General features: G+C 36.5%; 56 protein-coding genes (1 of these 56 only partly in view). 4 read left to right on the top strand and 52 right to left on the bottom strand.

Going from position 1 to position 57,671, the window contains the following annotated elements; translation table 11 throughout:
- Window positions 1-46: 46 nt before the first annotated feature.
- Both DQM45_RS02715 and DQM45_RS02710 read left to right on the top strand, forming a co-directional pair.
- Window positions 47-493 carry an NUDIX domain-containing protein gene (locus DQM45_RS02715; protein ID WP_003083543.1) on the top strand — a complete coding sequence of 149 codons (447 nt, stop codon included), beginning with the start codon at window positions 47-49 and terminating at the stop codon, window positions 491-493.
- Window positions 494-539: 46 nt separating this feature from the next.
- Window positions 540-842, top strand: a complete 303-nt coding sequence (locus tag DQM45_RS02710; RefSeq protein WP_003084009.1) for a DUF1827 family protein — start codon at window positions 540-542, stop codon at window positions 840-842.
- Between the two features lie 247 nt (window positions 843-1,089).
- Here the strand turns inward: DQM45_RS02710 and ileS are convergent, their stop codons facing one another.
- The 16 genes from ileS to DQM45_RS02630 all read right to left on the bottom strand — a co-directional run bounded on the left by ileS (window position 1,090) and on the right by DQM45_RS02630 (window position 18,030).
- Complete coding sequence (ileS, locus tag DQM45_RS02705; RefSeq protein WP_003085681.1) at window positions 1,090-3,891, bottom strand: isoleucine--tRNA ligase; 2,802 nt, start codon at window positions 3,889-3,891, stop codon at window positions 1,090-1,092.
- A 259-nt stretch (window positions 3,892-4,150) separates the two neighbouring features.
- Window positions 4,151-4,918 (bottom strand): DivIVA domain-containing protein, encoded by a 768-nt coding sequence (locus DQM45_RS02700; protein WP_037598887.1) that lies wholly within the window; start codon window positions 4,916-4,918, stop codon window positions 4,151-4,153.
- 9 nt (window positions 4,919-4,927) lie between these two features.
- Window positions 4,928-5,716, bottom strand: a complete 789-nt coding sequence (locus tag DQM45_RS02695) for a YlmH family RNA-binding protein (protein ID WP_003083482.1) — start codon at window positions 5,714-5,716, stop codon at window positions 4,928-4,930.
- The gene (locus DQM45_RS02690) at window positions 5,713-5,970 is read right to left on the bottom strand and encodes a YggT family protein (protein ID WP_003085114.1); all 258 of its coding nucleotides are present in this window, start codon (window positions 5,968-5,970) and stop codon (window positions 5,713-5,715) included. Before DQM45_RS02690 ends, DQM45_RS02695 begins: the two co-directional genes overlap by 4 nt.
- Window positions 5,971-5,972: 2 nt before the next feature.
- The gene (locus DQM45_RS02685; RefSeq protein WP_003084946.1) at window positions 5,973-6,620 is read right to left on the bottom strand and encodes a cell division protein SepF; all 648 of its coding nucleotides are present in this window, start codon (window positions 6,618-6,620) and stop codon (window positions 5,973-5,975) included.
- A gap of 12 nt (window positions 6,621-6,632) precedes the next feature.
- Window positions 6,633-7,304: a YggS family pyridoxal phosphate-dependent enzyme gene (locus tag DQM45_RS02680; RefSeq protein WP_003083411.1), complete on the bottom strand. Its 672-nt coding sequence runs from the start codon at window positions 7,302-7,304 to the stop codon at window positions 6,633-6,635.
- Window positions 7,305-7,312: 8 nt separating this feature from the next.
- Window positions 7,313-8,632, bottom strand: a complete 1,320-nt coding sequence (ftsZ, locus tag DQM45_RS02675) for a cell division protein FtsZ (RefSeq protein ID WP_003084338.1) — start codon at window positions 8,630-8,632, stop codon at window positions 7,313-7,315.
- A gap of 53 nt (window positions 8,633-8,685) precedes the next feature.
- Window positions 8,686-10,053, bottom strand: a complete 1,368-nt coding sequence (gene ftsA, locus DQM45_RS02670; protein WP_003082824.1) for a cell division protein FtsA — start codon at window positions 10,051-10,053, stop codon at window positions 8,686-8,688.
- Window positions 10,054-10,295: 242 nt separating this feature from the next.
- A complete protein-coding gene (locus tag DQM45_RS02665) occupies window positions 10,296-11,462 on the bottom strand; it encodes a cell division protein FtsQ/DivIB (protein WP_003083141.1) in 1,167 nt (388 codons plus the stop codon).
- Window positions 11,463-12,545: a UDP-N-acetylglucosamine--N-acetylmuramyl-(pentapeptide) pyrophosphoryl-undecaprenol N-acetylglucosamine transferase gene (locus DQM45_RS02660; RefSeq protein WP_172601680.1), complete on the bottom strand. Its 1,083-nt coding sequence runs from the start codon at window positions 12,543-12,545 to the stop codon at window positions 11,463-11,465.
- Complete coding sequence (murD, locus tag DQM45_RS02655) at window positions 12,539-13,897, bottom strand: UDP-N-acetylmuramoyl-L-alanine--D-glutamate ligase (RefSeq protein WP_003083818.1); 1,359 nt, start codon at window positions 13,895-13,897, stop codon at window positions 12,539-12,541. The genes DQM45_RS02660 and murD overlap by 7 nt, the downstream gene beginning before the upstream one ends.
- 149 nt (window positions 13,898-14,046) lie before the next feature.
- The gene (locus DQM45_RS02650; RefSeq protein ID WP_003083315.1) at window positions 14,047-14,298 is read right to left on the bottom strand and encodes a DUF3165 family protein; all 252 of its coding nucleotides are present in this window, start codon (window positions 14,296-14,298) and stop codon (window positions 14,047-14,049) included.
- 143 nt (window positions 14,299-14,441) lie between these two features.
- A complete protein-coding gene (gene typA / locus DQM45_RS02645; RefSeq protein WP_093958893.1) occupies window positions 14,442-16,283 on the bottom strand; it encodes a translational GTPase TypA in 1,842 nt (613 codons plus the stop codon).
- A gap of 176 nt (window positions 16,284-16,459) precedes the next feature.
- On the bottom strand, window positions 16,460-16,840 hold the full coding sequence (locus DQM45_RS02640; RefSeq protein WP_003085975.1) for a rhodanese-like domain-containing protein: 381 nt from the start codon (window positions 16,838-16,840) through the stop codon (window positions 16,460-16,462).
- 9 nt (window positions 16,841-16,849) lie between these two features.
- Window positions 16,850-17,821, bottom strand: coding sequence for an ROK family glucokinase (locus DQM45_RS02635; protein WP_003084940.1), 972 nt, complete (start codon window positions 17,819-17,821; stop codon window positions 16,850-16,852).
- Complete coding sequence (locus DQM45_RS02630) at window positions 17,818-18,030, bottom strand: YqgQ family protein (RefSeq protein ID WP_003086077.1); 213 nt, start codon at window positions 18,028-18,030, stop codon at window positions 17,818-17,820. The genes DQM45_RS02635 and DQM45_RS02630 overlap by 4 nt, the downstream gene beginning before the upstream one ends.
- 103 nt (window positions 18,031-18,133) lie before the next feature.
- Here DQM45_RS02630 and DQM45_RS02625 point away from each other — a divergent pair, with 103 nt between their 5' ends.
- The gene (locus DQM45_RS02625; RefSeq protein WP_003083529.1) at window positions 18,134-18,781 is read left to right on the top strand and encodes a prepilin peptidase; all 648 of its coding nucleotides are present in this window, start codon (window positions 18,134-18,136) and stop codon (window positions 18,779-18,781) included.
- Window positions 18,782-18,813: 32 nt separating this feature from the next.
- Here DQM45_RS02625 and DQM45_RS02620 read toward each other — a convergent pair whose 3' ends face one another.
- The 27 genes from DQM45_RS02620 to DQM45_RS02490 form a co-directional block, all read right to left on the bottom strand.
- Window positions 18,814-20,559 (bottom strand): ABC transporter ATP-binding protein, encoded by a 1,746-nt coding sequence (locus DQM45_RS02620; RefSeq protein WP_003085580.1) that lies wholly within the window; start codon window positions 20,557-20,559, stop codon window positions 18,814-18,816.
- Window positions 20,552-22,294: an ABC transporter ATP-binding protein gene (locus DQM45_RS02615; RefSeq protein WP_003083079.1), complete on the bottom strand. Its 1,743-nt coding sequence runs from the start codon at window positions 22,292-22,294 to the stop codon at window positions 20,552-20,554. Before DQM45_RS02615 ends, DQM45_RS02620 begins: the two co-directional genes overlap by 8 nt.
- A 78-nt stretch (window positions 22,295-22,372) precedes the next feature.
- Window positions 22,373-22,882 (bottom strand): VanZ family protein, encoded by a 510-nt coding sequence (locus DQM45_RS02610; RefSeq protein WP_003083170.1) that lies wholly within the window; start codon window positions 22,880-22,882, stop codon window positions 22,373-22,375.
- Window positions 22,883-22,885: 3 nt separating this feature from the next.
- Window positions 22,886-23,968: a 23S rRNA (adenine(2503)-C(2))-methyltransferase RlmN gene (rlmN, locus tag DQM45_RS02605; RefSeq protein ID WP_003082655.1), complete on the bottom strand. Its 1,083-nt coding sequence runs from the start codon at window positions 23,966-23,968 to the stop codon at window positions 22,886-22,888.
- A gap of 3 nt (window positions 23,969-23,971) precedes the next feature.
- A complete protein-coding gene (locus DQM45_RS02600) occupies window positions 23,972-24,586 on the bottom strand; it encodes a YutD family protein (protein ID WP_003084763.1) in 615 nt (204 codons plus the stop codon).
- Window positions 24,583-25,938 (bottom strand): bifunctional metallophosphatase/5'-nucleotidase, encoded by a 1,356-nt coding sequence (locus tag DQM45_RS02595; protein ID WP_003083594.1) that lies wholly within the window; start codon window positions 25,936-25,938, stop codon window positions 24,583-24,585. The genes DQM45_RS02600 and DQM45_RS02595 overlap by 4 nt, the downstream gene beginning before the upstream one ends.
- Before the next feature lie 167 nt (window positions 25,939-26,105).
- Window positions 26,106-27,074 carry a substrate-binding domain-containing protein gene (locus tag DQM45_RS02590; RefSeq protein ID WP_003085781.1) on the bottom strand — a complete coding sequence of 323 codons (969 nt, stop codon included), beginning with the start codon at window positions 27,072-27,074 and terminating at the stop codon, window positions 26,106-26,108.
- A gap of 40 nt (window positions 27,075-27,114) precedes the next feature.
- The gene (locus DQM45_RS02585; RefSeq protein ID WP_003085430.1) at window positions 27,115-28,059 is read right to left on the bottom strand and encodes an ABC transporter permease subunit; all 945 of its coding nucleotides are present in this window, start codon (window positions 28,057-28,059) and stop codon (window positions 27,115-27,117) included.
- Between the two features lie 2 nt (window positions 28,060-28,061).
- Complete coding sequence (locus DQM45_RS02580) at window positions 28,062-29,540, bottom strand: sugar ABC transporter ATP-binding protein (protein ID WP_003083796.1); 1,479 nt, start codon at window positions 29,538-29,540, stop codon at window positions 28,062-28,064.
- Window positions 29,541-29,555: 15 nt separating this feature from the next.
- Window positions 29,556-29,954 carry a D-ribose pyranase gene (gene rbsD / locus DQM45_RS02575; RefSeq protein WP_003083104.1) on the bottom strand — a complete coding sequence of 133 codons (399 nt, stop codon included), beginning with the start codon at window positions 29,952-29,954 and terminating at the stop codon, window positions 29,556-29,558.
- Window positions 29,929-30,840: a ribokinase gene (rbsK, locus tag DQM45_RS02570; protein WP_003084616.1), complete on the bottom strand. Its 912-nt coding sequence runs from the start codon at window positions 30,838-30,840 to the stop codon at window positions 29,929-29,931. The genes rbsD and rbsK overlap by 26 nt, the downstream gene beginning before the upstream one ends.
- Window positions 30,833-31,816, bottom strand: a complete 984-nt coding sequence (locus DQM45_RS02565; RefSeq protein WP_003083314.1) for a LacI family DNA-binding transcriptional regulator — start codon at window positions 31,814-31,816, stop codon at window positions 30,833-30,835. The genes rbsK and DQM45_RS02565 overlap by 8 nt, the downstream gene beginning before the upstream one ends.
- 198 nt (window positions 31,817-32,014) lie before the next feature.
- Window positions 32,015-32,848, bottom strand: a complete 834-nt coding sequence (gene rhaD / locus DQM45_RS02560) for a rhamnulose-1-phosphate aldolase (RefSeq protein ID WP_003083745.1) — start codon at window positions 32,846-32,848, stop codon at window positions 32,015-32,017.
- 167 nt (window positions 32,849-33,015) lie between these two features.
- Window positions 33,016-34,356: a PTS galactitol transporter subunit IIC gene (locus DQM45_RS02555; RefSeq protein ID WP_003085397.1), complete on the bottom strand. Its 1,341-nt coding sequence runs from the start codon at window positions 34,354-34,356 to the stop codon at window positions 33,016-33,018.
- A gap of 11 nt (window positions 34,357-34,367) precedes the next feature.
- Window positions 34,368-34,646, bottom strand: coding sequence for a PTS sugar transporter subunit IIB (locus tag DQM45_RS02550; protein WP_003083266.1), 279 nt, complete (start codon window positions 34,644-34,646; stop codon window positions 34,368-34,370).
- A gap of 1 nt (window position 34,647) precedes the next feature.
- Window positions 34,648-35,121 carry a PTS sugar transporter subunit IIA gene (locus tag DQM45_RS02545; protein WP_039985002.1) on the bottom strand — a complete coding sequence of 158 codons (474 nt, stop codon included), beginning with the start codon at window positions 35,119-35,121 and terminating at the stop codon, window positions 34,648-34,650.
- Between the two features lie 27 nt (window positions 35,122-35,148).
- Window positions 35,149-37,104, bottom strand: coding sequence for a BglG family transcription antiterminator (locus DQM45_RS02540; protein ID WP_003084642.1), 1,956 nt, complete (start codon window positions 37,102-37,104; stop codon window positions 35,149-35,151).
- Window positions 37,105-37,233: 129 nt separating this feature from the next.
- Window positions 37,234-38,277 carry a SepM family pheromone-processing serine protease gene (locus DQM45_RS02535; RefSeq protein ID WP_003082628.1) on the bottom strand — a complete coding sequence of 348 codons (1,044 nt, stop codon included), beginning with the start codon at window positions 38,275-38,277 and terminating at the stop codon, window positions 37,234-37,236.
- Complete coding sequence (gene coaD, locus DQM45_RS02530; protein WP_003084074.1) at window positions 38,264-38,755, bottom strand: pantetheine-phosphate adenylyltransferase; 492 nt, start codon at window positions 38,753-38,755, stop codon at window positions 38,264-38,266. Before coaD ends, DQM45_RS02535 begins: the two co-directional genes overlap by 14 nt.
- The gene (gene rsmD / locus DQM45_RS02525; protein WP_003084138.1) at window positions 38,745-39,284 is read right to left on the bottom strand and encodes a 16S rRNA (guanine(966)-N(2))-methyltransferase RsmD; all 540 of its coding nucleotides are present in this window, start codon (window positions 39,282-39,284) and stop codon (window positions 38,745-38,747) included. Before rsmD ends, coaD begins: the two co-directional genes overlap by 11 nt.
- A gap of 101 nt (window positions 39,285-39,385) precedes the next feature.
- A complete protein-coding gene (gene asnA / locus DQM45_RS02520; RefSeq protein WP_003084554.1) occupies window positions 39,386-40,378 on the bottom strand; it encodes an aspartate--ammonia ligase in 993 nt (330 codons plus the stop codon).
- A 178-nt stretch (window positions 40,379-40,556) separates the two neighbouring features.
- Window positions 40,557-41,507, bottom strand: a complete 951-nt coding sequence (arcC, locus tag DQM45_RS02515) for a carbamate kinase (RefSeq protein WP_003082752.1) — start codon at window positions 41,505-41,507, stop codon at window positions 40,557-40,559.
- Between the two features lie 16 nt (window positions 41,508-41,523).
- Complete coding sequence (locus DQM45_RS02510; protein ID WP_003084021.1) at window positions 41,524-42,855, bottom strand: dipeptidase; 1,332 nt, start codon at window positions 42,853-42,855, stop codon at window positions 41,524-41,526.
- 29 nt (window positions 42,856-42,884) lie between these two features.
- Window positions 42,885-44,378, bottom strand: a complete 1,494-nt coding sequence (locus DQM45_RS02505; protein WP_003085925.1) for a YfcC family protein — start codon at window positions 44,376-44,378, stop codon at window positions 42,885-42,887.
- A 227-nt stretch (window positions 44,379-44,605) separates the two neighbouring features.
- Window positions 44,606-45,619, bottom strand: a complete 1,014-nt coding sequence (gene argF, locus DQM45_RS02500; protein ID WP_003083426.1) for an ornithine carbamoyltransferase — start codon at window positions 45,617-45,619, stop codon at window positions 44,606-44,608.
- Window positions 45,620-45,903: 284 nt separating this feature from the next.
- Window positions 45,904-47,136: an arginine deiminase gene (arcA, locus tag DQM45_RS02495; protein WP_003083226.1), complete on the bottom strand. Its 1,233-nt coding sequence runs from the start codon at window positions 47,134-47,136 to the stop codon at window positions 45,904-45,906.
- 267 nt (window positions 47,137-47,403) lie between these two features.
- Window positions 47,404-48,081: a Crp/Fnr family transcriptional regulator gene (locus DQM45_RS02490; RefSeq protein ID WP_003084845.1), complete on the bottom strand. Its 678-nt coding sequence runs from the start codon at window positions 48,079-48,081 to the stop codon at window positions 47,404-47,406.
- 142 nt (window positions 48,082-48,223) lie between these two features.
- On the opposite strand from DQM45_RS02490, the gene DQM45_RS02485 reads away from it, so the two are divergent.
- Window positions 48,224-48,697, top strand: coding sequence for an arginine repressor (locus tag DQM45_RS02485; RefSeq protein WP_003082727.1), 474 nt, complete (start codon window positions 48,224-48,226; stop codon window positions 48,695-48,697).
- Between the two features lie 201 nt (window positions 48,698-48,898).
- Here the strand turns inward: DQM45_RS02485 and DQM45_RS02480 are convergent, their stop codons facing one another.
- From DQM45_RS02480 to DQM45_RS02440, 9 genes are all read right to left on the bottom strand, one after another.
- Complete coding sequence (locus DQM45_RS02480) at window positions 48,899-49,624, bottom strand: B3/B4 domain-containing protein (protein ID WP_003084379.1); 726 nt, start codon at window positions 49,622-49,624, stop codon at window positions 48,899-48,901.
- Window positions 49,625-49,654: 30 nt separating this feature from the next.
- Window positions 49,655-50,731: an MmcQ/YjbR family DNA-binding protein gene (locus tag DQM45_RS02475; protein ID WP_003084178.1), complete on the bottom strand. Its 1,077-nt coding sequence runs from the start codon at window positions 50,729-50,731 to the stop codon at window positions 49,655-49,657.
- An 11-nt stretch (window positions 50,732-50,742) separates the two neighbouring features.
- Window positions 50,743-51,663 (bottom strand): magnesium transporter CorA family protein, encoded by a 921-nt coding sequence (locus tag DQM45_RS02470; protein ID WP_003085862.1) that lies wholly within the window; start codon window positions 51,661-51,663, stop codon window positions 50,743-50,745.
- Window positions 51,664-51,733: 70 nt separating this feature from the next.
- The gene (locus tag DQM45_RS02465) at window positions 51,734-52,693 is read right to left on the bottom strand and encodes a Gfo/Idh/MocA family protein (protein ID WP_003084331.1); all 960 of its coding nucleotides are present in this window, start codon (window positions 52,691-52,693) and stop codon (window positions 51,734-51,736) included.
- A gap of 210 nt (window positions 52,694-52,903) precedes the next feature.
- A complete protein-coding gene (locus DQM45_RS02460) occupies window positions 52,904-53,113 on the bottom strand; it encodes a hypothetical protein (RefSeq protein WP_003084943.1) in 210 nt (69 codons plus the stop codon).
- Between the two features lie 232 nt (window positions 53,114-53,345).
- Complete coding sequence (locus tag DQM45_RS02455; protein WP_003083326.1) at window positions 53,346-55,010, bottom strand: ABC transporter permease; 1,665 nt, start codon at window positions 55,008-55,010, stop codon at window positions 53,346-53,348.
- The gene (locus DQM45_RS02450; protein ID WP_003084144.1) at window positions 55,011-56,090 is read right to left on the bottom strand and encodes an ABC transporter ATP-binding protein; all 1,080 of its coding nucleotides are present in this window, start codon (window positions 56,088-56,090) and stop codon (window positions 55,011-55,013) included.
- 9 nt (window positions 56,091-56,099) lie between these two features.
- Complete coding sequence (locus DQM45_RS02445; RefSeq protein WP_093958906.1) at window positions 56,100-57,134, bottom strand: ABC transporter substrate-binding protein; 1,035 nt, start codon at window positions 57,132-57,134, stop codon at window positions 56,100-56,102.
- 75 nt (window positions 57,135-57,209) lie between these two features.
- A protein-coding gene (locus DQM45_RS02440) for a response regulator (RefSeq protein ID WP_003082873.1) crosses the window boundary here: on the bottom strand, window positions 57,210-57,671 show its 3' portion. 306 nt of this gene lie beyond the right edge of the window; only the last 462 of its 768 coding nucleotides appear in the window; the start codon falls outside the window, past its right edge; the stop codon is at window positions 57,210-57,212.

Below are 57,671 nucleotides of genomic sequence, written 5' to 3'. Positions count from 1 at the left end.
GTTAAATCAATTAATTTTTAGTATAATAGTAAAAAGGAGGGAGCTTATGACAGTCCCAGTTTTCGGTGAAAAAAGTGATCAAAAAAGCTATCAGACCCGTTATGGTGTTTATGCAATTATTCCCAATCAAAAAAATGATAAAATTATTTTAGTACAGGCCCCAAATGGATCTTGGTTCTTACCTGGTGGTGAAATAGAATATGGAGAAAATCATACTACAGCTCTTGAAAGGGAGTTATTGGAGGAACTTGGTTTTTCAGCAGAAATAGGCTACTATTATGGACAAGCAGATGAGTATTTCTACTCTCGTCATCGCGATACCTACTATCATAATCCCGCCCACCTCTATGAAGTAACGGACTATCACAGGGTATGTGATCCTTTAGAAGACTTTAATAATCTAGCATGGTTTCCAATTGAAGAAGCCATTGACCTCTTAAAAAGAGGGAGTCACAAATGGGGTGTTCTAGAATGGCAAAAACACCATCATTAGTTCTTGCACTAATAATGTTATATATAAAATCAATTTGGAGGGTAATATGAGATTAATCAATACAACAAGCAGTCATCCTGAACTTGTTCAGAATCAACTACGAAATACAGATGCACAGTTGGTTGAGGTCTACTCAGCAGGAAATACTGATGTCGTGTTTACGAAAGCACCCACACATTATGAACTTTTAATTTCCAATAAATATCGTGCTATCAAAGATGAGGAATTAAATACTATTCGTCACTTTTTCCTTAAACGAAAAATTAATCCTGAGTTGGTTATTCCTGGTCAATCAAAAACACTGCACACTAACAATTTGATTGAAATATCTTTCCAAATTAAAGAATAAAGCAGATTTCTCATATTTATAAAGGCCTCAAAAAGTTAAGTAAATTCAACTTTTTGAGGCCTTTATAATGCCAGTAAATAACTTCTTTCTTTAACTAGCCATTATCAGAGTATCTGCATCAATCCAGTCGAAAACAAAAAAACACCCCAAGCGTTAGACTTTTATCTAACTTTTGGGGTGCAGTTTATAAAAAGTGCTTTATTTACCTAAACATTGACTAAGCTTATTAACTTAGTTAATGTTTAGACTATTTATCAGAATCTTCAAAGCCTTCAATAACTGCTTCTGGGAAGTTTTCTTCAATAATTTTGGCACTTGCATCACAAACGAAGGCATTGTATGAACGCATTCTCGTTGTTGGATCAATACGACGAGAACGTTCGCAGACTTCACCAATAGCACGTTCAACAGTGAAAGCTACTCCATCAAATGCTACTGCGCTCGCTGGTGCTTCCTCTAAGTTAGTAATTGTTAATTGTGAAACAATTAATAGAAGTGCTACATCACTATCCAAAGCATTTAAAAGCGTTTTTATTTCCGCGCTAGCATAGATTGTTAAATGCGCTTCAAGAGACTTACCAATAACTTTAGCATTACGAGCTTCTTCTAAGGCTTTTTGAGCTTGGTTTCGCAATAACATAAAGGCTTCCCAAGCATCTAAAATATCATCTTGACCATTGAATGATTCCGCAACTGGTAACTCACTTAGTTGTACAAATTCTTCTTCTTCAAACTCTAGATAAGACCAAATCTCTTCAGCAGTATGCGGTAGAATTGGTGTTAATAGTTTAGTAATCTTAACTAAGATATCATAAAAGACTGTTTGCATTGCACGACGTTGATGACTATTAGTAGCCTCAATGTAAACAACATCTTTTGCAAAGTCCAAGTAGAAAGCTGATAAATCAACTGTAACAAAGTTTACCACAGCCTTATAAATAGCCATAAAATCATATGAGTTATATGCGTCATGGAAAACTTCTACCAGTTTATTAAATTTGATTGTCATATACTTATCAGCTGCAGATAAGTTTTCAAAAGGAACCGTATCAAGGTTAGGATTAAAATCTGAAGTATTAGCAATTAAGAAACGAAGAGTATTTCTGATTTTACGATAAGTTTCAGAAACCTGTCCTAAGATATCCATAGAGACACGGACATCGTTATCAGTATCCACTGAGGTTACCCAAAGACGAAGAATTTCCGCACCATACTGTTTAGTAACATCACTAGGTAAAATGGTATTCCCTTTAGATTTAGACATTTTTTCGCCTTTTCCGTCAAGAACAAACCCTTGGGATAAAATGGCTTTATATGGAGCGTGCCCATTCACGGCAACAGAGGTAATTAATGATGAATTAAACCATCCTCGGTACTGGTCTGATCCTTCTAAATAGAGGTCGGCAGGATAGGTTAGGTTATCGCGAGCATTCATAACACCATTCCAAGATGAGCCAGAATCAAACCATACGTCCATGATATCTGTTTCTTTTGTAAACACTCCATTGGGAGAACCTGGGTGTGAAAAACCTTCTGGTAAGAGCTCCTTAGCATCCTTTTTCCACCAAATGATGGATCCTTCTTTTTCAAAGAGGTTAGCTACATGGTCCGTAACCTCTTTAGACATGATTGCTGTACCATCTTCTGCATAAAAAATAGGCAAAGGAACACCCCAAGCTCTCTGACGAGAGATAACCCAATCACCGCGATCACGAATCATGTTATAAAGACGTGTTTTCCCCCATGCTGGGTGGAAGTCTGTCTTTTCAATTTCTGCTAATATTTCTTCGCGAAAGCGTGATACTGAGGCAAACCATTGCGGCACAGCACGCCAGATAATTGGTTTCTTAGTACGCCAGTCAAATGGATATGAGTGATTTATAAGCTCACTTGCTAATAGAAGGTCTCCTAATTTTTCTTGAACAATTGGTGTGACTTTATCATAGAATTTTCCTTGGAAATCAGGTCCAGCATTTTCCATCATTATGCCACGTTCGTCAACTGTTACTGCTACCTCTAGTTTATACTTAACACCGACATTATAGTCATCTTCACCAAAACCAGGAGCAGTATGGACAATTCCTGTCCCTGAATCTAGCGTTACATGATCACCAAGAATGACATATTCTGTAACTTCTGTATCCCAAGGATGTTCTGTTTCGATAAATTCTAAATCTTTACCTTTATAATGTGCTAATGTCTCAAATTCTACCCAACCAAACTTGCTTGCTAGACTATCTAGCAAACCTTCTGCAACTAAATATTTCTGAACTTTTCCTTCAGGACGAACAAGAACATAATCCAAATCTGGACCGACAGTCAATCCGCGCGAAGCTGTTACAGTGAAAGGAGTTGTTGTCCAAACAACAATATAAGTATCTGTATCTAGTATACCTTTACCATTTTTAACTTTATTGGCATAGTAAAGAGACATTGAATCTATATCATGATATTCAATTTCAGCTTCAGCCAAAGCAGACTCAGATGACCAAGACCAGTAAACTGGCTTTGCTCCACGATAGATATAACCTTTATCAGCCATTGCCCCGAAAACACGAATTTGATTTGCTTCATATTCTGGCATTAGGGTGATATATGGGTTATCCCAATCAGCAGAAACACCTAGACGCTTGAAGTCTTCTCTTTGCTTTTCAACTTGTGACATAGCATAATCACGACACATGTCAAGGTATTCAGCCAAATCCATTTCTTTGCGTTTAACACCTTTTTTAGCCAAGACTTGCTCAATTGGTAGGCCATGTGTATCCCAACCTGGCACATAGGGAGCTTGATAACCAGACATAGATTTAGCCCTTACAATAATATCTTTAGAAATCTTATTTAAGGCATGTCCAACGTGGATATTCCCATTGGCATAGGGCGGACCATCATGCAAGTGAAAAGAAGGTTTACCTTCATTAAGCTCTTGACGTTTTTTGTAAATATCTGCTTCTTCCCATGTTTTTTGCCACTGTGGCTCTTTATTTGGTAAGCCAGCTCGCATTGGAAAACCTGTTTTCCCAAGGTTGAGTGTTTCTTTTAGTTTCATATAAAGCGTCTCCTTTTGTTTCTGCTTATTTGTAAAAATAAAAAAGCCTTCATCTATCCAAAGGACGAAAGCTCGTGGTACCACCTTAGTTTAGAATAATGCCAAGCATCATTCCCTCTTTGCTCGTAAGGTGAGCCCACCTCCTAACTTACTAGATTTCAGTTAGAATGATTGAAAATGATAATTATTAATCAAGGGAATACAGATCTCTCATCATCATCTGCTTGCTGTAACTATTGATTAAATAATCGTGTTTTTCTTAATCTTCAATATTTAATTTAAAAGTTTGTGTTTCATTAAGGTTGATTACTGAATCTGAATAATCGGAATGATCATTTTTTGCAAACTCAGAAGATTCAAGCTCTTTATTACTTTCATCAACTCGTCGTTGAAGCTCAGCCATTTCCTCTGGCGAAAATTGGCGAGTTGCATCAAAGGATGCACTATCATTTGTTTCTGGAATATCTTCGTCAAGAACTTCTTTAACAACTTCTTTGAAAGCGGCATCAGAATTTTGAAGGTAAATAGCTGTGGGTTGCAATAACTCATCCCATTCTGGGGAATTTGATAAACTTAGTTGAGACTCAATAGATGAAATTAGACGTTGGTGGAAAACACGTGTTTGACGTTTCAATTCTTCAGTTTCAACTGCAACTCTTTTCGCTTCATCAGTAGCATCACGCAACATTTGGTTAGCCTTTGCTTTTGACTCATCTAAGAGATGCTGTGCATCATAATTAGCCTTACTTACCAAGTTACTTGCTTCAGCATTGGCAGATGCCTTTACTTTTTCAGCAGTTTCTTGTGCAAGAATAACGGACTGACTTAGTGATTCTTTCATTTCATCAAAGTAAGCTAATTTTTCTTCAAGAGTTTTGATTTTCGCTTCTTGCTCACGGTTTTTCTTAACAAGAGCTTCATAATCATCGACAACGATATCTAAAAATTCATTAACTTCTTCTTCACTATAACCGCGTAATTTTGTTTTAAATGTTTTATCTTTAATTTCAAGTGCTGTAAGTGCCATTGTATCTCCTTATTTTTGCATTGTTTTGCTTATTGTAAGTTTGTACTTTCCATTTTTGGTTAAACCATTATCCTGTAAAAGTTGAAACCTCCCAAAGCCTCTAACACTAATCAAATCACCAATTACAAGTAAGTCTGAAGCTTTTCTTGAAACCCGGTAATTGATTTTTACTTTTTCAGACTCGACTAATTTGATGGCCTGACTTCTTGATAGCTTAAAAACATTAGCAATCAAGGTATCCAGTCTAAAACTCGAAAGAAGCAATTCTAAGTGTTTCTCATCAACATTAGCCTGAATAAGGTCTTCTAACGAACCCTCTTTCAAATTCACACTAGCCCTAGCAATTTTCGAAATATTTGTTATGGCGTAAGAAAGCATTGATTTTGTTGTCATTACTTGAGCATGTCCAGGTGCTACTAAAATATCACCTAATAAACTCCTTTGAATGCCTAATTCATGAATAAAAGCACCTAATATTTGAGCATGTTTTATTGTGTTAAATTTAGCATTATAGCTTATGTCAACAATTGCAAGTGCAAAATCACATTCATTTAAATGATAATAATCGGGTGCAATAATTACACGTCCATATTCGGTATGGTAAAAATCACTTGACGAGAAGCATTGAAGATCAGAACTTGCTACTAGTATTTTAAGTATCTCTACTTGCCTTGGATTCAAAAATTCAGTCAGATAAAAAGAATAAGAATCCTCAACACGCCGAATAATATCTTGTATTTTTTCAATAAAGGGAGTTTCACTTGGATGAAAATGTTGTTTAAAATCTTTTGTTGTCATCCTACCAGTAGTCTTATCAAAAAATTACTTAAAAAATTGAGAGCAATCATAACCACGAAAACTGTAAAATCGATACCTGCAAATTGTAGCGGTAATTTTCTAAATGGCTGTAAAACAGGTTCAACTAATTGACAAATGAAACGGCCTAACCAAGTATCATAAGCGCCTGGAAACCACGATAGTAAGGCATAACCAAGTAAAAGGTATGAATAAACCTTAATCAAGTTGAGAACGATAACTAAAATAACTATCATAATTAACGTCTCTTCATATCAAAATCATAACCAAAATCTTGGTTAGTATTTGGAATATTCATATCTTCAATATTAACAGATACATTAGAAGGGGTCAATAGATACATTGACGAACCAACTTTTTGTAGTGAACCATATAAAACTTTACTAGCACCATCAATAAAATCTAAGCAACGTCTCGCTTGAGCATCTAACATATACTGAAAATCTATCAAAACACATTCATTTTCAATAAGTAAATCAACAATTTCTTGAGCATCTTCATACTTCTTAGGATACTTCAAAGCAATCCTTGTTTGTTCAACTCTTGAGCCCTCTGACAAGATATCTTGTTTTTTTACATGTGAACCCGAACCGTACTGAGTTTGTCTGCGTTCTGATGTATCTGAGGGATTAGAGCGTACTTGTGATTGATAGTTAGGAAGAGGTTGTTGCTCTGCCTTATAATTACGACTAGGTTGAACTGGTCTATTCGAAGGCTGGTTTGTTTTATTAACTATCTGCTGTTGAGAGCTCTGTCGAGCAGTTTGATGTGGTCTTTGACTCTGTTGCTCCTCTACTTGCTGAACTGGAACATCTTCTTCCACTTCACTGACGTCATCAGTATCAAAGTAAGATACCACTTTATTAATTGTATCCTTAAATGCCATCTTTTTTCTCCATTACTTAAAGAAAGAAGTTCCAATACGCACGAAAGTTGCACCGTGCTGAATAGCGATTTCATAATCATTACTCATTCCCATGCTTAACTCCGTAAAGGGCATATTCTTTCTGTCCTGTTGTTGCAATTCTTGTCTTAATTGTTTGGCCTGTTCAAAAATGTCATGAATGATTTCTGAATCTGCATCTAGTGGAGCCATGGTCATCAATCCAACCAAACGAATCTTGTTCAACTCAGCAATCTGCGGAAGAACTAAATTCACTTCATCAGGAGAGAAACCATGTTTACTTTTTTCACCAGAAATATTAACTTGCAAAAAGCAATTAATAGGGTGATCAGCACGCTTTTGAATTTCTTTAGCCAAGTTTAGAGAGTCCAAAGCGTGAAAGTAGTCAACACGATTAATGACATCTTTTACTTTACGTCTTTGGAGACTGCCAATGAGATGCCAAGTAACATCTCGATCCTTTAAAGCGTCGTATTTTTCTAAAAATTTATCCACACGATTTTCTGCTAGATGCTTTACTCCATTATCAAGTAAAGCACTTGCAGTAGAAATATCTACATGTTTGGTAACAGCTACTACCTTTACACTTTCCTCTAAACGGTCAGCTGCAATACATGCTTTATGGACTTGTTCAAAAATAGTTTTTTTATTTTGTTCAAGATTCATTGATTAGTTTAACGATTTTTAAAGAATGGTGGTGTTTCTAATTCATCATCATCGGACTCATTAACTGAGAATGTTGACATATTTAACTGTTTATCAAGCTCACTTTCAGTAGGTCGCTCAATATTGTCACGTCTCAAATCCCAATTTCCAAAGGCTGACCCTTGATTTTGACTTGGATTCATTTTGGGGCTATTAGAATGTGTTCTTGGCATCTCACGCGTTTCTGCCATGTCAAAATTTGTTTGACGTTCAAAACTTGGTTGAGCAGCTTGATGCGTTTGCTCACTTGCATATTGAGCACCAGCTTTTTGAGCACTTCCTTGATTAAAAGTACGAGGTTGAGAGCGGAAACCAGAAACTTGTTCAGCTTTATCTTGACGAACACCTGTAGCAACTACTGTCACTCTAATTTCGTCATTCATACTATCATCAATTGATGTTCCTAACCAAATATTAACACCATTCCCAGCAGCCTGCCCCACAATCTCGGAAGCTTCCTCAGCTTCTGTTAAGGTCATATCAAGGCCTCCAGTAACATTAACGATGACATCCTCAGCACCGTCTATTGTTGTTTCCAATAATGGTGAGTAGATAGCTTTACGAGCTGCTTCAACAATGCGTTCTTCTCCAGTTCCAATACCAATTCCCATCAAGGCATTGCCTTTATTAGCCATCACTGTCTTAACATCAGCAAAGTCTAAATTAATTAAGCCTGGACTAGTAATTAAATCTGTAATACCTTGGACACCTTGTCGTAAAACGTTATCAGCTTCACTAAGTGCTTCTAATAGCGGAGTTTTCTTATCAACAATTTCAAGTAAATTATTGTTGGAAATAATGAGTAGTGTATCAACTTGCTCACGCAATTCTTGAATACCCTCAATAGCAAAGTTGCCACGTTTATTTCCTTCAAAACCGAATGGACGAGTAACAACAGCCACAGTCAAAGCACCTAGACTTTTAGCAATCCGAGCGATAACTGGAGCAGCACCCGTACCAGATCCGCCTCCCATACCGGCTGTGATGAAGACCATATCTGCGCCAGTTAGTGCTTCTGTTAACGTTTCTTCACTTTCTTCTGCAGCCTTACGACCTACCTCAGGTTGTCCTCCCGCACCAAGACCACGAGTTAACTTAGGTCCTAATTGAATTACAGTTTCAGCCTTAGACGAACTTAAGGCTTGGATATCAGTGTTAGCAGCGATGAATTCAACACCAGCAACGCCTTCATCAATCATACGATTGATAGCGTTACCGCCACCGCCTCCAACACCGATTACTTTAATGATAGCACCTTGAATTGATGCTGTATCGAATGAAAATGCCATTTTTAATCCTCACTTTATTACTATCTTTTAAACACAATTATTTCATAAAATAACTAGTCAAACATACTTCCAAAAATACCACGAACCCGTTCGCCTAAGCCAGGTTTTGGCTCAGCTGATGCTTGTTTGTCAATATCAACAGGTGCATCATGTTGCGAACTGTTATAATTAGCCGTCTGTGCATTTCTAGGCTCATTATAGGGTGGTATATAAGGTTCTTGACCATTAAAATCAATTGGTTTTCTACGCAACAATTCTTCACCAGTAACTGCACCTTGTGCTAAAACATCAACTTCTGACATTTTACCAACATATTCGACTAAACTAATGACATTAGCAAACATTGGATTACGGATACCAACTTGATTAGGAACGTGTAGTTTAACATTAGTTCCAAAGATTTCCTGAGCAATATCAACTACTCCTGGAACAATTGCTCCACCACCGATTAGCACAATCCCACCAGGTAATTCTAAAAGACGGCCACGGTCTAAATCCTGTTTAACACGGTCTAAAATGTGACGGATACGCGCTGAGATAATTTCAGATAGATAGCGTTCAGTGACCTCCACAGGCTCATCGCTGCCTACAACATCCACCTTAACCGTTTCAGTCAAACTTGCTTCGTTGACATTTGCTTGACCGAAGTTAAATTTCAAAGCTTCAGCGATAGACATGGATGTTTTTAAAACTTTTGAAATATCCTTGGTAATGTAGTCTCCACCCTCAGAATAAATATTAGTGTATTGCAATTCTTGGGCGCGCATTGAGGCAACCGTAGTTTGGCCGCCACCCATATCAATAACAGTAGCACCAAATTCACGCTCACCTTCATTTAAAACTGATCTAGCCATTGCAAGAGGAGTGATAATGATATTTTCGACTTTAATCCCCGCACGTTCGACCGTTTTACGTAAGTTGTGCAAGATAGTACTTGGACCAGTATAAATCAACCCACGCATCTCTAAGCGAATCCCCATCATACCACGTGGATCACGAATCCCTTGGAAACCATCTACAATGAATTCCTCTGGAACTAAAGAAATAACTTCACGTTCAGGCGTAATACTTTTAGTTAAAGCAGATTTAACAACACTATCGACATCTTCATCTTTTATTTCTTTTGATTCGCTTGGTACTGGTATCATACCTTGTGTCGGTTCAATTTGTAGAAGATTTGCTGGAAGACCAACATTAATCTTATCAATAGCCATTCCTGCTTTTTCTTCTGCTTGCTCAACTGCTGTTTTAATGGCTACTGCAGCAGCTTCAATATCAATAATTATTCCATCTTTTACGCCTGTACTAGGGACATTGCTAACACCGATAACATTCATTTCACCTGAAATAAACTCTGCAACAAGTACTTTAATCGAGCTAGTTCCTATATCCAAACCAGTAAAAAAGCCATTTCTAGCCATTCACTTGACCTCGCTATCTTTCCAAACTTTTACTATTCTAAAATCTGTTAAAAACAGAATTATTCAGTGGATATTATACCATAAAAAAACGTAAAATGTTATTATTTTACGCATTTTGTTATATAAACTTAATCTTTTTTGTCAATTTAATCAGATTATTGAAAAGCTATTTTCACAACTATTTTCATGACAATTTACACTTGATTTCTATGCTATTTCTAAAAACAAAGACAGTCTTATTTTTACTGAGCTGGTACAGGAGCAACTGCCTCAGGACTAGGATTTGCCTCAGGTTGAGACTCAGAAGGTTGTGGAGTATTTGTAGGATTAGCTGGTTGATTGGTCGATGAGCTTGTTTGATCACTAGCATTTGTCCCATCAGAAGTTTCTACTTTTTGTTCAGGATTATCCTTTTTCTCATCCTTAACATCTGCTTCTTTAGCCTCGATATCACTAGTTGTCGAGTAGATACCTACTTCCATGTCAACAATAGTTTTACCCTCTAATTTTTTCTGAATTTTAAGATAGTAAGGCATTTTTTTCAGTAATTGTGATTGCGGGACTCTAATTGTATTTCCGTCCTGCATTTCAATAGTTAATAAGTCTGCTGTTGAATTTGAGTTGGCTAAAGAAATGGATTTAATCATTTTAACTAAGTCCTCTGGTAATTTTGCCAAAGCCTTAACCAAATACTGAATATCTTTTTCTTTAGTTAAATTGATAATTAAAAAATTTTTAGGTAACTGACTTTTATTTACGATTGTGACACGGCGCCCATTTTCAAGGATTGGCTGAAAACCATTATCAACTTGAGCATAAGCAATAATGCGATACTCTTTAACATCGAATACAAAATGATTAGGAAGCTGATAATGAATCGAAACATCCTTAACCCAAGGATTACTAGTTTTAACAGCATTCGCATGCTTTGCTGATGATAAAAATACCGATAGAAAATATTCTGATGGTTTAATTTGACTTTGATTTACGAGTTCTACCAAGCTGGTATGGTCATTACCTTTTGAAGCAAATGTTTTTAATTTGCTATAAGGTGACAAGAAAAAGACTGAAGTAGCCAAAACCAAAAAACTTACTAAAAGAACAGGTGATGCCTTAATCAAGGCCTTTTGTCTTTTCGTTTTTTCTTTTTTAACTTTAGGTATAACTTCTTCCTTAACGTCATCTTCATCCTTTGCACTATCAGTATCGGATGTGCCATCAGTATCTATTTCTTCATCATTACTCTTTGATTGTAACTGAGCTTTTTTCTCACTAAGTAACTTTTCTTTAAGCTTACGCTCCTCCTCAGCTTGACTCTTCTTTTTTTCTATGAATTCAATATTTCGCTTTTGCCATTCCGTCAAAACAAGAGGTTCCTTTTCAGGACTCGTTTTTTTCTCTTTCACCATTTAATCTTCCTTAATTTTTGAGTTGAGATCAGTCACTAACATATCATAAAATCTATCAGGAGGTGTGATTTCTTGCGATGTTGACATGGCCTTCACAAAAGAATCTCTATGCGCTATTAGGTAATCAATCTCCTGTCTTAATTTTTCGAAACTTAAATCGCTTTCCTTGATCTGACGAGAATACCCCTTTTTAACGAAATAGTCGGCGTTTTCTATCTGATCTCCACGGCTAGCTTCTTTTCCTAAAGGAACGATCACATGAAGTTTTCGCATAGCTAACAATTCAAATAATGTATTGGAGCCACCCCGCGTAACAACAATGTCCGCTAATGACATTAATGGTTGGTAGAGATCTGTTACGTAGTCTACTCGATAAAGATTCTTTTCAATTGTATTCAAGGAGGTATCACCACTAATATTAATAACATTAAAATGTTCGGTCAAAGCTGGCGTCTGAGTAATCATCTGATTAAAAACCTTAGCTCCTGCAGAACCTCCTATAAACAAGAGCGTTTTTAGTGACGGATCAAAATACGCTTTTATTTTTTTACATTCATCAGAGTCATATGTTGGAAGCTCTCTTACTTTTGTGACAGCCCCAATATGTTTAGCATTTTTTAGATGAGTGCCTGGTTCAAATGTCGTGTACATCGTTGTTGCAAATTTTGAAGCAATTTTATTGGCTAGGCCCATTGAAATATCTGACTCATGTATAAAGACAGGAAGTCCTAGTAATTTAGCTGCGATAACAGGTGGCACAGAAACAAAGCCACCCTTTGAAAAAACAGCTTTGGGTCTTACTTTCGAGATGATAATAAGCGATTGGAAAAGTCCAACACCAACTTTAAAGACATCAATAAGATTCTGCCAAGAAAAATAGCGTCGTAATTTCCCAGTTTTAATGCTATGAAAAGTAACTGCTAAACCTGACTTTTGTACCTCTTTGTATTCAATTCCATTTTTATCCCCAATATAATGAACTTCCCAACCGTCTTTAATAAAATAAGGCATTAAGATAAGATTTAGAGTCACATGACCAACTGTCCCCCCACCTGTAAAAATAATTCTTTTAGGCATTAGAATTCTCCTTTTAAGTCTTCAATGGTCTTTAAAAACTCATCTCCACGAACTTCAAAATTAGGGTACATATCCCAGCTTGCATTAGCGGGACTAAGTAAAATGATATCACCTGCATTAGCTCCTTTAAAAGCAAGTCTTGTCGCGTCAGCCACATCTTTAGCACTGCTATAAGAAACTTCCGCCATTTCTGCTGCTAGTTTCATTTTATCAGTAGTTTCACCTATGAGAATCATCTTTTTAATGCCTTTGATATCTGGTACTAGTTCGTCAAAGCTATTTCCACGATCAAGTCCACCTGCAATTAAGATAAGATTTTTCTTATTAAAACCTGAAAGCGCCTTTTGACAAGCTAATATATTTGTTGATTTACTGTCATTATAAAAGGTAATATCCTGCAATTGTCCCGCATATTGAAGACGATGTTTAACTCCACCAAAATGCTTCAATGTATCTGAAATAACAGGATTTGCAATATGGGAAAGCTTAGCAACAACAATCGTCGCTAAAGCATTTTCCACGTTATGGAGACCTGGCACTCCAATACTTGAAGCTTCCATGATAAAATCACCATTATAGTAGAGTTTACCACCTTTCAGATATGCACCTTCAACTTCTTTTTTAGTTGAAAAATAAAGGACCTTCGCTTTGGTTTTTGATGCTAATGTACTGGTTAATTCTTGGTCAGCGTTTAAAATCACATAATCTTCTTCGGTCATTCGCTGTTGAATATTCCATTTAGCTGCCACATACTCTTCTAAGCTTCCATGGTAGTCAAGATGTGTAGGCATTAGATTAGTAATCAAGGCTATCTGTGGATGGAAGGCTTTAACTCCCATCAATTGGAAAGAAGATAGTTCCATCACAAGTCTATCCTTAGCCTCTGCCTTAAGAGCAACTTCTGAAGCAGGATAACCAATATTTCCAGCTAAGAGAGCTGATTGACCGCCATGGTTTAAAACATCTGCAATCATTGTGGTGGTCGTAGTTTTACCATTAGAACCTGTAATAGCAATAATAGGTGCTTCTGAGACTAAATAAGCTAATTCAACCTCAGTTAAGACGGGGATTCCCTTAGCAAGAGCTTTTTCAACCATAGGATTTGAATAAGGTATCCCTGGATTTTTAATCATCAACTCGAAGTCTTCATCTAATAAGGCTAACGGGTGACTACCGCAAACCACCTTAATTCCAAGTTCTAAAAGGGCTTGAGCAGCAGGGTTTTCTTCAAATACTTTCCCGTCATTAACGGTCACTAAAGCACCAAGATTCGTCAACAAACGCGCTGCCGCTTCGCCTGACTTTGCTAATCCAAGCACGAGTACTTTTTTATTTTCAAAATTTGTAATTTTTTTCATCTTTTCACACTTCGTCCATTCTAACACTTTATCATTTTACCTTTATTTTCCAGCTTTTTCAAGGCACAGCCCCGTCCGATAACGATTGAAAGCCAGTTGCTAATGTATTGCTAATTTGCTAAAAAAGCTAAACTCTCAGAGTTTAGCCTTTAATCATTTTTATTTTTAGTTGGCATTCGTAAAATATCACGTAATGCAAAAAAACTTACTGCAATCATGGCTATTACAACAAATACTTCAGGGGGGGATTCCAATATTTTAATCAAGCTCATTCCAGCTAGCACAATTAAAAGTGCTACCAAAGCGACCAAGCCTATCATTGATAAGGTATTTTTGATACTTTTGGGTGCCATAAAGATATAATAGGAAACAATTAATATAGCAATAATTAAATAGAACAAAGCTATCCTCTTTTCTAAAAATGTCTTATTAATATCTGATGGTATCTGGGATACAAAAAGATTTTTAAAAAGATAAGCTTTTTAAAAATCTTTAATTGTTTTAATGGACATGCTTACTCAGCAGATTTTTTCTTTTTACTTGCTTACTCAGCAGATTTTTTCTTTTTACTTGCTTTGTCACGCGCTGCTTTATTAAGAATTTGTTTACGAAGACGAATAGATTCTGGAGTGACTTCCATATACTCATCATCATTAAGGAATTCTAAAGATTCCTCTAAAGTTAGGATACGAGGCGTTTTAATAACAGAAGTTTGATCTTTATTAGCTGAACGAACATTAGTCATCTGTTTTGCTGTGGTAATATTGACACCTAGATCATTATCACGAGAATGTTCCCCGATAATCATTCCTTCATAAACTTCAGTTCCAGGATTAACAAAAATTGTTCCACGCTCTTCTACACGCATAATTGAATAGGTTGTCGCTTTTCCTTGATCAATCGAAACAAGAGCACCACGATGACGTCCTCCAATTTCACCACCCACGACTGGTAGATACTGATCAAAAGTATGGTTCATAATTCCGTAACCACGAGTCATTGAAAGAAATTCCGTAGAGTAACCAATCAAACCACGTGCAGGAATTAAGAAGATTAAGCGCGTTTGCCCGTTTCCGACCATTTGCATATCTAACATATCGCCTTTACGTTCTGAGAGTGATTGAATGATTGCCCCTTGATATTCTTCTGGAGTATCAATTTGCACGCGCTCAAATGGCTCACATTTAACACCATCAATTTCTTTGATGATAACTTCAGGACGAGATACTTGTAACTCATAGCCTTCACGACGCATTGTTTCAATAAGGATAGCCAAGTGAAGCTCACCACGACCAGAAACAGTCCATTTATCAGGTGAGTCAGTAGGATCGATACGAAGTGATACGTCTGTTTGTAATTCTGCTTGTAAACGTTCTTCAATCTTACGTGAAGTTACCCATTTACCTTCGCGACCAGCAAAAGGTGAATTGTTAACCAAGAAGGTCATTTGAAGAGTTGGTTCGTCAATCCTTAGAATTGGCAATGGTTCAATAGCATTCGTTGGAGTAATTGTTTCTCCAACGAAGATATCTTCCATACCTGAAACAGCAATCAAATCACCAGCTTTTGCTTCTTCAATTTCACGTCGCTCTAAACCAAAGAAACCAAAAAGTTTTGTAACACGGAAATTCTTAGTAGAGCCGTCTAATTTAGAAAGGGTAACATTATCGCCAACTTTGATAGTTCCACGGAAAACGCGACCGATACCAATACGACCAACAAAATCATTATAGTCTAATAATGATACTTGGAACTGTAAAGGCTCTTCAGAATTATCAACTGGTGCTGGAATATGATCAATGATTGTATCAAAGATTGGTGCCATGGTGTGTTCTTGATCAGCTGGATCATCAGAAAGTGAGGATGTTCCATTAATCGCTGATGCATACACAACTGGAAATTCCAATTGCTCATCATCTGCACCAAGTTCAATGAAAAGTTCCAATACTTCATCTACAACTTCAGCTGGTCGAGCGGAAGGTTTATCGATTTTATTAACAACTACAATAGGAACTAAGTCTTGTTCTAAGGCTTTTTTCAAAACAAAGCGTGTTTGTGGCATTGTTCCTTCATAGGCATCAACGACAAGAACGACCCCATCAACCATTTTCATGATACGCTCAACTTCACCACCGAAGTCCGCGTGCCCAGGTGTGTCCATGATGTTGATACGAACATCATTGTAAGCAACAGCTGTATTTTTAGCCAGAATGGTGATACCGCGCTCTTTTTCAATATCGTTTGAATCCATTGCACGCTCTTGAAGTTCTTTACGTTCATCAAGTGTGTGTGATTGTTTCAGCAATTCATCAACAAGTGTTGTTTTTCCGTGGTCAACGTGAGCGATGATGGCAACGTTACGGATATCATTTCTTAGTTCTGTCATTTTTTCCTCTTGTAGCATAATATTTTTTAACTAAACAAGTATAACACAAATTAATTGAAAAAACAGAAATTGTCTTGTTGTAAATGTTTTCAGTTCAGCTTTTGATTTTTCCATGAAAAAATTCAAGCGTCATAATACCAAAAAAAGCAAGTAGACAAACCTACTCACTTTATTTCTTATTTTGTTTTTCCATCCCAATAATCGAAACCATCCTTTAAAAGATAGAGGTTGGTATACCCAGCTTTTTTCAACTTACGAATAGCACTTGGAGCAAAACGATTTGTAACATTTTCATAAATTAGAATTGGTTTATCATGTCGCAATGATTTAATAGAAGCATCAAATTGTTGCCTAGGAAAATTACGTGCCCCTAAAATATGGCGTTTCCTAAAACTTACTGGATCTCGCAGGTCAATAATTTGACTATAATACATCATCTCTTTAAAGGTGCCATTATCAATTCGCTTAACCATGCGCTTAAAGGTAAGATAATTCCAAATAAAATAAACAGCCGTTCCAACTAATATAACCCAGCCTAAAATTGTAACTAACGACATCTTCTCCTCCTATTTTTTAGCTAATTGGTTAGCTAAGCTTGCAGCCCCAATGATACCAGCATCATTTCCCAATTCAGCAATCTTAATTTTTGTTGACGTTTTAACTTGTGGGAAAGCAAAAGTCAAAAAATATTTCTCAATACGTGAGCGTAAAAACTCACCTGCTGCTGATACTCCCCCACCAATAACAACTGAATCGGGATTAAGGATATTAGAAATATTTGCAGTTGCAAGTCCTAGATAAAAGCCTACTTTTTCAACAACTGAATTCGCAAACGAATCACTAGCTTCTGCCGCCATAAAAATATCTTTACTTGTTACCGCTTCACCATTATCAATAGCTGCTTTAATTGCCGAATCACCTTCATAAGATTCAGCAAGTAGACGTGCTACTTTAACAACACCTGTCGCCGAAGCTACGGTCTCTAAACAGCCATGTGAGCCACAGGTGCAAGCAAAACCATTTTCAGGTTCCACAATCATGTGACCAATTTCGCCCCCTGCACCAGCAATACCGTGAATAAGATTGCCATCAGCAATGATTCCACCTCCGACACCGGTTCCCAAAGTCATAAAAACAACATCAGGATTATTGTCGCCTGCACCTACCCAGCGTTCGCCAAGTGCTGCAACGTTTGCATCGTTGTCAATAGCAAAAGGGATTCCTAGCTCTTTTTCAATAACAGAACCTACTTCTTGCGTCTCTTTCCAGTTAAGGTTAAAAGCTCCAGTAACCGTATTGCGAACGCGATCAACTGCTCCTGGAGAACCCATTCCAATCCCAACAAAATCATCTTTACTTAAACCATAAAGGGCAAGACGATGCTTTAAAGAGGCAACAATATCAGGAACAATATGCTTACCATTTTCTAAAGTATTTGTCTCGATAGCCCACTTTTCTTGAACTTCTCCTTCTAAGGTTAAGATACCAAACTTGATCGTTGTCCCACCTAGATCAATACCGATTAATTTTTGACTCATTTTTTCTGTCCTTCTTTTTCTAATTCTAGCCTATGCTCACGACGCAAAATCAGTTCAGCATTTAAGTAATCATTTTTGTCCACTAAACCATTATCATAAATTCGTTTCAGTTCAATTTTCATCATTTCGATATCATAAAGCCGCTTACCGATATAGATATAAATACCAAAATTTTTCAATAATTGTTGCACATCATATAAGGTTTTCATATAAGTAGATTCTAGCAAATTATCAGACTTTTTTCAACATGATTAAGCAATCGCTTTCCTTTTTTTCTTTACTATTTTTCACTCTCTTTTCGAATAAATAGGTATGACCATACTACTTTATTTTTTCCTTGGAGCAAGCTTAGGCTCCTTTGTTGGACTAGTATTCGACAGGTTTCCTACAAAGTCTATTCTTTGGCCACCAAGTCATTGCCCACACTGTCAGAATCAACTAGGAGTTAAAGACTTGATACCAGTTTTATCATTTATAGTCAACAAGTGCCACTGTCGTTTTTGCAGAGTATCTATAAATCCGCTTTACATAATTCTAGAAGTCTTATATGGACTCCTATTTGTCTTCTATGCTTTAAAAGGCATCCTCAACCTGACAGATTTGAGCCTTACTTCCTTTTCTATTCTTCTTTCACTTTTTGATATCAAATCAAGATCCTACCCAATGCTCTTTTGGTTGATGGCCTATACTACAGCAGTAATGGTTTTGGGATTTAATCTTTTATCCTGCTTTTTTCTGACTTTAGCACTATTAGCAATTCTTTTCCCCCAGAAAATTGGTAGTGGTGACTTCTTTTATCTCTCCCTTTTAGCCTTGGCTTATCCTCTATCAACTGTTCTATGGATTATTCAGGGAGCGAGTCTCCTTGGAATTCTATATTGTCATTTCATGATGCAGAAATCTATTCCTTTTATTCCTTTTTTAACTCTAGCTCTGTTGATCCTCACACTTATAACATAAAAGCCTAGGATTTGAATCCTAGACTAGATTTTTTAGTTATTGGCCATCATCCCAGCTTGTAATTGATACATTCTGTAATAAGCGCCTTTTTTGCTTAAAAGTTCCTCGTGACTACCATTTTCGATAATAGTCCCTTTATCAAGCACATAGATACAATTAGCATCTTGAATGGTTGATAAGCGGTGGGCAATTGCAATAGTCGTTCGACCCTTACGCATTTTTGCTAATGAATTCTGAACGATTTGCTCCGTAGCAGAATCAATATTAGCTGTTGCTTCATCAAGAATCAATATTTTAGGTTGACTAGCAACGGTACGTGCAAATGCTAGAAGTTGACGCTGGCCCGTAGAAAAACTAGAACCGCGTTCTGTAACGGGAGCTTGATATTTTTCTGGTAATTTATCAATGAAATCATTAGCATCAACAAATTCAGCTGCTTCTTGAACAACTTGATCACTAATGTCTTGATACATTCTAATATTGGATGCAATAGTTCCATGATAAAGGAATGGATCTTGGAGAACTAACCCTATAGCTTTCCGTAATGCCTCAGGACTATATTTCCTAATATCCTGCCCATCAATTAAAATTTGCCCTTCAGAAAATTCATAAAAACGCATAAAAATATTAATAATAGAGGACTTGCCTGATCCTGTTGCACCAACAAAAGCAATCGTTTCTCCCTTATTAACTTTAAAGGAAATCTTATTTAAAACCTTATGTTGACCATCATAAGAAAAAGAAACCTGTTTAAATTCGATATTTCCTTGTTCAATTTTTTTAAGACTCGTATCTTGTGATGGCTCATATGCTACCTCATCAATAAGTTTAAAAACTCTTGATGCCGATACCATGGAAGTTTGAAGAGTGGAAAAATTTTGCGTAACCTCAATTAGAGGATCAAAAAGCCTATTGACATACTGAATAAAAGCATACATGATACCAGCTGTTAGACCACCATTCAAACCTTTGAAACCAAAATAAGTCATTAGAACAGCATAAGCCAATAATTTCAGCAAAGACATCGCAGGTCGCAAGAAAATACTGTCTAGAGCAACTGACTTATTAGCATAGACGACATGTTCTTTATTAATTAACTCAAATTCTGCTTTCAGACGCTCCTCCTGACCAAAAGCTTGAATAATACGAATACCCTCAATACTTTCGGCCAATTTCGTATTAATATCTGAAAGTAAACTTCTAGTTTTAGCAATCACGTCAACCGATTTTTTACGGTATAAGTTCACAAGAATAAATATAAAGGGCAAAAAAATTGCAACTAATGCCGTTAACTTAGTATCAAGCATCAACATTGTGTAGAGAGTAACTGTAAAAATAAAAATAGCTGAAACAAAGCTAGACAATAAACCTGAAAACATATCACTCACCGCTTCAGTATCATTTGTGATGCGGGAAACAATCGAACCTGCTGGCGTCTTATCAAAATAAGACATCCCAAGCTTTTCCATATTTGCAAAAGCATCTTTACGGATATCACGAACAATACTATAAGAAACTTTAGCAAAAAAAAGGTTCCCAAAATATTGAATGAAGCTTTGAAGAAGGTAAAGGCCATAATAACCAATCAGTATCACAAAAGCTGACTGATTAATAGCCTCTAAATAATGATCAATAAAATAAGAGGCCACTAATGGGATAAGACTTTTAATCACCGTTGTTAAAAGTAAGAGTCCTAGAGCCAGTACAGTAATCCATTTATAAGGTTTTAAATAAGATAATAATCTTTTAAAAACATGCCATTGACTATTATTAGACATTTTCTTGACCCTCCATCTCCATTTGTTGCGAAACGTAAGTCTTAGCATACCAGCCATTTTTTTGAATTAAATCCTCATGCCTGCCACGCTCAATAATACGCCCATTTTGCATGACTAAAATTAGGTCTGCATGAACTATTGCACTCAAACGGTGAGCTGTTATAATAGTGGTCTTATGACGTCTTGTCTCTTTTAAGTTTTCAATAATAGCATGCTCAGTTTTAGCATCAACTGCCGATAGAGAATCATCTAAAATTAGAATTTCTGGATTCAAAACCATTGCTCGACTCATAGCTAATCGTTGCTTTTGCCCACCAGAAAGAGATACGCCCTTTTCACCAATGAGAGTATTGAAGCCTTCTGGCATATCCATAATATCATCATAAACTTGGGATAGCTTAGTTGATGCAACTACTTCTTCTTCTGGTAAATCTGTGTTACCAAAACGAACATTCTCTAAAATAGTTGTGGCAAAAAGAAACTGATCTTGAGGGACATAGCCTATTAAATGACGGATATCTTCTAGACGATAATCTTCAATATTATAGCCATTCAATGAAATTGAACCCTCTGTCACATTATATTCTCTCAACAATAACTTGATTAAGCTCGTTTTCCCCGAACCCGTTTGCCCAACAAGCCCTAATGTTTGACCTTTTTCAAGGACAAAGTGAATGTCTTTCAAGGTTGTCTCATTCTCATACTGGAAGGCTGCAATATTGTATATTAAAGTTCCATTAGCAACTTTCTTTACTGGATTCTTAGGATCTTGAACATCGGATTTTTGATCCAGCAAAACGCTAATTCTATCATAAGAAACTGACCCTCTTTGAATCATATTAAATAAAAAGCCAACGGCCATCAGTGGCCAAACTAGCATATCTAAATATGTAATAAATGTGACTAAACTTCCTATGGTAATTTGATGTTCTTTTATCATATAAGCCCCAACTAAAAGAGTAAGAACATAGGAGGCTCCAATGAATAATAACACTAGAGGATCAAACATGACATCATAAGTCATAGTTTTAATATTTTTTTGAAAAGTCTTTTGATTAATGTCTTGAAAAGCTGCTAGCTCCTGGCTCTGATAACCAAAGGACTTAGTCACTTTTATTCCGGACACACTTTCTTGAACTTTATTATTAAGATCGGAGAAAGCTGCTTGCGATTCGCCAAAAGCTTTATGAGTCTTGCGTCCTAAACGACTAGTAGCATAAGCCATAAATGGTAATGGTAGTACAGCAATCAACGTCATCTGCCAAGAAATACTTAAAAACATGGTCACTAAGGTCACAACAGCTGTAATTGATGCATCCACAGCTGACATAACTCCTCCCCCTGCAAGACGAGTCAAAGAATTAATATCATTGGTCGCGTGAGCCATAAGATCACCAGTTCGGTATTTTTGATAAAAAGATGGGGACATTTGAGTAAAATGTTCAAAGAGCCGAAACCGCATAATGCGTCCAAGTCGATAAGAAGTTCCAAAAATGCAGATACGCCATATATAACGTAAGAAATACATGGCTAGCGCTGATAGAATTAACCAACAGAGTTGCCATAACAATTGGTTTTTAGTCAAATGTCCACTTGTAATTCCATCAATAACAGATCCCATTATTTTAGGCGGAATCAAATTTAGAAATGCCACTACACTTAGGGCAAGTATCCCGATAAGATAGGGATACTTTTCTTGTTTAAAAAACCACCACAGGTGCTTGATGATTGACATATCTCTCCTTTCAAATTTAAATTGTCACTCAATTTCATAATGATTAGCTAAAAAAAGTCTCTCCCAACTGGAGAGATTTCAATCTCTTTTGATGACTTGTTTACGTATCAAAAGGTAGGTTAGGTAAGCCAGCAAGGCTCCTAATGTATTCGTCCATAAATCATCAATCTCAAAAACACGATTAGCATTAATGACCAAGTCCAAGAACAATTGACTAGTTTCAATAAATAAACTTATACTAAATCCCAACAGAAGACTTTTCCTATAGCTCTGCCATTTACTTGAAATAAGATGGATAAAAAGAACTAAAGGATAAAGTAACAAAATGTTTAAGGCGTTTTGGCAAAAAATCCAGACGAGTTGCGTAAGTGAGTTTACCTGATTTAAACTAATAATAGAATTAAAGGGTACCAAGAGAAGGCGCAAGCGACCAAGATACAAGATATTTGGTGTTCCCATATCATTAAAGAGTCCTGGACTAGGAGTAAAACACATCACACCAACAGCCAAAACGTAGATCACTAGAAGAATTCCGATAGTATAGAGTAACGGCTTGGACAAGCGAAGTGGATTATCAATCCAAGACATCTATTATTCTACTTTCGCCACTGCTTTTTGGCGATCCTTTTTCATTGTATTTGATCGTAACTGTCCACAAGCTGCATCAATATCAGTGCCATGTTCTTGTCTGACAACACAATTTACACCATTCTTTTTCAAAACATCATAGAAGGCTTCAACACGTGCTTTGGGACTTCGACTATACTGATCATGCTCTGAAACTGGATTATATGGAATAAGATTGACATAGGATAACTTACGGATATTCTTCGTTAAAGCAGCTAGTTCTTTTGCTTGTTCCACCCCATCATTTACCTCGTTTAACATAATGTACTCGAAAGTAACTCGACGGTTAGTGGTTTCAATATAATATTCAATGGCAGCAAAAAGTTTTTCCAAAGGAAATGACCGATTGATGCGCATGATGCTTGAGCGTAACTCATTATTTGGTGCATGTAATGATACCGCCAAGTTAACTTGGACACCTTCATTCGCGAATTCCCGAATCTTGTGCGCCAGTCCAGAAGTCGATACTGTGATATGACGCGCACCAATTGCGAGACCATTGTCATCATTTATAGTTCTTAGAAAGGTCATGACATTCTTATAGTTGTCAAAAGGTTCTCCGATGCCCATAACAACAACATGGCTGACGCGCTCATCTTGCCCACGCTCATCAAAGTATTTTTGGACCAGCATAATTTGTGCTGTAATTTCACCACTATTCAGATCTCTTTGCTTCTTTATCAACCCGCTAGCGCAGAAAGTACACCCAATATTACAGCCAACTTGAGTCGTCACACAAACTGAATGTCCGTAGTGTTGACGCATGAGAACAGTTTCGATTAACATGCCATCTGGTAACTCAAAGAGATATTTGACAGTCCCATCAGCTGACTCTTGAACAATCCGTTGTTTTAGAGGATTAAGGCAAAATTGTTCATTTAAGAGTGAAATAAAATCTTTAGAAATATTGGTCATCTCTTCAAAAGATTGAACACGTTTCTTATAAAGCCAATCCCAAATTTGAGTCGCTCTAAATCTCTTTTGCCCATTTGCAATTGCCCAATCTATGAGTTCATCACGGGTTAAGCTATAAATTGATGGTTTCATGGATTACTTATCCTTCTTTCTGATAATAAAATGGTCATTAGAAGCTTCACGTGCTCTGGTTTGTTTAGAATCATTTTTCTTTGAATGTGTTTTAACAGAATCTTTACGTTTTCGACCTGACACTTTTTGAAAAGTTTTTTCTTTCTCAATCACTTTTTCTTTAGATTTAGGTCTAGCTTTGACATTTTCTTTAACTGTCGTTCTTTTCCGATTGTTTGAACGATGATTCTTTCGACGGCGAGGACTTCTTTCCTCTTCATATTTAATCTCAACAGGTTGACTGTTTCCTAAAACAAAATAAGCACAACCAAAATTACAAAATTCTTTAATATAATCTTCTAGTCGCGAAATCCGATTAGATTTTTTTACCTCATTGGAATCTTTATAAAAGCCTTTTAACCGTAACTGTTCGTTACCCCAATCACCAACAATGTAGTCATATTTAAGTAAAATCTCTGTAAAACGCTGACTAAATGCCGTAGCATTAAAGGCATCTTTCTCATTCTCTATGAGGGAAAATTCCAATTGATCACTTTTGACTATTTTGTCAAAAGCAATAAATTCTGGCCCTGGAAATTTATTGTAATTGTACATTTCAGGGGAAATCTCTTTTTTCATCGGGCTCCTTTCGTATATCTCTCACTTCTTTTTATGAGGTACTTTTCAACAACTTCTCTCAGTAAATCCGGAAACAATAATTCTGCTTCTGATTCCTTTACACTTGGAAAATAAGAGGCAAAATAATATTGATCTACTAGGACCAAACTAATATTGTCCGACTTATCCATAACTTTACCATTATACACTATTTTTTCGTTTTTGTAAGTAAAGCCATCACTATATAGTTGCCCAAAACATTTCCCTCGAAAGCCCATACCTCTTATTTCCTGATTTTTCAATAATGCTTCTTTACTATAAATATCATGACAAATTCTTTGGAAAGTTTCACCATTCAATTGCAACCTGACCAAGCGCATTTGATGAGGCAAGGCAGCATGTAACTGCTCTGCTGTCAAAAAACTATCGAATGTTTTCAACAAAAGGCCTGAATTGATAATACAAGTTTCTGCCTTAGCATAATCTTTCATCGCTGACATGATCAAGGTAAGAGAATCCTCAAAATTCAAGCGATGACTTATTTTGCAAATTTTTCTTTGCTCTAGAAGTCTTTTCCCTTCCTTGATAAGTCCCTTAATAAAGTCTTGATCTTTTTTCTGACTAGCAAAATGACTGGTTTCATGAGCAATCATTTCAATAGCTGAAATCTTGCGATTATCAATACTAAGATTAATTTCCCCCACATATTGTCCGTACTTACCAGCTGCCGCCATGTATGTTCCATTTAAACAGACTCCATCTTCAAAAACATGATGCGTATGGGCCCCAATAATTAAATCAAGACCAGTCACTTCTTTGGTAATAGCCTCGTCAATCCGAATTCCCAAATGACTAAGTAAAATACGAATATCCGCTGATGCTACTTCTGGAAGCTCTAAATCCCTTTTCAGACTTTCAATAGGATTTTCAATCTGCCAGCCATTGGGTTGATAGGTTTTATAATAAGGAAAAGTATAAGCTAACAACGCAATTTTGCTACCTGCCTTTGTTTGATGAATATGATAGGGCTTGGACCATTTAGGTCTCCCATACTCATCGGTCATATTACCAAGAATGACTGTGAAATTCGCATCATCATAGACCTGATTGAGAGCATCTTTACTTAGGCCAATTCCTTCGTTATTTCCAATAGTAGCATACTGTATCCCCAATTGATTCATTAACTGAACATTTGCTTTTCCTTGTGTGGCCTCTGTCAAAGGATGACTTAAATCAATATTGTCACCAATATCAACCTTGATGACTTCTGCACTTGTTTTTGATGCTTCAGCAAAAAAACGCTCTATTTTAGGGTAAGCTTCAAAATGAGAATGTAAGTCATTCAGATGTAAGATTCGAATGGATTCTACCATAGAACTACCTTTCTGTCTCCTCTAATCAGTTTTGCAGAGCTATCGTCTTAAACTAATCATAGTATAGCATGTTTCTTCTTTGTTTTCTGACTTTTGATTTTCTTTCAAGCTTTGCCATTTTAAAATTCCAAAGTAAAAAGGAACATTGAAATGTTCCTTCTCAAAAATTACCAGTTGTATTTATCAACATTATCTTTAGTTACTAAATAGATTGGCGATACTGTTTTTGCTTCAACTTTTTTTCCTTGATAGTGATCAATAGCTGCTTGAATTGCAATTTCTCCCATTTTTGCAGGCTGTTGGGCAATTGTAGCGGTCAAATCACCTTTTTTAATAGCTTCATGGGCGTCTGGCTGACCATCAATTCCCACAATTACCACATTTTTTAAGCTAGCGGACTTAACGGCTTGTGCTGCACCTAGAGCCATCTCATCATTTTGTGCAAAGATAACTTGAACATCCTTATGACCTTGAATCATATTTTGCGCTGTATTCAATGCTTTAGCGCGGTCAAAATTTGCTGACTGACTAGATAAAATATCTAATTTTTCTTTCGCAACTTTATTAAAACCATTACCACGGTCTACAGTTGCTGAAGCACCCGGAACACCTGAAAGTTCAAAAGCTTTTGCTTTTTCACCTAACTCTTTAACAACAAATTCAGCAGCCATTTTCCCAGCCTCTACGTTGTCGGAAGCAACCGTTGTGAGAACTTTACCACCTTCACTGCCGCGGTCAATTAAAATAACAGGAATATTAGCAGAGTTAGCAGCTTTAATTGAAGTAACAACAGCTTTTGAATCAACTGGGTTAATTAGAATTGCATCAACATTTTGGCTAACAAAGTTTTGAATATCATCTGCTTGGCGTGCTGCATCATCTTGAGCATCCGCAACTTTAACACTAACTTTCTTGCTTCCTGCATACTTATCAATACCATCTTTCATAGCAACAAAGTACGGATTGTTAGTTGTAGAGATTGAAATACCTAGTTTCAAATCTTTAGCTGCTTTTTTAGTGACTTCTTTTGAACTTGAGTCAGAAGAATTACCTAAGCCTGTTTTCCCACAAGCCCCTAGCACGAGAACCATTGATAATAATAGGGCTAAAAAGCCAAGTTTTTTTCCAAATTTCATGTGAAACTCCTTTTTATTTTTTATTCTTTTCTATAAATAGCTAAGCTTTTGCTACCTTGAAGCGGTCAAGTAAGACTGCTATCAGAATAACAATACCTTTTACTACCTGTTGCCAAAAGGCTGAAACACCAATAATGTTTAAACCATTATTAAGTACCCCGATAATTAGTGCCCCAATTAAGGTTCCGATAATTCGACCCTTACCACCTGAAAGCGACGTTCCTCCTAAGACAACAGCTGCGATGGCATCCATCTCATAACTGGTCCCTGCGGTGGGTTGGGCAGAACTTAAACGTGACGTAATAATCAAACCTGACATAGCAGCCATCATACCAGAAATGGTATAAATAATAATTTTTACTTTATTGAGCTTAACACCTGAGATATACGCTGCTTTTTCATTCCCTCCCAGCGCGTATACGGATTTCCCAAAGGCAGTTTTATGTAAAAGAACATACAAGATAAGAAAAATAAGAAACATCAATACTACTGGAAATGGTATGCCAAATAGGTAACCTTGACCAATAAACTGGAAAAGAAAGCTATCTGATAGACCTCCTGTGATCGGATTCCCATTAGTATAAACAAGAGTTGCTCCCCGAAAAATGGTCATTGTTGCTAAAGTCACGATAAAGGGGGCTAGTTTTCCATAAGAGATGAACAAGCCATTCAACATACCAAAAATCCCCCCCAGTACTAGAGCCATAAGCACTGCTATGCCTACGGGAATCCCCTTCGCTATCATACCCGCTGTTAGAGCACTTGACAGGGCTAATATTGACCCAACTGACAAATCGATACCACCTGTTAAGATGACAAAGGTCATCCCAAATGCAATAAAGCCATTGGCAGTAACTTGCAACAATAAGTTAAGCAAATTGTTTGTTGTTAAAAAGTTTGGATTAATCATCGTAATAACAACCATCAATCCTACCAGCGCTACCAGAGTCGTCAACTCTGATATATAATTCATTACTTTTTTCACCCTTATTCTCCTCCTGTTGCTAGTTGCATGACTTTTTCTTGACTTGCTTCTTCTTTAGTTAATTGTCCAGTAATACGACCCTCATGCATGACAATAATGCGATCACTGACACCCAGAACTTCTGGTAAATCTGAAGACACCATGATGATTGGAACACCTCTTTCAGCAAGTTCATTCATAAGTTGATAAATTTCCCTTTTAGCACCTACATCAACACCTCGTGTTGGCTCATCTAAAATCAAAACCTTAGGAGCAATTCCAATCCACTTGGCTAGGACAACCTTCTGCTGATTTCCGCCTGATAAGTTTCCAACTGGTAATTGTGGACTACCAGATTTAATCCGGAAACGGTCAATCAATTGTTGGCTAAAAGTACGACTTGTTTTTTCATCAAATAGCCCATTTTTAACAAATTCTTTAGAACTTGGTAGAGTCATATTATCTTTTATTGAAAAATCAAGGATTAAACCTTCATCTTTGCGATCTTCTGTCAGAAATCCAATTCCTTTTGCAATGGCTTGTGCTGGATTATTAATTGTTACTTCTTGCCCATTGATCAAAATAGCACCTGATTCTTTTTTATCCAAACCAAAGATGCTACGCATAACTTCTGTTCGTCCTGCTCCCATCAAACCTGAGAATCCGAGAATCTCTCCTTTTCTAACAGCAAAGGAAACATTTTTAAATGCTTGACTGTTCAGGTCTTTAACCTCAAAGGCAATATCTCCAATTTCAGCATTTTTTTGAGGATAAAAATCATTAAGTTCACGTCCAACCATCTTACGTACGAGCTCATGAGGGTTAGTTTTAACTGTTTCAACTGTATCAACAACAATACCATCACGCATAACAGTCACTAAATCTGTAATTTTAAAAATTTCTTCCATGCGATGAGAAATGTAAATAATGCCTACACCTTCTTGTTTTAAACTCCTAATAACTCGGAAGAGATTTTCTGTTTCACGATCCGTCAAAGCAGCTGTCGGCTCATCCATAATAAGAATTGATACTTTTGTTAGTAAACATTTGGCAATTTCAATCATTTGTTGTTGACCAACAGATAACTGACCAATAGCTTTGTTCAATGGAATCTTAACACCTAATCGCTCAAAAGCTTCATTTGCTTTGATTCGCATAGCTTTTTGGTCTAACAGACCCAATTTTGTTTTTAATTCTCGACCAAGAAAAAGATTTTCCAGAACCGTCATTTCTGACCAAGTATTCATCTCTTGATGAATAAACGAAATTCCAAATTTTTCTGCCTCTTGTGGGTTAGCAAAGGTTTTTTCATGATGATCAATAAAAATTTGACCTGACGTTGCAGGGAATAGCCCAGTCAAAATATTCATTAAAGTTGATTTTCCAGCACCATTTTCTCCCATTAATGCATGAATCTGACCCGATTCTATCACTAAATCAATCTTTTCTAAAACCTTATTATTTCCAAATGATTTGGAAATATCCCTCATTTCAACTTTCATGATGAGAGTTCCTTTCTAAATGGTTACACCTGACTGTAAGATAATATTGGAATAAGGCGTGTTTTCTCCGGTTCGAATAATTGCCTTGACCCCTTTGTTCAAGAGCTTTAGCTCCTCATGGCTGACATATTCGACTTCAACCCCACCATCTAACTTTGCTAACACAGTCTCTAGCTGTTCTGGATTAATGCTTTTGATTTCTTCTGCTAGGATAATTTTTTCAACCTTAATATGCTCCAAATAGATATCCAACACTTCCTGAAAACTCGGATAACCCGGTTTAAGGGCTAAATCAATTTTAGCGACACCTTCTGGCACGGGTAAACCTAAATCGCCAATGCAAACACGATCCGTATGTCCCAAATCTGCAGCCAATTTGGCCAAATCACTATTCAAAATCCCATCTTTCAACATATTCTGGATGTCCTTTCATATCTTCTATCGTTGGCATACCACCTTGCGCTCCAAATTTTTGAACAGAGAGATGTGCTGCTAAAGTTGCAAATTTTAAAGCATCTGTGATACTAAGTTGTTTTGTTATGGCTAAGCCAAAAGCACCGTTAAAGGTGTCACCCGCTCCAGTCGTATCCACAGCATCTGTTTTTATAGCAGGAATCACCTGAGTTTCTTGACCATCAAAATATGTTGCTCCCTGTTTACCCAAGGTAACAATTAATTTGTTAGGATAGTTTTGCAAAGCTTCTGATAGCTCTTGATCTGGAAACAAGGCCTGGCATTCATGTTGATTTGGAGTTAGAAAATCAACAAAAGGTATCATTTCTGAATCCGTTTCTCTAGCTGGTGCGGGGTTATAAAGAACCTTTACCCCCTTTTGATGACAATAATGAACAATTGCCATATTCGCCTGATGTGGAATCTCATTTTGTAAGATAACAAGATCAGCTTCTGCTATCAGCTGCCACTCCTCAGACCAGTTCGAAGTAGCTACTAGTCCGTTTGCACCTGGGCAATAGATAATTCGATTATCATGATTAAAGAGTGTAATTTGAGCAATTCCAGAAGAAGATGAGATCGTTCCCACATGGTTTACACGTAAATGATTAGCTTTGAGATTTTCTAAAAGAATTGGACCAAATGAGTCATTTCCCACCGCCCCTAACACTGAAATTTGATCACTTGGTGATGAGAGTCGGCCGACAGCTACCGCCTGATTAGCTCCTTTTCCACCAGGAACCATTGAGAAAGATTCTCCAAAGACGGTTTCACCCTCTTTTGCGATGCGATTTGTCATCATGACTAAATCCATTGAGATACTTCCAATTATGACAATTTTACTCATATTTCCTCCTAACTGTTTCTCGTTCAACATAATGAACCGGTAATTTAATGCGTTCTTCTTCTATGGGCAAATGATTGGCAATTTTATAAACTAGCTCTGCAGCATTGTAACCCATCCGATAAGAAGCTTGATGAATAGTTGATAATGAGGGATAAATAAACTGACTCATTAAAATATCATCATATCCTATAACTTGCACTTCATCAGGAATGCGTCTACCACGTGAATGTAATTCGTGAATATATGCAATAGCATGGATATCAGATGGTGCGATAATACTATCAATTCCTACAAACTGATCTAAATAATGTTTTGCTTCTGATTGAATATCATCAAAGTCAAAGCTTTTACTATCACAAATATGAACGTCAACTTTCTTACTAGTCAAGAAAGTTAAACTAGCTTTGAAACGTTCATTTATATTGTCAGCTAAATCCAATGGTCCTCTTATTAGTAAAACTTTATTAGTACCAGCCTTCCAAATAACTTCAGCTGCTAGGTAACCCCCAGCCTGGCTATCTGAAAAAACGCCATAGCGACTATCTTTATCGACACGGTCCACTACTACAACAGGAATATCAATTTCAGGATGATCCTTTGTGAAATCATGTGTGGTAATAATGCCAGCTGCTCTATTTTGTAATAAAACATTCAGGTATTCCTCTTCTAATGTTTTACTGTCCGAAATATTACCTAACATCACACGGTAACCTTTTTCTTTTAAATAAACTTCTGCCCCTCGTGCTAAACGTGGAAAAAAAGGATTTGAAATATCTGGTAATAGCAAACCAACTAATTGATTCCTGTTGGTTTTTAAGGATTGAGCAATGACGTTAGGGCTATAATGCAATTTGGTAATTGCTTCTTTTATTTTTTCTCTAGCAGCATCTGAAACATACCCATTTTTCGAAATATAGCGCGATACTGTTGATTTTGAAACACCAGCTTCTTCAGCAACTTCTTTAATGGTTGGCATCAAATACTCCTTCCTTTTTCAATTGTGGAATCGTTCTCACAAAAATATTGTAACCGTTTTCTATATGTGTGTCAACTGTTTTTGATAATTTATCTGAGTAAACTTATTAATTATTTTGTCAAGTTTTGTCTTTATTTTACTAAATTTCTATAATTGAAAAACTTCTAGGTTTATCTAGAAGTTTCTTAATATATTTTATTAATCATCTAAATAAGTAGCCTTTATTTCAAGAGCTTGGCAAATGTCTTTTAAATTGTTAAAGCTTAAGATATTGCATTCTGATAGTGGCTTTTGGCTAATTTTTTGTAAATTGAGAGCTAACTTAGCTGCTTTGTCAGCTGTTTCAATTAAACCAAAACAATCTTGATAATCTCTTCCTGTTGATAGGACACCATGCTTAGCCCACACAACAAGGCGTTGTCTTGCTAATTCTCTTGCTGTGTCTATGCCAATTTGTTTTGTCCCTGGCACTTCCCACGGTAATACGGCGATGCCATCTGGAAAAACAATAATTGATTCTGTTAACACAGACCATAAATCCAATGTTAGACTGCGACTGTTAACGTCATTTAATAGTGAATAAAGCACTAGATTAGTTGCATGATTATGGACGACAACTCTTTGCTTGTCATCTTGCTCCAAGCGAGCGGAGTGAGCGAGAATATGCATAAAAATTTCACTTGTTGGACGTTTTCCATCGTTAAAACCTGCAATTTTGATATAACCTTTTTTTGTTAATCGGATAATTCCAGAATCATTTGCTGGCTGATTTTTGAGATGACGGAAATGACTCCAAGAGGCGGAGATCAGCAAGTATTGATCTTGCATATTCTGGGGAATATCCATGACCTCAACTTCCACCTCATCATGGTAAGTGACATAATCTGTAAGTGCTAAATCTTCGCTCAAATTAGCTACTTCTGATTCTTTTAAACGATAACTGACATTTCCTCCATTATACTCATCCCAACCTTTTTTCCACATGTCATAAGTTAAAGTGATTAAACCATCAATATAATCTGGATACTTCATGTAAACTTCCTTTCTTTTGAGTTTCTTATTCTGAAGCTTCGCCTTCTATTTTGATAACTAAGTATAAGCTTGTGACTAAGTTACCCGATAAACTCAATGCTAGCGCAGCATAATATCAGGTCAATAAGCTATGGTGAATAAAACAATAAGACCATGCTTTTTTACTCTTAAACCTCTATACTATCGTTATAAGTTTTACGATCCTTCAAAAGCCAGATATATAAAGCAATCCATAGGCCAAAAAGTACTATTGAAATAAGGTTTCCTCTGAACATAGTTGCTAAGAGATAACGTATATCTGGTCCCTCAAAAGATGACCAAGAGACCATTCCATGAGTGGCCTTCCCAAGTGTCCCTGTTTCTCTAGCTAAGCGAGTCATATAAGGTGTAAAATAAGTCGCACCGTATAAAAAGAGTGGTGTCGAAATCAACCCATGGATAATCATCCGTAATACATTTCCATTTGTTAACAATAATGCTCCCACCACAAATGAAAGATTAATAATACCGGCAAATGGTAAAACAATATTGTGTGGCAAAGTGATAGAACCAATCAATAGAAATGGGATAGTCAGAATAACTGCAACCCAAAGTTCATTCCGTCCGCCTAGAATTGGCCAATCTAAGCCAATATAGACTTCTCGATCTTGGAACTTGTCACGCATAAATTCAGAAACTGCTTCAGAGATAGGAGACAGAGCCTGTGAAAAAAGTTTTGATACCATCGGGAAAAGGGTCAAGGCTGTCGCTGCTTGAACTGCCAATGTTAAAGCATATTGCAAGCCATTTCCTGATGCAATCCCTAAGGCAAGACCGATAATTGCACCCATAACGGAATTTTCTCCAAATACCCCTATTTTTTCCTTTAGCGTATCCGCATCAAACTGCTTGTTAAGAAGTGGAATTTTCTTCAATAGTTCATCAATAGGGTGTAGCAGCACCGCTATTAAGGTAATAAAATGAGGAACTGTCACACCCGGAATGCCTGTTAAACGCTCCACTTCTGGCGCAAAAGCATCTCCTAATTTGAGTTCTAAGATGATAATAATAGTAGCAGCTAAAAAACCGAAGAAAACATTATTTGTAAAGTAAGTAACAATAACAGCTGTAAATATCTTATTCCAAACGTTCCATAAATCAACGTTTAAAGTTTTCGTCTGATTAGTCATTAACATTAGAAAATTGATCCCCAATTGTAGCGGAAACATTAAGAAAGCATAAGGCCATGCCCAAGAAATTGAAGCCGCCCCCGGCCAACCAATATCTACTGCTGGTAATGACAGACCAGTATGTTTAGTGAGATCATTGGCAGCCGCGCCCATGCTTGTCATAATAAAATTGACAAGTATTCCCATTCCTGTAAAAGCAATCCCTAAGGTTAAGGCAGAAGTGAATGCATCTCTAAACTTCATCTTCATTAGGAGACCAACAATTAGCATCAGAAATGGTACAAATACGGCCGCACCTAAATCTAAAATATACTGAATAACAGTTTTCAAGATATCCATCGTTTTCTCCTCTATTGATTAATAAAAGCAATAATATTATCTAACTCTTTTTTTTGCCCTATACCCGTTAGGAAAGCAACGCCATTGAAAACAGGTATGCCATAATCTTTCTTAGGTTTAACTATCGAGATATATGCATCTGCATTTTTAAGAAACTGGTCTAATGATTTCATATCTACTGCCTCAATTTCACAAGCTACTCCTGCTTCTTTTAATAACCGACCGACCTTTGAAGCTACCGTTTGTGAGGTTGCAACACCAGAACCACAAGCTACAATTATACGTTTCATTTCAATAACCTCCTATAATCGTTTGAGTTTTAAATAAGTTATACAAGTCTTTTTTTGAATTTACCATCTGTATCTGATTGATAAAATCAGCATTTCCAAAAATTTCCATCAATTCGGCTAAAAGTCCCGTCTGTTCTTGAGGCTTCGAAATACCAAGGATAATGACATAAGAAACTTGAACTTCTTCTTCGTCAGTTCCCATTTGGATAAATGATACCGGAGCCTCAAGCTGATTAATATATATAAATGGGGCTCTTATGTGCTGAGCATAAGTATGGGGAATCGCCACTGCAATTTCTTCTAGTTGTAAGCCAGTTGGAAACTCTCTTTCTCGTTTAATAAGAGCCTCTTTAAAACTATCTAATACATATCCTTTTTGATAAAGATCATCTGAAAGAATCTCTAGCAGTTGAGATTTATCATTGGCTTTTACCTGAAGATTGATCAAGTCTTCACGCACTAATTGTGAAACAATATCACTCATATATTCTCCTTCATTATTTTAATAAGTAACGTCCTTAAATAAAGCCTTAACGAGACTTGACTGACTCTCAGCGTTCCAAAGAGCATCAATATAGGCTTTACTATCAATTTTGGCATAGATACTGATTAAGGCATCACGATACAGGGTTACTTCTGAACTTTCAATAGCAATTAACATCACAACTTTGATATAATTTGTTCCCCATTTTATGGGTTTATCTAATGTTAAAATGACTAATTGAGACTTTTTAACCTCTTCTGGATTTGCATGTGGTAAAGCTATACCTGTATAAACACTGGTATTACCAAGAATTTCACGCTCTATTATTGATTTCTTAAAATTAGGATTTTCTTTATTGTCACGTTCTGAAAATGACACCATATAATCAATACATTCTGTCTTTGATTTAAAAGATTTTCTGAGATAAACAGCATCGTCCAATAAATGACGAATCATAGATTGAATAATCATGTCATTATTTTGGAGATAAGATATCATCTGTGAATTTCCTTGGGAGAAATTTGCATATTGAGTTTGAATCAACTGAAGTTGTTGTGGTGTTATCACACTACTAACAAAAATAAAAGGAATCTTTAAATCTGAAATATCAACTGAACTGATGACCAAGTCTGTTTCTGACAACTTTAGCTTTTTCAAATCACTAATTTCAATAGCTTGTAATATATCTAAGGGTGAAATAATTTTACGTAGTTGAACCATAATTAATTCTGAAGTTGCTAAATGATGGGGACAAATAACAAATATTTTTAAAGGCTTTAATTTTCTTTCAATGGCTACCTCAAAATGAATGGTTAGAAACGAAATTTCAGCATCATTTAAATGAACATTAAACCGTTTTGAAATGTCCTTGGAAGCTAACCAGACTAAATGGTATAAGACACTGTACTGAGCTTTGATAACCTCAGTCATTTGATTGGAAATAAGAACCTTATTTTTTAAACGATAAATCATAGGTTGGATATGCACTAATAACATGCTTTTGAGATGCTTATCTTCACTTAAATCAAGATTGATAAGCCTGCTGACTTCTCCTACAAGGTTGGAAACCACCTGATCAAAAGTTTCATTCAGGTAATGACCATCACGAATATATCCGGTAGCAATTAAGCTAGTCATCATAGCCAATATTTCATTTTGTGGGAGAATGTCATGTGATAAGCCAAAAATAGCTGATAAAAATTCTGTAGCTAACAAATACATTTCATAATCTTGAACAGAGGTAAAATCATTTATATTAATTCGGTTGATTAACTTACCTTTACGAAATCGTTGATTAGCTATACAAGCATCCAATATAAAATACCATTTATAAATATCACTAACTTCAAAATGATATCGCCTCGCAAAGAGAGTTAACTGTTCTTCAATTAAGAACACATCATAATGGTTAAAAACTTTAACTAAATTCTGAAAAGATAACTCTTCATCTTTCTTCTTCACACGTTCAACAATGGTATGTCGTAAAAACTTTCTAATCTCAGACTCCTTACCCTCTAAACTTATCCTACCCTGCTTCTTTTGAAAACTAACACCATAGTGACTTGCCAAAGGTAATAATTTCTCAAGGTCCCGCTTAGCAGATGCTTCGCTAATAAAGTGGTCCAATGCGAAATCCAAAATATCAATCTGACAATCGCCAAAACCTAACTCCTTAATAAGTTCAAGTTCCCGAAAATCAACACTGTCTCTAAAAGCTTTCTGGTTCTGTGAACGAGACTCCTGAAGGCTTCTTAGAAGTCTCTGCCCTTCATTTTTACTGATATCTAATTTAATACCGAAATGCGGTCTCCTTTCAATGACAGTCTGATGTTGAACTAATACGTGATTAAGGCAATTAATATCCTTATAAATTGTCTTAGTCGAAACGTTAAACATTTGAGCATAGTAAGCTGCTGTCACAAATTGATCTTGCGCAATCAAATCTCGTAATAAGCTAATTTGTCTGATATTCATATGAACTCCTAGTTGTAATCGCTTACACATACTAGTATAGCGGACTTATTTTTTTATTAAAGTCAAAAAACTTCCAGAATAATCTAGAAGTTTTTGTTTAAATATATGAGCTTTTTACTAATGTAGTCATTATTCAGTCTTTTGCAAATAAGCAATAGCTTCTTTAACATTTCTAACTGGGACGATTTTCATCTTGGTTTTTAATTTTTTTGCTACATCTAAGGCCTCTTTGTAATTGGTCTTTGCATTTGGCTTCACTTTTTTGATACGCTTATCAACTGGGTTATTAGGCACGAAGAAAATCTCTGCACCTTCCTTGGCTGCAGCCACGACTTTTAAACCTGCACCACCAATATCACCAACTTTACCATCTTGATCAATTGTTCCAGTACCTGCAATACGACGACCTTTACGCAGATTTTCTTGATTCAGTTGATCATAAATATCCAGTGTAAACATAAGTCCAGCACTTGGCCCACCTACACCTTCTGTTGAAAACTCAATTTTTTCGTCTGTATGTACTTTTGTGTGGTCTGTTAAACCAATACCAATACCATTTTTACCGTTTTTTAGCTTAATGACCTTACCACTTTTGGATCTTTTCTCATTACCAGTAGTGTATTGAACCGTTACCTGTTCACCTCGTTTCAAACTTGAAACGTATTTAATGAGATCAGCTGAACTTTTAAATTCCTTTTTATTGACTCCTGTAACTGTATCTGCAATATTTAAAACACCACGAAAAGTTGAATCTTTATTAACATCCAAAACATAAACACCTAAATAGTCTAATGAAACAGGTTTTCCAGCTAATTTTAAAGCTTGGTAGATAGCTCCATTTTGAGAGGTCTCCATGTAATATTGATTAATACGCATATAATCTGCTGCACTGTAACCACCAGTTGTATTTTCTACAGATGAAATCTCTGTAAATGGCGTTACCCAAGCATAAAGGATTTGCGCAAAGGTAGCTCGACTCAAACTAACCGCTACAAAATTGTAAGAGCCTTTTTCCTTATCCTTCTTATTGTTTATCTGGAGTACTGAACGAATATCGTAAGCACCGCCAGGCATTTCAATATAATAAGGTAAAGGGAAAAAGAGGGCAAATAAGAGGGCAACTACTGCCAGAATACTAATTAACCACCATTTGACTTTTTTAATTATCTTCATTCATACGCTCCAATTGATCAATAACAGGTTGAGGGACTAAGCCTTCAATCGAGGATTTAAAGTGAACTAACTCTTTGACACGACTTGAACTGATAGGACTCATGATATTCCGTGAAATAAAATAAACAGTATCAATACTTGGTTCTAGACGGTGATTAAAGTACTCCAAATTAGATTCATACTCAAAATCGGTTGGATTTCGCAAACCACGAACCAAATGTGTTACATCTAGTTGCTTTGCTAAGGCAACTGCTAAACTATCTTGTGCTGACACTACAGAAACATTGTCTAAATGAGTCAAGGCTTCTTCTAACATACGAACCCGCATATCTAATGAAAAGAAACCTTCTTTATTTGGATTAAAAAAGACACCCACATATAAATGATCAAAAAGATGACTAGCACGTTCTATAATATCCATATGACCATTGGTCACTGGATCAAATGAACCTGAATAAAGCCCAATTTTATCTGACATAAACGGTTACCTTACTAATTCCATAAATTTTTTCTTTCCAAATTCCGACTGATCCTATTTCCTCAGGCAGTTGAACAGACTTGTCAGTCTCACAAACAACCATGACCTCGGGGCCCAGTAAAGCTTTTTGGTCTAAAAGCTCTATCGTAGCCACAATTTCCTCCTTAGCATAAGGAGGATCTAAAAAAATCAGGTCAAAGGCATGATCTAATTGCAAAAGTGCTTGTTGAGCATCCATCTTCAAAAGCTGGAATTGACTTTCCGACTTCGTCATTTTGATGTTTTCTTGAATAATAGCTTGTGCTCCACGATCTCTTTCAACTAGTATAGCTTGAGACATCCCCCGAGAAACTGCTTCAATAGCCAGCCCTCCTGAGCCAGCAAATAAATCTAAAACGCGTCCCCCCTCAAAATAAGGACCAATCATATTAAACACAGCACCTCGAACTTTGTCCGAAGTGGGCCTTGTTGTTTTTCCAGGGAGGGTCTTAAGTGGCCGTCCACCAAATTCACCAGATACAATTCTCATAACCCTTATTATATCAAAAATCTAGAAGTAGCCAAGTTTTTATCGTTAACAAAATAAGGCTGATGCTGTTAACGATAAAAAAGCAGTTAAAAACTGCTTTTTTATAGAATATTCTCGTAAGTTTCACGTACTTTTTTTGGCCATACAGATGTTTGTACTTCACCAATGTGCTTCTTCCGTAAAAGAAACATAGCCATCCGTGATTGACCAATTCCACCGCCAATTGATAAGGGAAAGAGTCCATTTAATAAAGCTTTATGCCAATCAAATGCTAGCCGATCCATATCGCCAGTAATAGCTACCTGTCGTTTTAAAGCATCCTGATCAACACGAATCCCCATGGAAGACAGTTCAAACGCAGATTGTAGCTGATCATTCCAAACTAGAATATCTCCATTTAATCCCCGATAGCCATTTTCGGATTCAGTAGTCCAATCATCATAGTCTGGAGCACGGCCATCATGAGGTTTACCGTCAGGCAAAACACCACCTATACCGATTAAAAAAACAGCACCAAACTCTTTAGTAATAGCATTTTCACGCTCCTTTGGCGTGAGGTTAGGGTACTTTTTAACCAACTCCTCAGTGTGAATAAATGTTATTTTTTTAGGCAAAACTGCCTCAATGTCATAGCGTGCTTCAACAGCCAATTCCGTTAAGCGAATCACCTTATAAATTGTCTCCACTGTCTCTTTTAAATAGGCCAGATTGCGTTTCCCATCAGGAATAACTTTTTCCCAATCCCATTGGTCAACATAGACAGAGTGAGTGGCATCTAAAGAATCCTCATCAGGTCGGAGGGCTTTCATATTAACAACAAGACCTTCTCCTTCGTTGAATCCAAATCGCGCTAAAGTATGACGCTTCCATTTGGCTAAAGAATGGACAACTTCAAATTGAGCTTCTGGAATATTAAGTACATTGACAGATACAGGATTTTCAATACCACTGAGATTATCTTGCATACCATCCCCGACCCGACTTAAGATAGGCCCTTGCACTTCAACAACATCAAGCTTAGCAATTAAGTATTGCGTGAAAGTATTTTTAACAAAGGAAATTTCCTCTTGTTGATGAATAAAGCTTTTTTTCATAGCTCCTCCTTATATTATTTTTTCTGACTTAGTCAGGATTCTTCATTCTTAGCATGATTAAATTCCTAAGCTGAAAAATATAAAGCTAATTATACACTGAAAAAACTTAAAAGAAAAGGCTAAATTTAGAAAATTTAGCCTTTATTGACAATTTTAATAATTCTTATCTTTTGCCAATTTAACCTGCGATAATATGTGTACCAGCATTTTCAGAAAGTACTTTATCAATATTCTCAAGTGAAGTAATGATTGCTTTAGCTTCTGGTTTATTTTCAACAAAGGCAATGGCTGCTTCAACTTTTGGCAACATACTTCCTGGTGCAAATTGATCTTGACCAATGTATTCTTTCATTTGTGAAACAGTCACTTCTTCTAATTTTTCTTGATTAGGTTTATTAAAGTTTACATACACATTATCCACACCTGTCAAAACGATGAAGAGATCAGCATCCACAAGCTCAGAAAGGGTTTGAGAAGCAAAATCTTTGTCAATAACAGCTTCAACACCTGTAAGAACTTTAGTTGCTGGATCTTCGACCACTGGGACACCTCCGCCACCAGCGCTGATAACCACAACACCTGAATCAACTAAACTGCGGATTACGTTAGCTTCTTTAATGCCAACTGGTTTTGGAGATGGCACAACTTTACGCCAACCACGTCCAGCATCTTCTTTAAAGCTTGCACCAGTTTCTTCAATTTGTTTTTTAGCATCTTCTTCTGAAAGGAACGGTCCAATTGGCTTAGTTGGATTGGTAAAAGCTGTATCATTTTTATCAACAATAACCTGCGTCACAACTGCTGCTACTTCTTTCTCAATACCTTGTGCTTTTAACTCATTATCAAGCGCATTGACAAGCCAAAAACCAATGCTTCCTTCAGTCATGGCAACGCAAGTATCCAAAGGCATCGCAGGGTTTTTTTCAGAATCAGCAGCCGCTTGTTGCAAAAGTAAATTTCCAACTTGTGGACCATTACCATGAGTTACAATAACTTCATTACCGTCTTGAATGAGTTTAACAAGTGATTTTGATGTTGAAACCAAAGCTTCTTGTTGAGCTTTAGCTGAAGCATCAGTTGAAAGAATGGCATTTCCACCTAAAGCAACAACAATTTTTTGTTTAGTCATACGAAATTTCTCCTTATTATCTTGTTAGTCGGTAGATAGCTTCGGCATAGATTTCCATTGCCCGATAAGCATCTGCTAATACGATATTTTCATTTTCTTGATGTTCAGTTTGAATTGAATCTGGGAACATTGCTCCAAAGGCCACACAATTTGGCATAGTTCGTGCAAAGGTGGCTCCTCCTGAAGAAATAGCTGGGCTAGTATCGCCCGTCTTTTCCTGATAGACAGACATTAAAGTTGTTACCAATTCACTATCAACTGGAACGTAGAGTGGCGCAAGATAATCAAATTCTTCATAAGCTAAGCCATAGGCTTGCGCCTTTTCACTCAAGGTTGCCACAAGCTGATCTTTATCAGCTAAAACAGGAATACGAATATCAAGCCTAATCTCTGTCTTTTCTTTATCTATAGTCAAGCCAGCAGCATTAAATGATAAACTTCCTGATGGTTCATCTTCAATATTTTCAAATATATTTAAGCCTCTGCCATCTTCATCAATGACATTGGCTAAAAAGGCAATAGTTTGATTATCTGTGTATGGTAAAAGAGCTTTAGCCAAGCGTACCAAGGCATTGATACCATGTGGTGCATCTTTAGCATGTTGAGCTAGTCCATAAACTGTTAATTGTTCATCATTTGTGACATACTCAAATCCTAGTTTATCTAATTCTGATGTTACTTCCTGAAATAGGTTCCCGCTATAGCTGGCCCTAGCAGGGACAACATTATAAGCATTACCAACCTCGAGGGTAAGTGCTTCGCTTCCAGAACCTGTTAATTTAGCCTGTAACAAGCCTTTTTCTGCATAAATCAAAGGAAATTTTGAATCAGGAGCAAAGCCAAAGGTTGCCTGTTCTTCACGTTCATTATAACGATCCATACAACGCCATAAGGTTTCCTCGTCAGTTCCAAAGATAAAGCGAATCCGCTTATTAAAAGTAACTCCCGCATCCATTAGAGCTTTGACGGCAAATAAGGCCATCATCGTAGGACCTTTATCATCCTGAGTACCACGACCATAGAGATGACCGTCTTTTTCAATACAGTCAAAGGGATCTGTATGCCACAACGAACGGTCTCCTTCCGGAACAACATCAAGATGACAGAGAATAGCGAGCATTTCTTTTTGATCACCTAATTCTGCATAACCATAGTAACCTTCAGGATCAATAACTGTATTAAACCCAAGCTTTTCACATAGGGTAAGGGTATGCTTAAGAACATCTAAAATCGCCTGTCCAAAGGGGGTCCCGTTCTCCCCTTCCTGACGAACAGAAGGGAAGGAAACGATGTCTTTGATAGCTTTAACACAAGCCTCTTGATGACTTTCTGTAATATACGTTTCCATTTCTATACCTCCATATAGCTTAACTTCTCTTAGCTAAAAAATGAAGCTATCATTAGGATTGCCACGCTTGCAACGATAACAACTGCCATGTATTTAGCGACAAATTTCCACCATGTTGTGAGGTCTATTTTTCCAATAGCAAGAGCACCCATACAGATAGCTGATGTTGGCGAAATCATATTAAGGACACCCGAAGCAGATTGGAAAGCCGTGATAACAAGGTGAGCTGGTACATTTGAGAAGTGGCCTAAAGGTGCCATAATTCCCATTGTTGCTCCAGCAAGACCTGAAGTAGATGGAATCAAAAATGACATTGGCAGATAGAATAGATAAGTCAATAAGACAAAGACTTGAGATGAAAGTCCAGAAAGTCCTTTCTCACCCCATGAAAGGATAGTAGATGTAATCATACCATCATTCATAATAACTTGAATACCACGAGCAACAGCACAAATAATGGCAACACTGAGAAGATCTGCAGCCCCTGCTATAAATGAGGAAATGAAATCTTCTTCAGACATTTTATAAACCATTGCTACCAAGATTCCCATCATAATAAAGAGCATGGTAATTTCTGGGAAATACCAAGTTCCCAGTGGAGCAACGCTTTTACCAAAGACTGTACCAAAGCCAGGTAGGCCTGTAAGCCAAGCATTAATATCTGCAAAAAGTTTAACACCAAATTTTTCCCATGGGATCAAACTCAATATCATAATGATAAAGGCAGAAATAAAGACCCAAATAACATGTTTTTGTTTTTTAGACATGTCCATGTCGGTATTTTCAAGTTTGAAAAATTCTTTATGTTCTGCCATTTTGTCAGCAACTAATGACTTACTTGGATCTTTTTCGATTTTACTTGCATATCCATAGACAAACCAGATTGAAATCGCAACTAAAACAACCCATTGAATAAAACGCCAAATCATACCATCAGCAATACTTACATGAGCGGCATCAGCAGCAACACCAGTTGCAAAAGGATTAATCGTTGAAGCCAAACAACCTATTTGTGAGCCTATTAAAACAATAGCTACTGCCACAAGTGTATCAAAACCAACGGCAATCATTACTGGGATAAGTAAGGGATAAAAAGCCATTGTTTCTTCACCCATACCATAAGTAGTTCCCCCAAGTGCAAAGATAGGAATCAAAATAGCAATCAGCATTTTTTCTCTACCTTTATTATTTTTAACAATTGATGCTATCCCTTGGTCAAGAGCACCAGTTTTGTTAACTACACCAAGGAAACCACCTACCATTAAGATAAAGAAGGAGACCTGGATAGCACCTTCTGTTTTATCAGTCCCTAACATCCCACGAACAGGAGCCATAAAGACATCATAAATTCCTTGAGGATTAGATTTAACAGCATGATATGTGCCAGAAATAACACTGCCATCTTTTGCAGTATCATAGGCACCAGCTGGAATAAACCATGTTAAAACTGCCATAATAGCAATAATAAGGAAAAGGACAGTGTAAGAAGAAGGAATTTTAAAACCCCGTTTTTTTTCTTCCATAAGAATTTACCTCTTTTTCAATAAAAATCAGTCGCCCCAGTTCCGGTCAAGGCCGCCAGAACCAGAACGACTGTATTTAATAATTACATTTTATTTGTTACTTTAATTATAAGGAGTTAAATAAAGTCTTTCATTACTGTAGGTATAAGGAGTTACCTAATGTATTTTGTTAAATAGTTAAATTAGTAAAGTTAAGTATTAATTAATTAGGGAGTATCAGATAGCTATTACACTTTTGGAATGAAAAGATTTCCAAGAGTTGCTGCCATAACAGCCTTAATAGTATGCATACGGTTTTCAGCTTGATCAAAATGTTTTGCAAAATCGCTACGGAAGACTTCATCAGTAACTTCCATTTCAGATACGCCATATTTTTCTTCGACATCTTTTCCATAGACAGTTTTTGTATCATGGAACGCTGGTAAGCAGTGTAAGAAGATAAGTTTGTCGTTATTAGCTTTTTTAACAAGTTCCATATTAACTTGATAAGGTTGAAGTAATTCAACACGTTCTTTAAATTTATCTTCTTCGCCCATAGAAACCCAAACGTCTGTGTAGAAGACATCTGCACCTTTGACAGCTTCATCTGCGTTATCGGTAACTAAAATGTGTGCTCCTGATTTTTCAGCATAGCCTTCCGCTAGCTTAACAATTTCTTCATCAGGGAATAATTCTTTTGGTGAGAAGATATGTACGTTAACCCCCATCATAGTACCTGCAACTAAAAGTGAGTTAGCAACGTTGTTACGTCCGTCACCACAATACACAAGTGTGATTCCTTCAAGTTTACCAAAGTTTTCTTTGATAGTAAGGTAGTCAGCAAGCATTTGGGTTGGATGCCATTCGTCAGTAAGACCATTCCATACTGGAACTCCTGCGAACTCAGCTAATTCTTCAACCATTCTTTGGCTGAATCCACGGAATTCAATACCGTCGAACATACGTCCAAGAACTTTTGCTGTGTCTTCTGTTGATTCTTTTTTACCAAGTTGGATATCATTTGCACCGAGGTATTCAGGGTGTGCTCCTAGATCGATTGCTGCAGTTGTAAATGCTGCACGAGTACGTGTAGAAGTTTTTTCAAATAAAAGGGCAATGTTTTTTCCTTCTAAATAGTGATGTGGAATACCACGTTTTTTTAGGTCTTTTAAGTGAGCTGCTAAATCAATAAGGTATTCAAATTCTTCACGTGTGAAATCTTTTTCAGCTAAGAAGCTACGTCCTTGGAATACTTGAGTCATTTTCTTTCTCCTTCAAAATATAAAATTTTAGGTTTTGTTGAGATTTTACTATCTCGCTATTTTAGACATATAGCGTTATGGGAAATCAAGTTCTAACGGATAAGGAAGCGCCCTAATGGTTAGACCTGACTTCCACATACACTATGTGTTTTTACTATATAGTAAGGGGACAATAGTCTTTAGTTAATCCACTACTACTTTATTTATGAAAGATACTAACTATCGTCAGTAGAGTATGAATTAACCCGAGCCTCTGACTCGTTTCATCCTATTGAAAGGCGATATTATAAGTCTTCACGTTCAAATGGCATTGACATGCAACGAGGTCCACCACGACCACGAACAAGTTCACTTCCTTCAATCTTAATAAGTCTTAAACCTTTAGATTCTAAGATAGCGTTTGTAATAGTGTTACGATTATAGACGACTACAACACCTGGTGCAATTGTTAAAGTATTAGAACCGTCGTTCCATTGTTCACGTCCAGCAGCAACAATATTATCACCACCACAACGAATCAACTCAACTTTGTCAACACCTAGATTATCAGCAAGAAGTTCTGCTAAGTCACCGTTTTCTTCAACAATTTTAAGTTTATCATTTTCATAAGTTACGGAATAAACGCGCAAGTCACCTTCAATCTCTGGATGAATTGTGAATTTATCATAGTCAACCATAGTGAAAACAGTATCCAAATGCATAAATTTACGGTTGTTAGCAAATTCAAAGGCCAATACTTTTTTGAAGCCTAGGTTTTCTTTGAAGATATTGATCAAAAGTTTTTCAATAGATGCTGCATCAGTACGCTGTGAAATACCTACTGCTAAAACATCCTTAGAAAGAACGAGCTCATCTCCTCCTTCAATACGAGTATTTTCACTGCGATCGTAAACCATTGGCACTTTACCACCATACTCAGGATGGTGAGTGAAAATGTATTTACCATAAAGTGTTTCACGGTTACGAGTTTCAGAGAACATGTGATTTAGCGAAACACCTTCACCAATAGTTGCGAATGGATCACGAGTGAAGTATAAGTTTGGCATAGGATCAATCGCAAACGGATAGTCAGATTCTACAAGGTCTGTTAATCCTTTTTCATCGTCAGAGATTTCTGGAAGCTCAGATTTTTGAACTCCAGCCATTGTTTTATCAATCAACTCTTGATTATCTTTAATTGACAAAAGTAACTCGCGAATTGCTTCTTTAGTAGAGCGGCCTCTGATGTTAGCTTCCTCAATATATTCGTCAATAAAAGCTTTGCGAACATCATCGTTAATCAATGATTCAGCTGCTAATTTTTCAAGGTAAAGAACTTCAATACCTTCTTCTCTAAGAGCTTGAGCAAAAGCATCATGCTCTTTTTGAGCATTTTCTAGAAAAGGAATATCATCAAATAATAATCTTTCTAGATAGTCTGGCATTAAATTTTCAATTTCTTTACCAGGTCTGTGTAGCATAACTTTTTTAAGTTTGCCAATTTCAGAATAAACATGAATCGGTGATTTAGCAGTCATAACTTTTAACCTCTTTCTAAATGATAAGTTGTGTGAATTCACCTTTCAAGATTTGTTCAATCTTGCTTACATACATAGTTTACCTTTTAACAAAGGAATATATGCGGTAAATTTCACTCTTTCATTGTGAAATCGCTTACTGATTTTATTCAAAAAATGAAACTTTATTAAAATGTATCCGGTTTCTTGTATGTTTTTTACATTTTTGCGAAAATATTTATAGTTATAAATTTTAAAAAAGTAAAAATTAAGTTGTATCTTTTATCCTTAGGTATGTTTTAAGAAAAAATCTCTATCTAAAAACGTTAAATATTTGTTTTTTCTCACTAATAATTTTTCCCGTTTAAGTTTACTTAGGACATGACTAACTGTTTCACGAGTTGTTCCGCTCATGTTGGCAATGTCTGTTGAGGTCAACTGAAATGGTAATTTATTTTCCTCATCCCCCATCTCGATTAAAAGAATAGCTAAAGATTGGATAACACGTTCGCTAGCACTAGAAGTGATTAAATTACGAACTCGTAACTCATGCAACTCTAACAACCGAGACAATTTACTATAAAGATGAACCATTTGTCTGGGATTATCTGCTGAAAATTTTTCAAACAAATCCGTGGGTAAATAATAGTAAGTAACATCTGTTATTGCTACAACTGAAAAATGATAAGCGTCGTCTGTAAACATTCCACCATAGGGAAAAATCGTTCCATGTCTTATAAAATCCGTATATATAAAGGAGCCAGATTGGTCGGTTTGTTCAACTTTGAAATAACCTGATGTTACTAAAAATAATTTATCACGCTTATCTCCTTCAAAAAACAAAATATGGCCTTTTTGTACCTTTCGGCGCTCCATCTGACCAACAATTTTGTCAAATTCTTCAATGGAGAAAAATTTAAAATCATTTAATTTTCTTAAATATTGATAATCTTCACGTCTAATCAAATGCAACCTCCAACTTCCCTATGTTATTCTAATTCTACCACAAAGATTAGCCTATTGTAAGCGTTTCTATAAAATTCTTTACAGAAGATTAGCTTTTTGATATACTCGGGTTGATTGCAGAAAATTAAAGGAAGAGACGAATATGAATAAAAAAGAAATTCGACACCAACTCATTCGTTCATTAATTTCAGAAACAACTATTCACACCCAACAAGAACTACAGAGTCGCTTGGAAAAAAACGGAATTCACATCACTCAGGCTACCCTTTCTCGCGATATGAAAGAGCTAAATTTAGTTAAAGTTTCAAATGGCGAGTCTACACACTATGAGACCTTATCCATTTCTCAGAGTCGATGGGAGCATCGCTTGCGTTTTTATATGGAAGACGCCTTGGTCATGTTAAAAATTGTTCAGAATCAAATCGTTCTTAAAACCCTTCCTGGACTAGCCCAGTCATTCGGCTCTATCTTAGATGCTATGCAGATTTCAGAAATCGTAGCCACTGTCTGCGGAGATGATACCTGTTTGATCATTTGCGAAGACAACGATGGAGCAAAAGCTTGCTTTGAAACCTTAAGCAATTATACCCCACCATTTTTCTTTAGCAATAAGTAAATCCAATTTTTCTAAAAAACATAGCTTGAAGACAAGACCTACTTGTCTTCATTTTATATTTCTTTAAAATTCTACTATACTGTCAGATTAATCCTATGCAAAATGGTTCTGCCTTTATCAATTAAACTTGCTAAATAAGTAGCTTACCCTTCTCAACGTCTAAATAAATGCAACATGGTTTGAGGTAGCTCGCAAAAAGTTCTAATCTTTTATTGAATTTTTCCCCAGATCAATATAATAGTTTTCTTTCCTTAAAACATACCTTTCTGTTTCCGCTCCAAGTTGTAACCTAGCATGGCCTTCAATAAAATCTAACGCTTCTATCAATTGATCACTCCTACTTCTATCTAACAGTTCAATAACTAAAAAAGCATTTTTAGTATTAGCAGTAATCATTGTTCTTTCACCATCACGCCAATTTAAGCAACGACAAACTGCACCAACATCATCTTTATAACAAAGTTCATTCGGTAAAGTTGGCGAATTATTTTCCTCACCTATCAGATAAAAAGAATCATTACCATCTGTAATAGTTAAGCGCAAATCACCAACAAAACTATCTAAATCTTCAGCACCCACCGGTAAACCAAAACGTAAACTAGCAGCATTATAAATATCAACCAAGGGACTAATTGAGGGAATTTGATTTCCCTTTGACACACGCTTCAACAGAGCTTCAATGCTGGAGCGAGCTCCTTTTTTCGTTTTAAACTGTTGGTAGGCATTGCGGTAGGTCTGAATGACCTCATTATCTGCAAAATTATTTTCTGTCAGGTGTTCTTTGGCAAGAGACTGACTTTCTCTTAAGATCTCTTTTATCACCTCAGACGACTCCTCTGGAGACCGATAATCGCGTAAGAGAATAACTCCTAATTGTGCTTCTGGAAATAAATTCCAAAAACTCTGGTCAACTATAAAACGTGACATACACTAGCTCCTTTCAATAGCATAAATATATTAGCCTTTAAGATACCCTTTTTCCTGTAAAAATGCAATAAGTTTTGAAGTTAAGCGACGCGGACCACGGACCGATTTCACATTATATTCTTGTAAAAGTGTTAGAGGCAACTGGTCATCTGTAAAGCTTTCTAATAGTTGCAAGCGCATTAGGTTCTTAATATCCTTGCGAGAACGAAAACCCTCATTAGGAATATTGGCCTCTAAAACACGACAAGCATAGCGAATAGCTTTAGTGGGAGCAGTTATATAAATAAAAACATAATCCCCAACTTTTATTGAAGCTTTCTGCGTCCATAAAATATCTGTACTAACCGCAAATTCATTATCAATATCATAATAATTTAGATTAGCGGGAATAACCCAAAAGTCCGGTGCTTTAGAGTTCTTTAAAAGTGCTGGTTCTACTAGAGATCTGCTCGTAAGAATAAGCTCCCAGATAACCTGATCAGGGAGACTATCATCCAAGATAATTGAAATCCAAGACTTTTTAGACATATGATAAGCCGGATAAATCCCTTCTTGAGAAAGTAGCACACCCAGTTCATGGGGCTTCACTTTGAGATTAATCACCTCAGCAGTTTTATTTTTATATCCCGCAGTAATCCCTTCCAGTTTCTTCAGAGCAAGAGAAAAAACTAAGGCATACCACTTACCTCCAACCCTATAAGAATAGGTGTCAGAATAACTTTCAAAAGGTTGGTCTAGAGAGTCACGAAACTTATTCATTAAACGCTGATTGAGCCTATTCATCTGACTTGAATGAAAAGGGAGATAAATACAGCAAGCTTCCGAAATTTCTTCTAAAATTCCTTGGTAGGCAGTTTGAACTTGTCTTACATAGCTAGGAACCATCTTCTCCAAATAAACTGCTAAATAATCTTCCTCCATATCATTGTCAATAACTCGACTAGATAGCTGACCTTTTGCATTAATTATTACCTGAACAGTAAAAACTCCATCCATAATATCTGCTAGATAGACAAACGAGCCGTCCTGTTGGGGCACAAAACCAAAAGGCACTAATCTATCCAGTTGGATCTGCCTTTTTCGAAAGACATTTTCTTCTATCGTCATAAACTCACTTTCTAAAGATGGCGATGACCATCATTCACAAAACGTCGCAAGAAATGCATGAGAACCAAAGCGATAATTGTCGTAATAACCAAAATAAGCAACCACACAATATCTACCTTAGCAAAAGGCAACTTAACATTCATTCCATAAAAACTAGTTACCGTCGTAATAACAGTTAAGCCAATTGTAAAAATAGTTAAAGAAGTCACATTATCATTGAGCCGATTGCTTAAAACATTATTATAAGAGCTTGCCAATTGTTCTAAAATTCGTGTATGTAGAGAACACATGTTGGATAATTGCTTAATCTCAATCACCGTGTCTCGAAACTCAGCTTTGACTTGGTCACTAAAGCTGTCATAGCTAGGCAATTCCTGAAAATCTGCTAACATTTCTCCATTTTGTTGAGCTCCCATCATGATATAAACAGAGCCACTCTGCAAATTGGCTAATTCTGTTAAATTCTTCTTGGTAGGACGTTGTCGTAACTGATTCATCAGATAATCACGCTCTTTTCCCATAACCTCTACTTCTGTAAAGTAGGACTTTGTAAATAGGGTTAGCAACTGGAGCACGATTTTTTTAGGTTCTTGACTCTGATTGACTCGGTCTATAACCTTAGCCAATAGTTGGGCCGTTTCATCTGTTTCAAAAATTAATAATGACTGATTACTGACAAGAAAAGTCATGGGCATAATCCGAGGAACATTGCCATCCTTTAGGGATACAATCTTATCTTCCAATAGCTGATACACTAAAACGAACCATCCATCTTGTTCTTTGACAAAAGCTGTCTCATTGCTATCTTGAGCGTAATCTAAAACATCATGGCCCAGCTCACCTAAACTCATTAACAACCGTTTATCGTCTGAAGATAAATGATCCACATTGATAATTCTAAGTAACTCCTGCGTCTTTATTTCAGCGGACATAACTCTACTCCTTCCAGACTTTTTTATGCCTTACTATATTACTAACCAAAAAAGGCACTACTTGTACCTTTTATTTTCCCCAAGATTTATAAAGTTCCTCGATAATTTTAATGGTGAGAAGAGTAATCTGTGGTTTCATAATTGGACTCGTTGTTGCACCTTCTTGAATCATTTGACTAACGTGATAAGCTTCAGAAGCAAAATCACTATCCATGGGAGCTTCTAATAATCTGCGACTACCATCTTCGTAGGTCAGCGTCGCCATTGTTGATTTCCAAAAACTAGGAATCTCTAATGTCCCTTTGGTTCCTCGGATCGTCATTTTATGTTTCAACTTAAGCTTGGTCGTTAGAAAAATATCAACCATGACACCATTTCCCATTTGCAAGAGAATCTTAGACTGACTATCACTCATCCCTTCTGGAAAGTTGGCTATACCACCTGCCTTTTCAATAGGACAGTCAAAAAGATACTGAAGGTATGAAAAAGCATATGGCGCCATAAAATGAGCTGTGCCTCCACCTGCTTCTAAATCCGTAAACCAAGTAATATGGTCTATATTGGGATAAGCAGTGGTTGAGCTAACAGAAAGAATGTCTCCTAGTTCCCCAGATTGAATGGTCTTTTTGATTATATCCGTGAGAGGAATAAAAACTGATTTTTGAGCCTCCATTAAGAAAAGCTTCTTACGATATGCCAAATTAAAAAGCTCTCGAGCTTCTGCATATGTAAGGGTAAAGGGCTTTTCTACTAACACATGTTTCCCAGCCTGTAGGGCTTTTTTTGCACAATTATAGTGATCTTTATTAATTGTAGGGACATAAATGATATCAATGTCTGGATCTGCAAGCATTCCAGAAAGACTACCGTAAGCTTTAGGAATATGATACTGTGCCGCAAAAGTCCGTGCTTTTTCAAGAGAGCGACTAGAAACAGCACCTATTTCACCATTTCCAGCCAATCGGACACCTTCAATAAATCTTGGCGCTACTTGAGCCGTAGACACCACACCATACCTCACTATCGCCATTTCAAATCCCCATTCCTATATTATAAAACTATTATAACACGAAGGGGAAAAATTGGCAGAAATGAAGCTAAACTTCGGGCAAGCTAGAACATTATACAAGTAACTTTAGGGCTTTTTTCAAACTCTTCCTTTTAATACTTACCTTTTAGCATATAAGACTTCTCCATTAGAAATCCGTTGTTACCAATCTTTTAGATTTGTCCACATGTTTCATTTTATCGGGCTAAAATACGAATTCTGATGTTCTTTAATCCAGTCTCGCATAGCTAAATTAGCTTCTTGAATTGCATAGAGTGAATCTAGTTTTTCCCTAATAATCTGATTAATAAACTCTGACTTACTGATATGATATGCGCTTGTCCAAAAGTTCAATTGTTGGTTTAAGTCATCTGACAGACAGATTGAGGTTGATTCTGACATACAAAACTCCTTTATTATGACGATATTATCATGACATGATTCTTTCCCAAAACTGGCTATTTTCCCATTATTCTTCATCTAGATATTCGAAAATGATATTAAAAAAGCAATCAAAATATCAAAAAATGAATCTTGTTGTAAACAATCTTCAAAATAAGGTTAAGAGGTATTAAGCACACTGCTTTTATTCACAAAAAACCCTAGTCTTCTTTACAAAGACTAGGGTTAAGGTCTACATCGTGATGCTATCACTCTTAGAAACTTTCATAAAAAGTAAAAGCGACAAGACTGTGAAAGTTGTTAGAATTGTTGATAAAGCTGCTGCAATCCCATAATTACCTCGAAGAACTTCAGTATAGATAGCAACCGTCATCGTTTTCGTATTAATATTATACAAAAGAATAGAGGTTGATAATTCTGAAATCATGGTAATCCAAGATAAAATAGCACCTGATACAATACCCGATAACATCATTGGAATTGTTATCTTAACAAAGGTATTTAAGCGTGAACTTCCTAAACTAGAAGCAGCTTCTTCAATACTTGGAGATATTTGGTGTAGCGAAGCGACTGAAGAACGGATGGTATAAGGCAATCTTCTGACAGCTAAAGAAATAACCATAACCAGCGATGTCCCAATAATGGCTAGAAAACCACTCCCACCAATACCAGTATTAAAAGCTGTAATAAAGGCTATCCCCATTACAGTACCGGGGACGATATAAGGTACCATACTCATACTATCGATTAAAGAGGTGAAGGCATTACGTTTACGAACACTAAGGTAAGAAATAAAAGTTGCAAAAATGAGAACAAGACATAAGGCCATAAGAGGGATACGTAATGTATTCACAATACTGGTCCCCATCCTATTAAAAGCCTGTGCATAACTATTGAGTGAATAACCTGGTACAAAAATCATTCCTGATGTTTTGAGGAAAGATGTATAGATTAAATAGGTCTGTGGTAAGACTGAAAGACCGATAATCCCATAAACCCAAAGATAGATCACTATTTTTTGCCAACCATTAATTGACTTTGCTTCTATTGGATGTAAGGAGTTCATGCTAAAGCTGTGCTTTTGTGACAAGTATTTTTGCACTAAGAAAATGACAAGTGCAATGGTAATTGCAATTATAGCCAAAGCTGATGCAAAAGCTGAGTTACCTCCAACCTCACTAATAAATTGAGAATAAACAAGAACTGGAAAGGTGCGGTAGCCTTCTCCAATTAGCATCGGAGTACCAAAGTCAGAAAAAGCACGCATAAAGACCAGTAAAGCCGCAGCTAAAAGGGTTGGCACTAAAAGAGGTAAAACAATTTTTGTCAAACGTTTTCTTCCCTTAACACCCATACTTTCTGCTGCCTCAAGTAAGGAATTATCCATACTCTTAAGGGCTCCACTAACATATAAGAATACTAGTGGAAAGAGCTGTAAAGTAAAAACTAGAACAATTCCTGAAAAACCATAAATATCAATTTTGGGTATGCCAAAAGTCATTTGCAACCATTTGGTGATGACACCATTACGTCCTAATAGGAGAATCCATGAATAAGCTCCTACAAACGGCGCTGACATTGAGGCAATAATAACCAAAATTTGGAGATATTTTTTACCTTTAAAGCGGAACATAGCAAAGCAATAAGCAAGCAAAGTCCCGACAATCAATGACAATAGGGTTGCCATGACAGAGACTTTAAAACTATTTAATAACGTTTCAAAATAATAATCCTTAGAAAAGAAAGTCATGAAGTTTTGTATCGACAGATGACCATCAACAAACAAGGCCTGCTTAAGAATCGTAACAATAGGATAAATCAAAAAGAGTAAGTAAGAGATAAAAATAATGAGTGAGGATAATACCCAAATGTTCATTTTTTGAAGCTTTTTAATCATTTACTCCACCCCCAGTAAATTCACCTTACCATCAGCGGAAAAGACGTTGATTTTCTGAGCATTAATTGCCAAACGAATCTTATTTCCTACATCAAAGTCTTCCTCCAAGGTTGATTCTTCTATCACCTGTAAGCGACTAGCAAATGACGTTTCAACTAGGTATTCTGTATTTAAGCCTAAGTAGGTACTATCTTTAATGATAGCCTCAATAGGTCCATCACTTTGCCTAATAAACTCCTCTGGACGAACGCTTACCCGAACAGCTTGATCTTGCAGATAATTTAAAGATGGGAAGGGGATTGTGTAGCCGTCTTTAAATTGTAAATAGGCTTGAGCACCTTGATGGATTAACTCAGCATCTAACATATTAGTGCGTCCAATAAAGGTAGCGACAAATTCATTACTTGGTCGATGATAAAGCTCCTTGGGTTTACCAATCTGTTGGATTTCACCCAGATACATAACTGCAATGTGATCAGAAATAGCCATGGCTTCTTCCTGATCATGAGTAACATAGACTGTTGTAATACCAACTTCTTTTTGAATTTCTTTAATCGCTTGACGCATATCAATCCGTAACTTAGCATCTAGATTACTAAGTGGCTCATCCATCAGCAAAACATCAGGATTAATAGCTAAGGCACGCGCTAAAGCAACCCTTTGCTGTTGTCCACCACTCAAATTTTCTGGTTTCCGGTCTTTAAACTGATCAATTTGCATCAATTTCAAATATTTATCAACTCTATACTCAATTTCTGTTTTTGTTAATTGTCGTTGCTTTAATCCAAATGCTACATTATCTTTTACAGAAAGGTGAGGAAATATAGCATAGTTTTGAAAAACCATACCAATATTACGACGACTCGGTTCCTTCTGATTGATACGTTCTTCTCCAAAATAGAAATCTCCACCTTCAATGGAATTAAAACCAGCAATCATTCGTAATAAAGTCGTTTTCCCACATCCCGAGGGACCTAGTAAAGTAAAGAGGCTTCCATCAGGGATAACTAGATTGAGATTTTCAATAACTGGCGTATCATTATAAATTTTTTTGGCATTTTTAATGGTAATCTGACTCATAGGTTACTCCTACTTAGACTGAATATCAACAAAAATGTCGTTGTAACGTTTGACAATCTCAGCTTTATGTTTGATAACATAATCATAATCTTCATTGATTGTCTTAATATCTTTTAGTGACTTCATGTTTTTACTAACCTTAGCATCATTACGAACAGGGCGGTTAGTTGTTTCAGTACCAAGGGCATCTTGGGCCTCTTTAGATACAATAAAGTCAATAAATTTTTTAGCATTTGACTCATTTGGTGCATTTTTTATAATCGCAGCGCTAGCTGGTAAGAAAACAGATCCTTCTTCTGGATAGATAACCTTGACATTAGCACCATCATTTAGCAATTTCACGCTTGGATCTTCATAAGAAAGACCAACAGCCATTTCACCATCAGCAACAGACTTGTAGACGTTTGATGAGCTAGAGTTGATTTTACCATCCACTAAGGTGAAGAGGTCTTTGACATAATCCCAAGATGTATTTTTGTCATAGCCACCAGTGGCTTTCAACATATTGGTTAACTGGGCGAAAGCGCTAGAAGAATTAGCTGGGTCCGCCGTAGCAATCTTACCTTTAAGTTCAGGATTTAAAAGGTCTTTATACCCTTTTATTTTCATACCTTTTGTTAAATCAGGATTAACAATCAGAACTGAACCATCCAGAGTGTAAGGTGTTGAATAACCTGTTGTATTTTGATAATCCCTGATAACTTTATCGTTATCTTTTGCTGTGTATTTTTCAAAAAGTTCAGGATGTTGGGCGTATTGTGTATAGGAGCCACCAAAAACAACATCGGCAACAGGTTTATTTGCCTCACTTTCAACTTTTTTGAAAAGTTCACCTGTTCCTGCTTGAATTAATTCTACCTTGATTCCATATTTTTCTTCAAAAGCCGGAATCGTAGCATTAATTAGCCCTTCAGAATTTGGAGAATAGACAACTAATTTATCACTTTCTTTAGCTTCCTTCTTATTTTCCGCTTTTGAACCACAAGCAGATAGCCCTATAAGTGCAACTGAGGCCATTAAGACTGTTAAGCTTTTTTTGTGCATAATCATGCTCCTTTTAATATTTTGATATCTCAATTTTACAAAAGAAAGCGCTTTAATTATAGGACGATTCTATCCTCAATGAGTAAAATTCTCTTTAAATTCTGTAAACGTTAGGCCAGTATAACGTCGAAAAACCTTCCCAAAATAGTTATAGTCTGAAAACCCTACGGTAGCTGAAACTTGATAAACCATAAGACTAGGATCTACTAAAATACACTGGATAGCCTGGCGCACTCGATATCTGTTTAGATAATCCTTCAGGGTAATACCTAGCTCATCTTTGACTTTTTTATAAAGGTAACTCTCACTATAGCCAAATTGATGGGCAATAGCCTCCGTTGATATAGTCTGATTGTAATGATGCTGCAAATAAGAAATAACCTGAGCCGATAAAGAAGTATCTTCGCTAACTGGTAGAGCGATCGTCGGAAATTGCTTGCTCAACTCTTCTTCATTAGCTAAGAGAATATTATCCGACTTAAGGTCTAAACAAATCTGCCAAAGACAATCACGCAGTTCATCTATGTCTAGAGGTTT

It is taken from the genome of Streptococcus porcinus (genome assembly GCF_900475415.1).
Classification (GTDB): domain Bacteria; phylum Bacillota; class Bacilli; order Lactobacillales; family Streptococcaceae; genus Streptococcus; species Streptococcus porcinus.
The sequence above is the reverse complement of the archived record's forward strand: the minus strand, read 5'-3'. Positions and strand labels throughout refer to the sequence as shown.

Coding starts and splice junctions, on each gene's coding strand:
- DQM45_RS02715 (WP_003083543.1), top strand. CDS start 47: ATGACAGTCCCAGTTTTCGGTGAAAAAAGTGATCAAAAAAGCTATCAG.
- DQM45_RS02710 (WP_003084009.1), top strand. CDS start 540: ATGAGATTAATCAATACAACAAGCAGTCATCCTGAACTTGTTCAGAAT.
- ileS (WP_003085681.1), bottom strand. CDS start 3,891: ATGAAACTAAAAGAAACACTCAACCTTGGGAAAACAGGTTTTCCAATG.
- DQM45_RS02700 (WP_037598887.1), bottom strand. CDS start 4,918: ATGGCACTTACAGCACTTGAAATTAAAGATAAAACATTTAAAACAAAA.
- DQM45_RS02695 (WP_003083482.1), bottom strand. CDS start 5,716: ATGACAACAAAAGATTTTAAACAACATTTTCATCCAAGTGAAACTCCC.
- DQM45_RS02690 (WP_003085114.1), bottom strand. CDS start 5,970: ATGATAGTTATTTTAGTTATCGTTCTCAACTTGATTAAGGTTTATTCA.
- DQM45_RS02685 (WP_003084946.1), bottom strand. CDS start 6,620: ATGGCATTTAAGGATACAATTAATAAAGTGGTATCTTACTTTGATACT.
- DQM45_RS02680 (WP_003083411.1), bottom strand. CDS start 7,304: ATGAATCTTGAACAAAATAAAAAAACTATTTTTGAACAAGTCCATAAA.
- ftsZ (WP_003084338.1), bottom strand. CDS start 8,632: ATGGCATTTTCATTCGATACAGCATCAATTCAAGGTGCTATCATTAAA.
- ftsA (WP_003082824.1), bottom strand. CDS start 10,053: ATGGCTAGAAATGGCTTTTTTACTGGTTTGGATATAGGAACTAGCTCG.
- DQM45_RS02665 (WP_003083141.1), bottom strand. CDS start 11,462: ATGGTGAAAGAGAAAAAAACGAGTCCTGAAAAGGAACCTCTTGTTTTG.
- murD (WP_003083818.1), bottom strand. CDS start 13,897: ATGAAAAAAATTACAAATTTTGAAAATAAAAAAGTACTCGTGCTTGGA.
- typA (WP_093958893.1), bottom strand. CDS start 16,283: ATGACAGAACTAAGAAATGATATCCGTAACGTTGCCATCATCGCTCAC.
- DQM45_RS02640 (WP_003085975.1), bottom strand. CDS start 16,840: ATGTCGTTAGTTACAATTTTAGGCTGGGTTATATTAGTTGGAACGGCT.
- DQM45_RS02635 (WP_003084940.1), bottom strand. CDS start 17,821: ATGAGTCAAAAATTAATCGGTATTGATCTAGGTGGGACAACGATCAAG.
- DQM45_RS02630 (WP_003086077.1), bottom strand. CDS start 18,030: ATGAAAACCTTATATGATGTGCAACAATTATTGAAAAATTTTGGTATT.
- DQM45_RS02625 (WP_003083529.1), top strand. CDS start 18,134: ATGACCATACTACTTTATTTTTTCCTTGGAGCAAGCTTAGGCTCCTTT.
- DQM45_RS02620 (WP_003085580.1), bottom strand. CDS start 20,559: ATGTCTAATAATAGTCAATGGCATGTTTTTAAAAGATTATTATCTTAT.
- DQM45_RS02615 (WP_003083079.1), bottom strand. CDS start 22,294: ATGTCAATCATCAAGCACCTGTGGTGGTTTTTTAAACAAGAAAAGTAT.
- DQM45_RS02610 (WP_003083170.1), bottom strand. CDS start 22,882: ATGTCTTGGATTGATAATCCACTTCGCTTGTCCAAGCCGTTACTCTAT.
- rlmN (WP_003082655.1), bottom strand. CDS start 23,968: ATGAAACCATCAATTTATAGCTTAACCCGTGATGAACTCATAGATTGG.
- DQM45_RS02600 (WP_003084763.1), bottom strand. CDS start 24,586: ATGAAAAAAGAGATTTCCCCTGAAATGTACAATTACAATAAATTTCCA.
- DQM45_RS02595 (WP_003083594.1), bottom strand. CDS start 25,938: ATGGTAGAATCCATTCGAATCTTACATCTGAATGACTTACATTCTCAT.
- DQM45_RS02590 (WP_003085781.1), bottom strand. CDS start 27,074: ATGAAATTTGGAAAAAAACTTGGCTTTTTAGCCCTATTATTATCAATG.
- DQM45_RS02580 (WP_003083796.1), bottom strand. CDS start 29,540: ATGAAAGTTGAAATGAGGGATATTTCCAAATCATTTGGAAATAATAAG.
- rbsD (WP_003083104.1), bottom strand. CDS start 29,954: ATGTTGAAAGATGGGATTTTGAATAGTGATTTGGCCAAATTGGCTGCA.
- rbsK (WP_003084616.1), bottom strand. CDS start 30,840: ATGAGTAAAATTGTCATAATTGGAAGTATCTCAATGGATTTAGTCATG.
- DQM45_RS02565 (WP_003083314.1), bottom strand. CDS start 31,816: ATGCCAACCATTAAAGAAGTTGCTGAAGAAGCTGGTGTTTCAAAATCA.
- rhaD (WP_003083745.1), bottom strand. CDS start 32,848: ATGAAGTATCCAGATTATATTGATGGTTTAATCACTTTAACTTATGAC.
- DQM45_RS02555 (WP_003085397.1), bottom strand. CDS start 34,356: ATGGATATCTTGAAAACTGTTATTCAGTATATTTTAGATTTAGGTGCG.
- DQM45_RS02550 (WP_003083266.1), bottom strand. CDS start 34,646: ATGAAACGTATAATTGTAGCTTGTGGTTCTGGTGTTGCAACCTCACAA.
- DQM45_RS02540 (WP_003084642.1), bottom strand. CDS start 37,104: ATGAATATCAGACAAATTAGCTTATTACGAGATTTGATTGCGCAAGAT.
- DQM45_RS02535 (WP_003082628.1), bottom strand. CDS start 38,277: ATGAAGATAATTAAAAAAGTCAAATGGTGGTTAATTAGTATTCTGGCA.
- coaD (WP_003084074.1), bottom strand. CDS start 38,755: ATGTCAGATAAAATTGGGCTTTATTCAGGTTCATTTGATCCAGTGACC.
- rsmD (WP_003084138.1), bottom strand. CDS start 39,284: ATGAGAATTGTATCTGGTGAATTTGGTGGACGGCCACTTAAGACCCTC.
- asnA (WP_003084554.1), bottom strand. CDS start 40,378: ATGAAAAAAAGCTTTATTCATCAACAAGAGGAAATTTCCTTTGTTAAA.
- arcC (WP_003082752.1), bottom strand. CDS start 41,507: ATGACTAAACAAAAAATTGTTGTTGCTTTAGGTGGAAATGCCATTCTT.
- DQM45_RS02510 (WP_003084021.1), bottom strand. CDS start 42,855: ATGGAAACGTATATTACAGAAAGTCATCAAGAGGCTTGTGTTAAAGCT.
- DQM45_RS02505 (WP_003085925.1), bottom strand. CDS start 44,378: ATGGAAGAAAAAAAACGGGGTTTTAAAATTCCTTCTTCTTACACTGTC.
- argF (WP_003083426.1), bottom strand. CDS start 45,619: ATGACTCAAGTATTCCAAGGACGTAGCTTCTTAGCTGAAAAAGATTTC.
- arcA (WP_003083226.1), bottom strand. CDS start 47,136: ATGACTGCTAAATCACCGATTCATGTTTATTCTGAAATTGGCAAACTT.
- DQM45_RS02485 (WP_003082727.1), top strand. CDS start 48,224: ATGAATAAAAAAGAAATTCGACACCAACTCATTCGTTCATTAATTTCA.
- DQM45_RS02480 (WP_003084379.1), bottom strand. CDS start 49,624: ATGTCACGTTTTATAGTTGACCAGAGTTTTTGGAATTTATTTCCAGAA.
- DQM45_RS02475 (WP_003084178.1), bottom strand. CDS start 50,731: ATGACGATAGAAGAAAATGTCTTTCGAAAAAGGCAGATCCAACTGGAT.
- DQM45_RS02470 (WP_003085862.1), bottom strand. CDS start 51,663: ATGTCCGCTGAAATAAAGACGCAGGAGTTACTTAGAATTATCAATGTG.
- DQM45_RS02465 (WP_003084331.1), bottom strand. CDS start 52,693: ATGGCGATAGTGAGGTATGGTGTGGTGTCTACGGCTCAAGTAGCGCCA.
- DQM45_RS02460 (WP_003084943.1), bottom strand. CDS start 53,113: ATGTCAGAATCAACCTCAATCTGTCTGTCAGATGACTTAAACCAACAA.
- DQM45_RS02455 (WP_003083326.1), bottom strand. CDS start 55,010: ATGATTAAAAAGCTTCAAAAAATGAACATTTGGGTATTATCCTCACTC.
- DQM45_RS02450 (WP_003084144.1), bottom strand. CDS start 56,090: ATGAGTCAGATTACCATTAAAAATGCCAAAAAAATTTATAATGATACG.
- DQM45_RS02445 (WP_093958906.1), bottom strand. CDS start 57,134: ATGCACAAAAAAAGCTTAACAGTCTTAATGGCCTCAGTTGCACTTATA.